General features: G+C 49.5%; 54 protein-coding genes and 2 pseudogenes (2 of these 56 running past the window's edge). 31 read left to right on the top strand and 25 right to left on the bottom strand.

Going from position 1 to position 57,671, the window contains the following annotated elements:
- The 3 genes from EBB_RS26665 to EBB_RS09170 all read left to right on the top strand — a co-directional run.
- Positions 1-1,942: the 3' portion of a VanZ family protein gene (locus tag EBB_RS26665; RefSeq protein WP_192393416.1), read on the top strand. Its footprint begins 455 nt before the window's first position; only the last 1,942 of its 2,397 coding nucleotides appear in the window; its start codon lies off the left edge, out of view; the stop codon is at positions 1,940-1,942.
- A 98-nt stretch (positions 1,943-2,040) separates the two neighbouring features.
- Positions 2,041-2,517, top strand: coding sequence for a hypothetical protein (locus tag EBB_RS09165; protein WP_192393417.1), 477 nt, complete (start codon positions 2,041-2,043; stop codon positions 2,515-2,517).
- Positions 2,518-2,567: 50 nt separating this feature from the next.
- Positions 2,568-2,918 (top strand): hypothetical protein, encoded by a 351-nt coding sequence (locus tag EBB_RS09170; protein ID WP_192393418.1) that lies wholly within the window; start codon positions 2,568-2,570, stop codon positions 2,916-2,918.
- Positions 2,919-2,996: 78 nt separating this feature from the next.
- Here EBB_RS09170 and EBB_RS09175 read toward each other — a convergent pair whose 3' ends face one another.
- The 4 genes and pseudogenes from EBB_RS09175 to EBB_RS09190 form a co-directional block, all read right to left on the bottom strand.
- On the bottom strand, positions 2,997-3,791 hold the full coding sequence (locus EBB_RS09175) for a class I SAM-dependent methyltransferase (RefSeq protein ID WP_192393419.1): 795 nt from the start codon (positions 3,789-3,791) through the stop codon (positions 2,997-2,999).
- A 210-nt stretch (positions 3,792-4,001) separates the two neighbouring features.
- The gene (locus tag EBB_RS09180) at positions 4,002-4,754 is read right to left on the bottom strand and encodes a PEP-CTERM sorting domain-containing protein (protein ID WP_192393420.1); all 753 of its coding nucleotides are present in this window, start codon (positions 4,752-4,754) and stop codon (positions 4,002-4,004) included.
- A 370-nt stretch (positions 4,755-5,124) separates the two neighbouring features.
- A complete protein-coding gene (locus EBB_RS26670) occupies positions 5,125-5,439 on the bottom strand; it encodes an IS3 family transposase (RefSeq protein WP_225587293.1) in 315 nt (104 codons plus the stop codon).
- Positions 5,378-6,649: pseudogene (locus EBB_RS09190) on the bottom strand (IS256 family transposase). Before EBB_RS09190 ends, EBB_RS26670 begins: the two are co-directional and overlap by 62 nt.
- 264 nt (positions 6,650-6,913) lie before the next feature.
- Between EBB_RS09190 and EBB_RS09195 the strand changes: the two are divergent.
- A complete protein-coding gene (locus tag EBB_RS09195; RefSeq protein ID WP_192393422.1) occupies positions 6,914-8,521 on the top strand; it encodes an FAD-binding oxidoreductase in 1,608 nt (535 codons plus the stop codon).
- Positions 8,522-8,642: 121 nt separating this feature from the next.
- Positions 8,643-9,914: pseudogene (locus EBB_RS09200) on the top strand (IS256 family transposase).
- Between the two features lie 82 nt (positions 9,915-9,996).
- Here the strand turns inward: EBB_RS09200 and EBB_RS09205 are convergent.
- From EBB_RS09205 to EBB_RS09225, 5 genes are all read right to left on the bottom strand, one after another.
- A complete protein-coding gene (locus EBB_RS09205) occupies positions 9,997-10,989 on the bottom strand; it encodes an SGNH/GDSL hydrolase family protein (RefSeq protein WP_192393423.1) in 993 nt (330 codons plus the stop codon).
- A gap of 74 nt (positions 10,990-11,063) precedes the next feature.
- Positions 11,064-12,452: a TIGR03013 family XrtA/PEP-CTERM system glycosyltransferase gene (locus EBB_RS09210; RefSeq protein ID WP_192393424.1), complete on the bottom strand. Its 1,389-nt coding sequence runs from the start codon at positions 12,450-12,452 to the stop codon at positions 11,064-11,066.
- Between the two features lie 30 nt (positions 12,453-12,482).
- Complete coding sequence (locus EBB_RS09215) at positions 12,483-13,259, bottom strand: S1C family serine protease (protein ID WP_192393425.1); 777 nt, start codon at positions 13,257-13,259, stop codon at positions 12,483-12,485.
- 343 nt (positions 13,260-13,602) lie between these two features.
- A complete protein-coding gene (locus tag EBB_RS09220; protein ID WP_192393622.1) occupies positions 13,603-14,328 on the bottom strand; it encodes a UDP-2,3-diacylglucosamine diphosphatase in 726 nt (241 codons plus the stop codon).
- Between the two features lie 49 nt (positions 14,329-14,377).
- A complete protein-coding gene (locus EBB_RS09225; RefSeq protein WP_192393426.1) occupies positions 14,378-14,959 on the bottom strand; it encodes a peptidylprolyl isomerase in 582 nt (193 codons plus the stop codon).
- A gap of 114 nt (positions 14,960-15,073) precedes the next feature.
- Between EBB_RS09225 and cysS the strand changes: the two genes are divergently transcribed.
- Entirely contained in the window at positions 15,074-16,483 is a 1,410-nt protein-coding gene (gene cysS / locus EBB_RS09230) for a cysteine--tRNA ligase (protein ID WP_192393427.1), read from the top strand.
- Between the two features lie 8 nt (positions 16,484-16,491).
- Positions 16,492-17,121, top strand: coding sequence for a methenyltetrahydrofolate cyclohydrolase (gene fchA, locus EBB_RS09235; RefSeq protein WP_192393428.1), 630 nt, complete (start codon positions 16,492-16,494; stop codon positions 17,119-17,121).
- Between the two features lie 69 nt (positions 17,122-17,190).
- Here the strand turns inward: fchA and nifA are convergent, their stop codons facing one another.
- Positions 17,191-18,717: a nif-specific transcriptional activator NifA gene (gene nifA, locus EBB_RS09240; RefSeq protein WP_192393429.1), complete on the bottom strand. Its 1,527-nt coding sequence runs from the start codon at positions 18,715-18,717 to the stop codon at positions 17,191-17,193.
- Positions 18,710-20,347 (bottom strand): nitrogen fixation negative regulator NifL, encoded by a 1,638-nt coding sequence (gene nifL, locus EBB_RS09245; RefSeq protein WP_192393430.1) that lies wholly within the window; start codon positions 20,345-20,347, stop codon positions 18,710-18,712. Before nifL ends, nifA begins: the two co-directional genes overlap by 8 nt.
- A gap of 274 nt (positions 20,348-20,621) precedes the next feature.
- Here nifL and rsxA point away from each other — a divergent pair, with 274 nt between their 5' ends.
- From rsxA to EBB_RS09300, 11 genes are all read left to right on the top strand, one after another.
- The gene (gene rsxA, locus EBB_RS09250) at positions 20,622-21,203 is read left to right on the top strand and encodes an electron transport complex subunit RsxA (protein WP_026147191.1); all 582 of its coding nucleotides are present in this window, start codon (positions 20,622-20,624) and stop codon (positions 21,201-21,203) included.
- A gap of 10 nt (positions 21,204-21,213) precedes the next feature.
- On the top strand, positions 21,214-21,747 hold the full coding sequence (gene rsxB / locus EBB_RS09255) for an electron transport complex subunit RsxB (RefSeq protein WP_192393431.1): 534 nt from the start codon (positions 21,214-21,216) through the stop codon (positions 21,745-21,747).
- Between the two features lie 13 nt (positions 21,748-21,760).
- The gene (gene rsxC / locus EBB_RS09260) at positions 21,761-23,263 is read left to right on the top strand and encodes an electron transport complex subunit RsxC (protein WP_192393432.1); all 1,503 of its coding nucleotides are present in this window, start codon (positions 21,761-21,763) and stop codon (positions 23,261-23,263) included.
- Positions 23,260-24,321 carry an RnfABCDGE type electron transport complex subunit D gene (locus tag EBB_RS09265; protein WP_192393433.1) on the top strand — a complete coding sequence of 354 codons (1,062 nt, stop codon included), beginning with the start codon at positions 23,260-23,262 and terminating at the stop codon, positions 24,319-24,321. Before rsxC ends, EBB_RS09265 begins: the two co-directional genes overlap by 4 nt.
- 8 nt (positions 24,322-24,329) lie before the next feature.
- A complete protein-coding gene (rsxG, locus tag EBB_RS09270) occupies positions 24,330-25,070 on the top strand; it encodes an electron transport complex subunit RsxG (protein ID WP_192393434.1) in 741 nt (246 codons plus the stop codon).
- Positions 25,071-25,391: 321 nt separating this feature from the next.
- On the top strand, positions 25,392-26,102 hold the full coding sequence (locus EBB_RS09275) for an electron transport complex subunit E (protein WP_192393435.1): 711 nt from the start codon (positions 25,392-25,394) through the stop codon (positions 26,100-26,102).
- A 3-nt stretch (positions 26,103-26,105) separates the two neighbouring features.
- Positions 26,106-26,369, top strand: a complete 264-nt coding sequence (locus EBB_RS09280; RefSeq protein ID WP_192393436.1) for an RnfH family protein — start codon at positions 26,106-26,108, stop codon at positions 26,367-26,369.
- A 3-nt stretch (positions 26,370-26,372) separates the two neighbouring features.
- Positions 26,373-26,594, top strand: a complete 222-nt coding sequence (locus tag EBB_RS09285) for a (2Fe-2S)-binding protein (RefSeq protein ID WP_192393437.1) — start codon at positions 26,373-26,375, stop codon at positions 26,592-26,594.
- A 1-nt stretch (position 26,595) separates the two neighbouring features.
- Positions 26,596-27,060, top strand: coding sequence for a bacterioferritin (gene bfr / locus EBB_RS09290; protein WP_192393438.1), 465 nt, complete (start codon positions 26,596-26,598; stop codon positions 27,058-27,060).
- Between the two features lie 472 nt (positions 27,061-27,532).
- A complete protein-coding gene (locus tag EBB_RS09295; protein WP_192393439.1) occupies positions 27,533-28,837 on the top strand; it encodes a sigma-54 interaction domain-containing protein in 1,305 nt (434 codons plus the stop codon).
- An 11-nt stretch (positions 28,838-28,848) separates the two neighbouring features.
- The gene (locus EBB_RS09300) at positions 28,849-29,778 is read left to right on the top strand and encodes an HDOD domain-containing protein (RefSeq protein ID WP_192393440.1); all 930 of its coding nucleotides are present in this window, start codon (positions 28,849-28,851) and stop codon (positions 29,776-29,778) included.
- Between the two features lie 68 nt (positions 29,779-29,846).
- Here the strand turns inward: EBB_RS09300 and EBB_RS09305 are convergent, their stop codons facing one another.
- The 5 genes from EBB_RS09305 to EBB_RS09325 all read right to left on the bottom strand — a co-directional run bounded on the left by EBB_RS09305 (position 29,847) and on the right by EBB_RS09325 (position 33,678).
- Complete coding sequence (locus EBB_RS09305; protein ID WP_192393441.1) at positions 29,847-30,638, bottom strand: Aq_1264-related membrane protein; 792 nt, start codon at positions 30,636-30,638, stop codon at positions 29,847-29,849.
- A 91-nt stretch (positions 30,639-30,729) separates the two neighbouring features.
- A complete protein-coding gene (locus EBB_RS09310) occupies positions 30,730-31,377 on the bottom strand; it encodes a c-type cytochrome (protein WP_192393442.1) in 648 nt (215 codons plus the stop codon).
- A 2-nt stretch (positions 31,378-31,379) separates the two neighbouring features.
- Positions 31,380-32,999, bottom strand: a complete 1,620-nt coding sequence (locus EBB_RS09315) for a b(o/a)3-type cytochrome-c oxidase subunit 1 (RefSeq protein WP_192393443.1) — start codon at positions 32,997-32,999, stop codon at positions 31,380-31,382.
- Positions 32,992-33,516, bottom strand: coding sequence for a cupredoxin domain-containing protein (locus EBB_RS09320; protein WP_192393444.1), 525 nt, complete (start codon positions 33,514-33,516; stop codon positions 32,992-32,994). Before EBB_RS09320 ends, EBB_RS09315 begins: the two co-directional genes overlap by 8 nt.
- A gap of 9 nt (positions 33,517-33,525) precedes the next feature.
- A complete protein-coding gene (locus tag EBB_RS09325) occupies positions 33,526-33,678 on the bottom strand; it encodes a hypothetical protein (RefSeq protein WP_051669688.1) in 153 nt (50 codons plus the stop codon).
- Positions 33,679-34,121: 443 nt separating this feature from the next.
- Between EBB_RS09325 and EBB_RS09330 the strand changes: the two genes are divergently transcribed.
- Positions 34,122-34,454: a hypothetical protein gene (locus EBB_RS09330; RefSeq protein ID WP_192393445.1), complete on the top strand. Its 333-nt coding sequence runs from the start codon at positions 34,122-34,124 to the stop codon at positions 34,452-34,454.
- Positions 34,455-34,952: 498 nt separating this feature from the next.
- The gene (locus EBB_RS09335) at positions 34,953-35,435 is read left to right on the top strand and encodes a copper resistance protein NlpE (protein WP_192393446.1); all 483 of its coding nucleotides are present in this window, start codon (positions 34,953-34,955) and stop codon (positions 35,433-35,435) included.
- 55 nt (positions 35,436-35,490) lie between these two features.
- On the opposite strand, the gene EBB_RS09340 is transcribed toward EBB_RS09335, so the two are convergent.
- Positions 35,491-36,429: a hypothetical protein gene (locus EBB_RS09340; protein WP_192393447.1), complete on the bottom strand. Its 939-nt coding sequence runs from the start codon at positions 36,427-36,429 to the stop codon at positions 35,491-35,493.
- Between the two features lie 487 nt (positions 36,430-36,916).
- On the opposite strand from EBB_RS09340, the gene EBB_RS09345 reads away from it, so the two are divergent.
- Positions 36,917-37,501 (top strand): PAS domain-containing protein, encoded by a 585-nt coding sequence (locus EBB_RS09345; RefSeq protein ID WP_192393448.1) that lies wholly within the window; start codon positions 36,917-36,919, stop codon positions 37,499-37,501.
- An 80-nt stretch (positions 37,502-37,581) separates the two neighbouring features.
- Positions 37,582-40,845 carry a chemotaxis protein CheB gene (locus EBB_RS09350; RefSeq protein ID WP_192393449.1) on the top strand — a complete coding sequence of 1,088 codons (3,264 nt, stop codon included), beginning with the start codon at positions 37,582-37,584 and terminating at the stop codon, positions 40,843-40,845.
- 18 nt (positions 40,846-40,863) lie between these two features.
- Here EBB_RS09350 and mobA read toward each other — a convergent pair whose 3' ends face one another.
- Complete coding sequence (gene mobA / locus EBB_RS09355; RefSeq protein ID WP_192393450.1) at positions 40,864-41,469, bottom strand: molybdenum cofactor guanylyltransferase MobA; 606 nt, start codon at positions 41,467-41,469, stop codon at positions 40,864-40,866.
- A 17-nt stretch (positions 41,470-41,486) separates the two neighbouring features.
- Between mobA and EBB_RS09360 the strand changes: the two genes are divergently transcribed.
- The 4 genes from EBB_RS09360 to EBB_RS09375 all read left to right on the top strand — a co-directional run bounded on the left by EBB_RS09360 (position 41,487) and on the right by EBB_RS09375 (position 44,804).
- Complete coding sequence (locus EBB_RS09360; protein WP_192393451.1) at positions 41,487-41,945, top strand: DUF302 domain-containing protein; 459 nt, start codon at positions 41,487-41,489, stop codon at positions 41,943-41,945.
- Positions 41,946-41,977: 32 nt separating this feature from the next.
- Positions 41,978-42,373 (top strand): hypothetical protein, encoded by a 396-nt coding sequence (locus EBB_RS09365; RefSeq protein WP_192393452.1) that lies wholly within the window; start codon positions 41,978-41,980, stop codon positions 42,371-42,373.
- A gap of 115 nt (positions 42,374-42,488) precedes the next feature.
- Positions 42,489-43,016 (top strand): hypothetical protein, encoded by a 528-nt coding sequence (locus EBB_RS09370; RefSeq protein WP_192393453.1) that lies wholly within the window; start codon positions 42,489-42,491, stop codon positions 43,014-43,016.
- A gap of 30 nt (positions 43,017-43,046) precedes the next feature.
- Entirely contained in the window at positions 43,047-44,804 is a 1,758-nt protein-coding gene (locus EBB_RS09375; RefSeq protein WP_192393454.1) for an LTA synthase family protein, read from the top strand.
- Here EBB_RS09375 and EBB_RS09380 read toward each other — a convergent pair.
- The gene (locus tag EBB_RS09380; protein ID WP_192393455.1) at positions 44,740-45,375 is read right to left on the bottom strand and encodes an alpha-ketoglutarate-dependent dioxygenase AlkB family protein; all 636 of its coding nucleotides are present in this window, start codon (positions 45,373-45,375) and stop codon (positions 44,740-44,742) included. The two genes, EBB_RS09375 and EBB_RS09380, sit on opposite strands and share 65 nt — an antisense overlap.
- A 70-nt stretch (positions 45,376-45,445) precedes the next feature.
- A complete protein-coding gene (locus EBB_RS09385; RefSeq protein WP_192393456.1) occupies positions 45,446-47,107 on the bottom strand; it encodes a putative transporter in 1,662 nt (553 codons plus the stop codon).
- Positions 47,108-47,242: 135 nt separating this feature from the next.
- On the opposite strand from EBB_RS09385, the gene EBB_RS09390 reads away from it, so the two are divergent.
- Entirely contained in the window at positions 47,243-47,809 is a 567-nt protein-coding gene (locus EBB_RS09390) for a c-type cytochrome (protein ID WP_192393457.1), read from the top strand.
- A 127-nt stretch (positions 47,810-47,936) separates the two neighbouring features.
- Positions 47,937-50,705 carry an autotransporter family protein gene (locus EBB_RS09395; protein ID WP_192393458.1) on the top strand — a complete coding sequence of 923 codons (2,769 nt, stop codon included), beginning with the start codon at positions 47,937-47,939 and terminating at the stop codon, positions 50,703-50,705.
- Between the two features lie 22 nt (positions 50,706-50,727).
- Here EBB_RS09395 and EBB_RS09400 read toward each other — a convergent pair whose 3' ends face one another.
- From EBB_RS09400 to EBB_RS09420, 5 genes are all read right to left on the bottom strand, one after another.
- Complete coding sequence (locus tag EBB_RS09400; protein WP_192393459.1) at positions 50,728-51,243, bottom strand: glycine zipper family protein; 516 nt, start codon at positions 51,241-51,243, stop codon at positions 50,728-50,730.
- A gap of 440 nt (positions 51,244-51,683) precedes the next feature.
- Complete coding sequence (locus tag EBB_RS09405; RefSeq protein ID WP_192392543.1) at positions 51,684-52,697, bottom strand: IS110 family RNA-guided transposase; 1,014 nt, start codon at positions 52,695-52,697, stop codon at positions 51,684-51,686.
- A 50-nt stretch (positions 52,698-52,747) separates the two neighbouring features.
- Positions 52,748-53,125: a hypothetical protein gene (locus tag EBB_RS09410; protein WP_192393460.1), complete on the bottom strand. Its 378-nt coding sequence runs from the start codon at positions 53,123-53,125 to the stop codon at positions 52,748-52,750.
- Between the two features lie 2 nt (positions 53,126-53,127).
- The gene (locus EBB_RS09415; RefSeq protein ID WP_192393461.1) at positions 53,128-54,606 is read right to left on the bottom strand and encodes a sensor histidine kinase; all 1,479 of its coding nucleotides are present in this window, start codon (positions 54,604-54,606) and stop codon (positions 53,128-53,130) included.
- 1 nt (position 54,607) lies between these two features.
- Positions 54,608-55,291, bottom strand: coding sequence for a response regulator transcription factor (locus EBB_RS09420; protein WP_192393462.1), 684 nt, complete (start codon positions 55,289-55,291; stop codon positions 54,608-54,610).
- Positions 55,292-55,470: 179 nt separating this feature from the next.
- Here EBB_RS09420 and EBB_RS09425 point away from each other — a divergent pair, with 179 nt between their 5' ends.
- From EBB_RS09425 to carB, 3 genes are all read left to right on the top strand, one after another.
- Positions 55,471-55,911, top strand: coding sequence for a Spy/CpxP family protein refolding chaperone (locus EBB_RS09425; protein WP_192393463.1), 441 nt, complete (start codon positions 55,471-55,473; stop codon positions 55,909-55,911).
- Positions 55,912-56,155: 244 nt separating this feature from the next.
- Positions 56,156-57,289 carry a glutamine-hydrolyzing carbamoyl-phosphate synthase small subunit gene (carA, locus tag EBB_RS09430; RefSeq protein ID WP_192393464.1) on the top strand — a complete coding sequence of 378 codons (1,134 nt, stop codon included), beginning with the start codon at positions 56,156-56,158 and terminating at the stop codon, positions 57,287-57,289.
- Positions 57,290-57,306: 17 nt separating this feature from the next.
- Positions 57,307-57,671, top strand: the 5' portion of a protein-coding gene (carB, locus tag EBB_RS09435) for a carbamoyl-phosphate synthase large subunit (RefSeq protein ID WP_192393465.1). The gene runs 2,851 nt beyond the window's last position; 365 of the gene's 3,216 nt are visible here — the first part of the coding sequence; its start codon is at positions 57,307-57,309; its stop codon lies off the right edge, out of view.

Below are 57,671 nucleotides of genomic sequence, written 5' to 3' on the forward strand. Positions count from 1 at the left end.
TCCCTATTTGCAAATCTATTTGGGATCTATGTTTTTTTACAGCGTCATGCCATTGGATTTAACCCTAAGTCCTGTTGAGTTTTATCATAAATGGCATGAAGGACGGGTTGTTTTACTGCCATTTTATGGGTTAAAGGGAGAAGCTTTTCGAGATATATATGACTGCTTGTCTGATGTCATATTATGGGTGCCAATTCCTTGGTTATGGTATAAGCTGAAGCCTTTGGGTAAAGTCGATCTATTAAAAAGAGTTTTTTTCTCGGCAGCTATAATTGAATTTTTTCAGCTGTTTGTATATAGCAGGGTTACCGATATTACGGACATTTTTCTTGCGTTGGTGGGTGGTTTTATTGGCGTACAATTGATAGCTTTAGGTTCAAGTGGGCTTGCTTTAGTCGGAAGCGGTAATGGTTTGAAAAACCATCATAGTTACACTGTTTTATATGCTTGTTTAGCGTATTTTTTATGGATATTAGTTGTCGGCTTTGTGTTTTTGTACCCTTACGATTTTGAATGGAGTTATTTAAGACTTTCAGCTTGGAGTGATAGGTTTCTTAGAGTGCCGTTTTACGCCTATTATTATGGTACGGAATTCAGGGCTATTACAGAGGTTTTTCATAAAATTTTATTTTTTATGCCTTTGGGTTTTATAGGATATGCTTTTCAGCCTGTTAATAGCCGTAATCAATCAAGTATCTTTGTCTTAGCTGTAATAGTGATGACGGCTCTGAGTATTGAATTTGCGCAATTGTTTTTGCCAAATAAAAATGTTGATATCACCGATGTCATTTTAGAGGTTTTTGGAGGGTATATCGGTTATTCGGTGCTCCAACTGCTACGGCTCAATAGACCTTCTTTGCCGGAGCCTAAAAACAAGCTGGAAAATGAGGTTTTGTTTGCGATTTCAAGGGGGCGGACTAATTTTGCTGAAGGCTCGGCTTCCGTGAGTCGTCCAAGAAATATAACGAGTTATAGGAGTAGGATTCCCCTATTTTTGCTGGCAGTGGGATCTGTGTTTGTGAATTTTGGTACGTTGATATTTATCAGTGGCTCTGAGGCTATGCCTTATAATATAAGGGAGTTATTTGCGAAAGAATACCCTATCATTAGTGCTTTAGGCATAACTATATTAATTTATTGGTGCTTTGCATATCCTTTATTCGCGTTGATGAATTTTTTGAAAAATGATAGGGCAGAAGTTTTTTTTTATGCTCGTTTTTTAGCAGTGCATGCGCTGATAGCATGGATATTGGTAAGGCTTATTGTTCCGCTAGAAAGTATACATGATGTGTTGGGCTCTCCAATTTTGAGTATTCCCGAAGAGCTAGAGCTAGCGTTTCGGTTTTTAGGGTTGTTTGGTGTTTATTCTTTAATCGCATTGACAGCTACTCATACGGCGCTTTTTTGGGTTGTTTCAAGTCGGCAGTTGGTGCGGCTTTTCGTTTTAGGTTTTTTTTGGATATTATTGTTACTGCCATTTGGGTATTGGATAGTGGTTATTGAAGCTGCGACGGACAACCTAACAGAGTTAATGACTAACAGTGGCCATTCTTTCGCGGTCATCTGTATTGGTATTTATTTTTTTCTGGTCGGCTGGCTAGGTTCGTCCATTTTATTTTTAACGGTTTTTAATAAAAATCGTCGCATTATTGTCACCGGATTTGTATTTATAATTTCTTTTCCCATAGGCTATCAGTTGTTAAGTTGGGGAACGGAGCAGTTCATTTTAAAATATGATACTGTTTTTTCGGCTATGCAATTTTTGTTAAGTGCTGATAGAAATCATTTAATTTCAGGCGATATATTAAGGGCGCGTTTTTTTGCGGCGCACTTTGGACTGGTTTCATTGGTGTTTATGGCTCAGGCCCCTCTGTGTATGATTTTTCGCAACATAGTCGCGTCAAAATATTCAGCGAAGTTAAATGGTCAAAGAGGTGTGTAATAGCGTACTTAGTCGTGTTTTAGTTTGCTAAGTGGCTATTTTAATTTTTTATTCTGTTTTTTAAATAGATATGTATTTTTGCGCTTGGGTAGTCTTGCATGATATTTAGAGGTTTTCCATTTGCACTTATGCTGATGGCGTTATTGAGTTTGTTCTTTGCTAATGTGCTTGCGATGGGTGTCCAGGCTGAGCTTGTCGTAGATGATGTTAAAGTGAAAGACGACAAAGAGAAGATTCAATCAGCTCCAGATGGCGTTAAAGATATTCTAAGTTCGGTTGATCTTAAAAAAGATATTGCTAAAATTCATAATCATGAAATAGCTGTCCAAAATATCAGGCCCAAGGTTTCTCCGGACGAATTTGCTGTTGATGATTCTTCGATCTCACGACCTATATTTCGTCAGCAGGAAAATATTAATAAGCCTACGCAGTTTTCCTTCTTTGTTCCAGATTTTTCCGATGCCGATTTCATTAGGGGAAGGGGGGCTATAACTACTCCGATGATGTATTTTCCTCTAAAAAATTCCTGGATGAAATACGGAGTAGTCTTGGGGAAGGAATATATAGCAAATTAGTTTGGACCTATTACGATCTTAAAGACCTTGACAGCAGAATATATGCGAGTATGGTTGGGTATGATTTAAGTGGCAGCAATTTGTTGGGAAAGTTACAACAATTTATCGGGGTGGATGAGAATCTGAATGCTATGATAGTTTTCAAGAGCAGTCTTGGGATAACTGGGAAACCTGACGGCTTTGGGGGTAGCAAAAATCAAGATTTCAATAATAGCTCTAAGGTTATTCTTGACTTTTCTCAACGTAATTTCGCCAGAAAAGAAGATGTCGACATTGGGCGACTTCAATATATTTTAAGGTATTTAACTATAAGAAATATTATATACGGTTTGTTGGGTCTAATGGGGGGTAGTATGGTTTGGCGAATATTTAGGTTTGTTATTGAGCAGGATACAAGTTAGGGTAAAGCCAACTCGATTAAGATGCACCTGAGGAAAAGTAGAATCAAAGAACGTCATAAGATAATAATGAATTTTTAATCAATTAACTTTATTTTTTTGCATATATCCCACCATATAAGTTATTCCTACAGGCAATATGCCAATGCGCTGTAAACCTATGTCCCACTTATAATAGGGAGCAGAAATTGAATCAACCATGGTTTTTAGTTCCTCAGGTGTGTATGTGCGTAAGCATGAAACGATGCCATCAAACATCACTATAAAGGGAATTAAAGGAATGAAATAAGTATAAAATATTCTATTCCAACGCCATGGGCGAATAAATGGAGTATTAAGCCAAACCAAAAAAGGCGTAAGCAGCATATAAAGCAACAACAAAGGATGGCGTTGTGTACTTTCAAAAATTGCAATGCCGGTTTTTGCATCGACAGCGTCTTGTAAAACGGCTTTAGCCTCTTCAGGTTTCAAATGATGAAACGATGAAAAGAAAGTGCGAAAACCTTTTATCTCTCTGGGTACCTGCATCGCATTTATTGACTCGGTACAGAAAACGATACCAATATTTTGTGTATGTGCCGCTCGAAAGGCGTCCAAGTTTGGGTACAAATCTGTCAGCGTGACAGATAAAATCTGGTTATCGGACTGTTTAAGTACATCTTGCCACAGTGATAACCAAGGCCCTGCGCCGCCGGAGCAAAGATCAACAATCAATTTGTGTCCGCTCTGATCTAAAGCCTTGACCAAGCGCTGAGTGATTGGTTGATATAAATGGTAAGACTGAACAATGTGTTGTAAGAAATCGGTAACACCATCTCGCAATACTTTTGGGCACCAGCCTTGATCTTCGATTTCAAAAAAATGGATCCGGTTCATTGTAGTTTTCTCTCAAATAAAAATGCCCTCCGAAGAGGGCATATTGCACTTGAATAAATCTGGTCTACACATAATGGAATTATGCTGTTAAGTAATTTTATATAAAATACAACTTAAGCTTCCCTTGCATGTAGGCATTCTTCTTCAATGTTGCCAAAAAGATTGCTGATTTTTATTTTTGATAATAAAAAGTCGGCATTTAATATTCTTTTAGATTGAGCTTTTCTTCCTAGCGGAAAAACCTAACAAGCCTAAACCTATTAACGCTAAAGATCCGGGCTCAGGGATTGTGGCGTTAGCGCCAAGATCCCCTGAGCCAGTTGAATAATAATTTGTGGCTCCGCCAGGGCCAGCAGATACCACCAAACTTGTTGGCTGAAGGCTAGAACCCCATGAAAAATCGGCGATTGTTCCGGTGCCTGGCACGATAATAGAATTCGTATCAAAGATATCCGATCCCAAGCCGGCAAGAATCAAATCAAAAAATGCAGTGCCACCACCACCGCCAAATATATTTAAGCTACCCAGGAAAGTTTCACCTGATGCTAACAAGTCATGGCCTGAAATAGTCATCCATACAGTGCCATCCTCCGCCGAGGCTTGGTTTAGAGCGTCATACGCTGTTGTGGTATCGGTATAAAACGTGATAACACCGCCCGTAAACAAAGTGTCGCCCGGAATATTTATTTGATTTGTGGTGTAGTCGGTAGTAACGGAATATGTCAACTGACCACCAGGGAAAACACTGTAGCTGGTATTGTTAAATCCTGTTACTTCGCCCCAAGCAGTAAACGAACCTGTGTTATCAGCGTTTCTTGTCACTATTTGCGCAAAGCCACCGCTATCAAACTCCGTGATAGTGTTAGGGGTTATCACGCCATCTATGCTTGCTGCGTTTGCTGCGAAACCTGCGCTTACAAGGCTAAGAGCGGCAACACTCTTTATAAAATTTAGTTTGTTCATGACTATTCCTTAAACAGTTAAATAAAGTTAGCGATCAATGTCGCTGATGTAAATTTCTTGCAAGCCACACATGACATACAGGAGTTTGAAATGCACGCCAGTGCGATGTCTCATATCTTACGAAGGCGAACTTCACTTTCAGAGTCGATCATGAAGACAAACTTCACGTTAAATAAAGCATATGTCATGCCATATATATAAGTTATTGTTTATTATATTATTTTTTGGTTCGTTGTTATGATGATTTTGAATGGATGTAAAATTATCCGACAGTGTCCTAGGGGCTATACTTTGCACTTTCTTGTTCTTTGTCAGTATTCAGCTGGATCTGAGTTGAAAATGATCTTGTCTCCATTTCGCAGGCAGGTTACTAAGAGATTTGTTTAAGTTCAAAGGCTTCAGGCGACAAATAACCCAGTTTGGAATGAAGCCGTTTGCGATTGTAATGCACGTTGATGTATTCGAAGACCACTCGCTTGGCGATCTCACGTTTTGGTAACCGCTCTCCGTGGATGGCCTCGACCTTATACGTCCCAGTTAAAGAGTAAGCCTTGGAGCGAGTCAAGCAAGACGGGGGTCCCCAAGGGGAGAAATAGTCAAATCTGGTGTATAGGCAAATTGAATCAGGCGGCGATCTGCTGATTTTCTGCGGCTTTATCCGACTCAGTAATGACAGCAATGCCATCCTGAAATCGAATGCCGTTGATCACATCCGGTAGTTGTTTAAATCCGCGTATCTTGCGCCAACTTTTTTCGGCGGTCAGTGCCAACTGGAACACTAGGCCTAGCAGCGAATGCCGTGACACGCAGTTCTTGGTCCGCGTTGTCCGATGGCGAATGGTCGCAAAGCTCGATTCGATCGGATTGGTGGTGCGGATGTGTACCCAGTGTTCAGCGGGAAAATCGTAAAACGCCAGTAACGATTCACGGTCTTTTTCCAGAATATTGACCGCTTTGGGGTATTTGGCCTCAAAGTCACGCCGGAAGCTGTCAAAGGCTTTGCTGGCATGGTCTTTGGTTTCTGCCAGCCAGATATTTTTCAAGCCAGCCTTGGCTTTAGCCTGAATCGAATCCGGTAATGCAGCCAGCACATTCGCCGTTTTATGCACCCAGCAGCGTTGCGTCCGTGTCTGCGGCCAGGTTTCATTCACCGCCGCCCAGAAACCCAGAGCCCCATCGCCGGTGGCCAGTTTCGGCGCGTCCTGTAAACCGCGAGTCTGCAAATCTTGCAACACGCTCAGCCAGGATGCCTTGGATTCTCGATAGCCATCCGAGAGCGCCAAAAGCCGCTTTTCACCGTGCTCATTGACACCAATGATCACCAACAGACACAAGCGGTCATCTTCGCCGCGCAGGGTCGAATAAATACCGTCGGCCCACACATACACATAGCGCTGATTCGACAAATCCCGCCGATGCTAGGCTTGATAATCCTCGGCCCATTGCGCTTTCAAACGACTGACCACCGCTGGCGACAAGCCTTTCGCCTCTGTGCCCAGCAGGACCGACAAGGCGTCCTGCATGTCACCCGTCGATATACCGCGCAAATACAGCCAGGGCAATGCCGCTTCCACCCGCTTGGCCTTGCGAACATACGGCGGCACTAGCGACGAGTTGAACTTGACCCCGCCGCCAGAACGATCTCGAACCTTGGGGATTTTGACCGTCACGTTACCCACACCCGTCACGATTTCCCGCTCCGGCAAATAGCCATTACGCACCACCGTTTGTCGGCCCCGTAAATCGGTCACCTTGGCATATTCGCCCAGAAACGCTTGTAACTCCGCCTCAACGGCCTGTTGGATCAAGGCCTTAGCGCCCATCTTCAACAAATCTGTCAAAGGGTCGTTGAGCGCACTAGCGCTATCCCACTCTTTTGCATTATCTTTACTCATGGCGTCTCTCATTTTGCTGGTATTCGATCTCGACAATCTCATTTCAGCAGAGGGCGCCACCTTTCTTCAAGTCCGGCTGTACACCAGATTTAGTTATAACTCATGATTTAGGCCTTGATTGGCTACCTTGTCGAAATGGCAACATACCATTCACAAGCAACTTGCTGCCGCTACGAAATTAATTCGGCGCCTATAGGTTTTTTGCTAGTTGGAGTCCCCCGTTAAATCTACTATTCTTCTAAACAAAACTAACAGGAGATCCCCATGGAAAGCCCTAATCTTGAGCAAGCACTTTCGGACTGGCGTCATCTTTTAGGTGACGATTCGGTCATCACATATCAGAAGTTTTTGCAAGATACAGCAGCCAATTGTGCTGCACTAACGAATCAGTCTCCTGCGTTACTTCGGCCTGATTGCACCTCTGCCGTTCAGCAAGTAGTGCAAATAGCCGCGAAACATCAAATTTCTCTTTATCCTTTCAGCACCGGTTGTAACTGGGGCTATGGCTCAAAAAACCCGGCTCAGGACCACTGCGTGTTGGTTGATTTATCACGGATGAATAAAATCCTGGACTTTGATAAGGAAACAGGCCTGCTAACTATTGAGCCTGGAGTTACGCAGCGTCAGCTTGACGCTTACCTAAAGCAGCATCACCATCCTTATTTGATTCCGGTTACCGGGGCTGGACCTGATTGTAGTCTGGTTGGAAATGCCTTAGAGCGAGGCTACGGCATCACCCCTTATGCGGATCACTTCGCCGCGGTAATGGGACTGGAAGCTGTGTTGCCCAACGGAAAAATTTATCGCTCCATGCTTTCAGGCTTGGGAGGTGGGGCGGTTGATAAGGCTTTTAAATGGGGGATGGGTCCATACATGGATGGTCTTTTCTCGCAAAGTAATTTTGGGATTGTCACCAAGATGACGATTGCTTTGGCGCCAACGCCAGAGCGAGTTGAAGCGTTTTTTTTCAGTGTAAAAAAAGCTGACGATCTGGGGTTGGCGGTTGAAAAAGTCCGGCAGGTGTTGCGTGAGGTGGGAACGGTGACGGGTTCTATCAATTTGATGAACAAACACCGGGTATTGTCGATGTCGGAGCCTTACCCAAAAGATCGCTTGGGCTCGGATGGATTGATTCCGGAGGATGTGCTGCAGCAGCTTATGAAGCGCAATCAGGTCATGGAATGGACCGGTGTGGGTGCTATTTATGGCAATAAGAAAGTTGTTGCTGCGGCGAGAGGAGAGATTCGAAGAATATTAAAGCCTGTAGCCAAGCGGCTGATTTTTTTTACTCCGGGTTTAGTTAAATTTCTGCATAGTACCGCGCAGGCTTTGCCGATTATCCGCGATTTGCATTTGGTCAATGTGTTGGGGACGTTGAATAAAACCATGCAATTGTTTGCGGGAGAGCCGAGCGAGATTGCCTTACCCCTTGCTTACTGGCGGTCAGGCGTCATGCCAACTGATGGTACCTCGATGAATCCGGATAAGGACGGTTGTGGGCTTATTTGGTATTCGCCGCTTTTACCCATGAAGCCCGATTTAACTCGCGAATATGTCGAAATGGTGAAATCCATCTGTATCAAACATAGAATCGAGCCTTTGATCACCTTGACTAGTATTTCGGATCGCTGTTGGGATAGTACCATTCCAATTTTGTTTGATAGGCAAGACGCAGATGAGGTTGCCAGGGCACAAGCTTGTTATCATGAACTGTTAGATACAGGGCGAAAACATGGTTTTGTGCCTTATCGCCTCGGCATTCAGTCTATGGAACTGCCTGCTAAGGAAAATGCTGTTCCTGATGTTTTGCGTTCTCTAAAGCAGGCAGTCGACCCAAACAATATTATTGCACCGGGTCGTTATGGCTTATAGACAAATTGGAGGTCGCTGGGAGTTATAACTAAATCTGGAGTACAGCCGGACTTGAAGAAAGGTGGCGCCCTCTGCTGAAATGAGATTGTCGAGATCGAATACCAGCAAAATGAGAGACGCCATGAGTAAAGATAATGCAAAAGAGTGGGATAGCGCTAGTGCGCTCAACGACCCTTTGACAGATTTGTTGAAGATGGGCGCTAAGGCCTTGATCCAACAGGCCGTTGAGGCGGAGTTACAAGCGTTTCTGGGCGAATATGCCAAGGTGACCGATTTACGGGGCCGACAAACGGTGGTGCGTAATGGCTATTTGCCGGAGCGGGAAATCGTGACGGGTGTGGGTAACGTGACGGTCAAAATCCCCAAGGTTCGAGATCGTTCTGGCGGCGGGGTCAAGTTCAACTCGTCGCTAGTGCCGCCGTATGTTCGCAAGGCCAAGCGGGTGGAAGCGGCATTGCCCTGGCTGTATTTGCGCGGTATATCGACGGGTGACATGCAGGACGCCTTGTCGGTCCTGCTGGGCACAGAGGCGAAAGGCTTGTCGCCAGCGGTGGTCAGTCGTTTGAAAGCGCAATGGGCCGAGGATTATCAAGCCTAGCATCGGCGGGATTTGTCGAATCAGCGCTATGTGTATGTGTGGGCCGACGGTATTTATTCGACCCTGCGCGGCGAAGATGACCGCTTGTGTCTGTTGGTGATCATTGGTGTCAATGAGCACGGTGAAAAGCGGCTTTTGGCGCTCTCGGATGGCTATCGAGAATCCAAGGCATCCTGGCTGAGCGTGTTGCAAGATTTGCAGACTCGCGGTTTACAGGACGCGCCGAAACTGGCCACCGGCGATGGGGCTCTGGGTTTCTGGGCGGCGGTGAATGAAACCTGGCCGCAGACACGGACGCAACGCTGCTGGGTGCATAAAACGGCGAATGTGCTGGCTGCATTACCGGATTCGATTCAGGCTAAAGCCAAGGCTGGCTTGAAAAATATCTGGCTGGCAGAAACCAAAGACCATGCCAGCAAAGCCTTTGACAGCTTCCGGCGTGACTTTGAGGCCAAATACCCCAAAGCGGTCAATATTCTGGAAAAAGACCGTGAATCGTTACTGGCGTTTTACGATTTTCCCGCTGAACACTGGGTACACATCCGCACCACTAATCCGATCGAATCGAGCTTTGCGACCATTCGCCATCGGACAACGCGGACCAAGAACTGCGTGTCACGGCATTCGCTGCTAGGCCTAGTGTTCCAGTTGGCACTGACCGCCGAAAAAAGTTGGCGCAAGATACGCGGATTTAAACAACTACCGGATGTGATCAACGGCATTCGATTTCAGGATGGCATTGCTGTCATTACTGAGTCGGATAAAGCCGCAGAAAATCAGCAGATCGCCGCCTGATTCAATTTGCCTATACACCAGATTTGACTATTTCTCGTCGCTGGGTTTGGCTAATAAAGACAACCCAGCATTTAGGTGGCTGTTAGTTTTTAATCGAATCTAGCATGGCTTCGGCGAAAACTTTGTGAACCTCTGTGGTTGGGTGGATTTCATCCCAAAATATCAAACCGTTTCCTGTATCGAAAGGAACAGATGAACAATTGTCTTGAGTCAATACGGGACTATAGAGACATCCTGCCGCAGGCCCTGCTACAACTTGATCATCTCTAACGATCAAGGACTTGGTTATGGCGTAAATGTCGACTTTATAAATTCTGATTTTGGGTAGCTTTGCAAGTTCTCTCAATTCTGTCCTTAGCCTGTTGTTGTGGTCAATAGTTTGAAATGAAAGGAGGTCCAGAATTTCCGGATGAGGATTAGCGGGGTCTTGGTAAGCTATGAAATTAGCAATCGGTACTTCACTTAGGTCAGGGAGGTTGGGCACTAAAAAATGGCGAATCCCAGAAGCATACAAGTTACGAATCGATTTGCTGATATTGTCGACAACTTGTTCTGTAGGAATCACGGTACCCTTGCCAAATTGATTGAGGTAATCGTTTGCGCCACTCCAAACAAAAGCCAAAGAGTTTTCAACAAAGCTGTCATTTTTTATGACCTTGAACATTCCTACTTGCCCTAGTAAGCCGGTCACATTAAATTGTCCTAATACCGAATTGCCGAAACTAGTTTCAGAGCCACCATAAGCAAAGCTTATGGCTAGGTTTTTATTTGGTTTTAGCGTTAGTCTTTCTGGAGAGAGCGTCAATATAGGTTTTACTTTAGATGAGTTGCCGAGTGACTTCCAGAATTGTTCAGCGGCATTTGGACCGTTCGAAAATCTACCGTTGAAATATCGCTTTTGCGGGGGGACGGGTATGGGAAGCCCTGAAGCGGATGTCTGTGTATAAACGTTGCCGGTGTCCGATAAGCTATCGCCGAAAACATAAAGATTCTGGTTGCTCTCCGCCAAGGCTGAGTTGCTGAGTTGCAGCGTTATTAAGGTAAATAAAATAAATCGTAGCATTGAAGTTTTCATTTTTTTCTTCTCCCTAATTGGGTGGCAGGATTAACGGTAAGTTATTGGTCACTACAAGTTTTATAAATATTTTTTTATCTCGCTCCTTTACCCCACAAAATAACTTCCACGGTGCTCAGCATTATCGTCAAGTCCAGAAACAGGCTGTAGTTTTTGACGTAATACAAATCAAATTGCAGTTTTTGTCGGGTATCGTATTCGCTGGCGCCATAGGGGTAACATAGTTGTGCCCATCCGGTGATGCCGGGTTTAACCCTATGCCGTTCTTTATAATAAGGAATATTCTCTTCAAAGCCTTTTACGAATTCCGGTCTCTCAGGGCGGGGGCCGACAAAGCTCATATCGCCTTTTAGTACGTTTAGCAGTTGCGGCAGCTCGTCTATCCGATATTTACGAATCACTTTGCCGACGCGAGTCACGCGATCATCGGTTTGGCTCGCCCATTGCGCGCCATTTTTTTCAGCGTCGATACGCATACTGCGAAACTTAATGACATCGAAGGGTATGTCTCGGTAGCCGACACGTTTTTGTCGATAGAAAACCGGTGCTCCAAAGCCGCTTTCGATATAGATTGCCAGCATAGTGAGTATCATTAGCCACCAGCTTACGGAGAGTAGCAACAGGCTGGCTAGAATATCGAAGCTGCGCTTGACGATAGGACGCAGTCCGCCGCTCACAAAACCATCGGAAAACATCAGCCAGCTAGGGCTCAGCGCCTCTAGAAAAACCAATCGTTGCTCTCTCTCGTAGAAGGTTTGCAAGTCCATGATTTGCACGCCGGACATTTTTATATCCAACAGTTCTTCAACGGGCAGCTTTTTTCTACGATCATCCACAGCGATAACTATTTCATCGACGTTAGCGGCTTCGACAATATCGGTTAGCCTGATTTTTTCATTGAGCGCAATCGCATGGGGTACGCTTATTGGTTCGTCCTCCAGCGTGATGTAACCGACTATTTCGAATCCTCTATAAATATAGCTGGAATTAACGACGCTGAGTTCGCCCGCTCTTTGGCCGCAACCCACCACTAACACCCTGCGTTTTAAATTATCCAGATTGACGAAGCGATAAAATAAATAACGTGTTAACAGCAAACCCACAAAAGAAAAAATAATTGCGGAAATTAAGACGCTGCGTGCCAGCATCAAATCGGGAATGATGTAATAGATGAAAGCCAGTATAAAAACCGCAACGGCAAAGCTGAAGCTGATGCGCTGTAGAATATTGTATTCTTCTTTATCCAATGTTTTTCGGTATAAGCCTAAGCCGGAGCAACTGGCTATGAACACGATGGAATAAACCGCTGCAGCGGCCGCAAGCTCGGGTTGGGAGTACCAAGACGCTGTGTATAAAAATCTTAGGCCCGCGCCGCAATACATGGCCAGATAAAACACTAGCGATTCCGCCATCAGTAGCCATAAATAGGCGGTGGAAATGTAATGTCGAAAAATTCTTATCATATAAAGCTACCGCTAACTCCTGGATAATAACTATTTGACGATATTCTGGTTTAGAAGCGTCTTGATATGTTCAGCGGGAATAGCATAGGTGATGCCGCTGGGATTGGATATGGCATTTTCTTTGCTGCCCTGTACAAAGACTTTGTTAATGATACCAATTACTTTTCCGGAATTGATGTCGTATAAGGGGCTGCCGCTATTGCCTGGGTAGGCAGTGGCGTCTAATTGGAATACATTGAAAGGCGTCTGTAGTCGTTTCAGCATGTTGACGTTTAACTGCCGAGTGGCGATTGCCGGTATGGCATTGGGTGAAATAGCTGAAATGATGCCGCGGTGGGTAACAGGATACAAGCCCAGCACCATCCCTATCGGATAACCGGTGAACGCATATTGCTCTCCCTCCCGCACTCTCAGGGAATCACCGATTTCCAGCGCCGGTAACATTCCACCATCTACCTTTAGCAATGCCAGATCGTGATCTTCGTCGGTTACGGTCAGTTCGGCGATTTGCATCTGCTCTTTTTGCTCGTGGCGATAAAAAACCGCATAACGTTCAAGGTGCTCTTCGTCTAGTTTTTTTGCGGTTACGTGAGCGTTGGTAACCACTTTTCTGCCATCGGCAACGGCGAAGCCGGTGCCCAGGAAAACCGCGCGCGGGTTTCGTGTTGGCATATAAGTGCCGATGGCTACTATTCCGGGTTTGACTCGGGTGAGAATGTCTGGAAGGTTAACTTCATCGGCATGGCTGGTGGCGATGGTGGATAGTCCGGTATATAGCGCCAAGAGATAAAGTATTTGGTTTTTCATGGCTGGAGGAGTTAAGGGGCTTTAATTGGCAGAGCCTGGAAAGTTTAGTCTAACTTAGCATGAATGCGGGCGTCGCCGTGAATTAACAGTTGTTTACACTTTGGTAGCAGACAGGTATCGGCCGACATAGCGCTTAATTTCCGCCTGGAACAACGCGCGTGGGCATTGACCCGGTAAAATTATATACCGAGTGAACTAGTTGATTTCTATTGAGTCTTATTTTCTGGAGATAGTAAGACAATTACCGGTAGTGCCTGGCAGGTGGTGTATCAGCGAGTTTGAGATTAAAAAACGCAGGTCGCTGGCCTTCTGTTAAATCGCTACCGGTTTTTTTGTGCTTATATCAGACCGATTCTGTTTGAAAATCGTTGTTCTTCCAACACAAAACCTCCGCGCCATCGGGTTTCCAATCCGCCAACACGTAGCGCTTGGCCGGCAGGCCATCCAGCATAAATTCGTGTAACTTCGGTCTGTGCGTGTGTCCATGAATCAATGTGCAGCTACCATACTTCCGCAGGCTTTCGACCACTGTATCCTGGTTAACATCCATAATATCCTGGGTTTTGCCGCGTTTATGGTAATAGCTGCGGAACCGATACCAACGCGCCGCTATCAGCCGCAGCCACAAGGGTTTGGACAGCACATTGTGCTGCCATTCCGGGCTGTGCGATTTACTGCGAAAAGCCTGGTAGGCCAAGTCGTCGCTACAGAGTAAATCGCCGTGGGTCAGCAAGATCCTTTGGCCGTTCAATTCAATAGCCGCGTATTCGTCCAGCAAGCGAATGCCGGTTTCCGTGCAGAAATCCTGGCCCAGCAGAAAATCGCGGTTGCCCTGCAGCAGAAAAATCTCGGTGCCGGAGTCGGCAAGTTGTCTAAGGGCTTTTTTGATGGCGGGGATAGGTCGGGTATTGTCGTCGTCGCCTATCCAGGCATCGAATAAGTCACCAAGGATATAAAGCGATTTTGCTGCGATGGCGCGCTGCTGCAAAAAGCTCAGGAAACGCCGGGTGATCTCCGGTTTTTCCAAAGCTAGATGTAGGTCGGAGATGAAGAGTACGTCTTGTTTCACGTTAAGCAACAGCGGTTTCCACCCACTTACCGGCGGAAACCGCTAATCATTACTCAATAACTTCGGCTTTATCGATAACGATGTCGGTTTTCGGTACATCCTGATGCGGACCGCGGTTGCCGGTGGCTTGCTTGGCCATAGCATCAACGACATCCATACCTTCGACAACTTCACCGAACACCGCGTAACCCCAGCCACTTGGGCTTGGGCTGGTGTGATCCAAAAACGAATTATCTTTATAGTTGATAAAAAATTGCGCGGTTGCCGAATGCGGATCGTTAGTGCGGGCCATTGCCAAGGTGCCGCGTTTGTTTTTCAGACCGTTGTCGGCTTCGTTTTTGATCGGGGCATTGGTTTCTTTTTGTTTGAATGAGGTATCGAAACCGCCGCCTTGTGCCATAAAGCCTGGGATTACTCGGTGGAAAATAGTGCCCGAATAGAAGCCCTGTTTCACATAGGCCAAAAAGTTGGCGGCGGAAACCGGTGCTTTTTCGTCTTCCAATTGAATGACGACGTCGCCCAGGGAAGTGGTTAATTTGACTTTGCTATGGGTATTGGACATTTTATTTTCTGTTGCAAATGAAAGGGTTGAGAATAAAAACAGCATCAGGTAAACCAGGGTGGTGCGCATTAAAAGCTCCTTAATCTCGCTGCAAGCCGCGAATTCTATGTGTTTTTATCTTGAAAGAGAAGCCGAAATCTTGATAGATTGCCAGATGTTTCGCTGCATCCATCTACCACTGTCATGCTCAAAATCTACAACACGCTAACTCGAAGTAAGCAAGAATTCATTCCCAAACAGCCCGGCAAGGTCGGCATGTATGTCTGTGGTATGACGGTCTATGACTATTGTCATATCGGCCATGCGCGGGTCATGGTGGTATTCGATACGGTCGCCCGCTATTTGCGCCACTCAGGTTATCAGCTCACCTATGTCAGAAATATTACCGACATCGACGATAAGATTATTCAGCGAGCTAACGAGAGCGGCGAAGCGTTTACCGCGCTGACCGAACGCTTTATCGAGGCGATGCACGAAGACGAGCGCGCTTTGTCGGTGTTGCCGCCGGATATTGAACCCAAAGCCACGCAATCCATTGCCGACATCGTGAGTATGATTTCGACATTAATCGAGCGCGAGTTTGCTTATGTCGGCAGCAACGGTGATGTGTTTTACGCGGTAAACCGCTTTGATGGCTACGGCAAATTATCCGGCAAAAATATCGACGACCTGCAAGCCGGCGAACGCGTGGATGTCGATACCGCCAAGCGTGACCCGCTGGACTTTGTACTCTGGAAAATGGCCAAGCCTGGCGAACCTTATTGGGATTCGCCGTGGGGGCAGGGTAGACCAGGCTGGCATATCGAATGCTCGGCGATGTCGACCTGCTGCCTGGGCAATCATTTTGACATTCACGGTGGAGGCATGGACTTGCAATTTCCTCATCACGAAAACGAAATCGCCCAGTCGGAAGGCGCCACTGGAGAACCCTTCGTCAATTACTGGATGCATAACGGTTTCGTGCGGGTCAACGAAGAAAAAATGTCCAAATCCCTGGGCAATTTTTTCACGGTACGCGAGGTGTTGAAGCAATACCGCCCCGAGGTGATTCGTTTCTTCATCCTTTCTAGCCATTATCGCAGCCCGCTGAATTATTCGGATGAGCAGTTGGACGCGGCTGAGACGGCGTTGACTCGACTTTATATGGCTCTAAGAGGTGTAGAAATAGCTGAAACCTTGGTTGATCTCGTATACAAGCAGCGTTTTGAAGAGGCGATGGATGACGACTTCAATACTCCGATAGCGATTTCTGTATTATTTGATTTAACCAAAGAACTTAACAAATCCAAAGGAAACGCTGATCGACTACAGGTTTTGGCAGCAACTTTGAAAGAACTCGCTGCTATTCTGGGCATCTTACAAGAAGACGTGGAGGTTTTTCTAAAAGGCGGTACGACAGTGGTGGGGTATTTTGAGGCTGTAATGCCTATGCCTCAGCTTTCGATCAATATTGAGCAGTTAATTCAAGATAGGACGAATGCCAAAAAAAACAAAGATTGGACTACTGCGGATAAAATTCGTGATGATTTGAAGCAAAGGGGTGTGATTTTAGAAGATGCACCTAATGGTGTAACAACTTGGCGTAAGGGTTGATTTGAGCGATGGGCGAAATCAAAGATAAATCGGTAGACACATTCCTGGACGAATTGGCCAGCAAGCAAGCTACTCCTGGTGGTGGTAGTGCGGCGGCGGTGATGGGCGCGCAAGCGGCGGCCTTGACCAGTATGGTTTGTAACCTGACCATCGGCAAACCCAAATACGCCGCAGTAGAAACGAAAATGCAGGCACTACTGGCCGAATCCGAAGCCTTGCGCCACGCCTTAATCGGTATGATCAAAGCCGATGTCGATGTATTTGACAAACTGATGGCTTGTTATGGCCTACCGAAAAGAACGGACGCAGAGAAAGCCGTGCGCGCCGAGCAAATCCAAACCGTACTAAGAGAGGCTACCTTAGTGCCCCTGGAATGCGCGAAAGCCTGCGCCAAGACTATCGAATTGAGTCGGGTGGCTGCCGAACACGGCAACCTAGGTGTGATCAGCGATGCCGGCGTGGCAGTGATGGCCGGCTATGCCGGATTAAAAAGCGCGGCGCTGAATGTGCAAATCAATGCTGCGGGTTTGAAAGACCGGGCGTTTGCCGAGGCTCAACTCGCCGAGTTGGATACGTTGCTGCAAGCAGGCGAACTGGCTGCCGAGCAGATTTACCAAATCGTCAGGGAAAAGCTTTAAATCCTTCCTTGGAAAGGGCCAATTTCGATGGCCCCTTCCGCATCTCTAATTATTTGAGCTGCAGGTTTTCTAAATCTGCTTAACGTTGATATTCAAGGTCTGAATCCGATAGGCAATCTGCCTGGGCGTCATATCCAGTAGACGCGCCGCTTTGGCTTGCACCCAGCCGCTTTGTTCCAGCGCGGCGATCACCCGCTCCCGTTCGTCCATGTTCTCGTCGTGCAGGTCGATGTGTTTGATCGATTGCGGGGTGCGGCTGATGCCGATTTCGTTTTCCAGCCCGGTGCTGGCAATCACGTCGCGGTCGATAACACCTTCCTGGCTCATAATCGCTGCCCGTTCCAAACGGTTTTCCAATTCGCGGACGTTACCCGGCCAATCGTGTTTCATCAAAATCCGGATCGCGCTTTCCTTGATTTCCAGTGGCCGGCCGCCTTGTTGGCGGGAAATCCGGTTTAACAGAAAACTGGCCAGTTCCGGAATGTCCTCGATACGCTCGCGCAGCGGCGGCATATTAATGGGCATCACGTTCAAGCGGTAATACAAGTCCTCGCGGAAATTGCCCTCGGCCACTTCCTGCTCCAGGTTGCGGTTGGTGGCGGCGATAATGCGCACATTCACTTTCAGGGTGCGGACGCCGCCGACCCGCTCGAATTCGCCTTCCTGCAGCACACGCAACAATTTGGCTTGAAAAGACGCGGAAATCTCGCCGATTTCGTCAAGAAACAGCGTGCCATTGTCCGCCAGTTCGAAGCGGCCTTTGCGCTGGCCGATTGCGCCGCTGAATGCGCCTTTCTCATGGCCGAATAACTCAGATTCAAGCAAGGTGTCGGGTAACGCTGCGCAGTTCAACTTAAGAAACGGGCCGTTGGCGCAGGCGGAATTGAAGTGAATAGAACTGGCGACTACTTCCTTACCGGTGCCGGATTCGCCGCGAATCAACACGGTGGTATGCCATTTCGCTACCTGGCGGATGATGTCGAATACTTTCAGCATCGGCTCGGAGTGGCCGATGATGTTTTCGAAGCGGTAGTTTTTGACCAGTGTTTGTTTTAAATAGTCGCGTTCGCTGGCCAGTTCGTTTTGCTTGCGCTCCATGACGCGCAGCATGTTTACGCTTTGGGCGATCAGATTGGCGACCATCTCCATGAAGCGGGCGCGTTCGCCCAAAAAAGTCGAGCTACAAGGCTGGGCGGCTAAAATTCCCACTACTTCGCCTTGTTCGATGGCTAATGGGGAGCCGATAAACGGTAAATCTGGGTTATAAACGCCCAAGCGACTCAAAAATCGCGGTTCGTCGGCGATGCGTTCCACGACAATCGTGCTGCCTTCGTCGAGGATGGCACCCACCAAGCCTTCGCCCGGCTGGTAGCGTACCGAACGATCTATGCCTTCGCCGTATATCTCGCAAATGCTCATGCTGTCGTCATCGACGTCGCGTAGCGTGATCATGCCGAAGTGCAGGCCGTTACGCTTGTGCAATATCTCCAGAATACCTTTAAGTTTGGTCCGCAAGTCGTGTGTACTGTTCAACAACTGACTGACCAAAAACAGCGTATCCAGCTCGGATTCAACCAGCAATAAACGATCACTCATGGATATTCACCATGGTCAGGTTTTTTTGACAGGGAAAACGGATGATAAAACTGCAGCCGTTTTTATATTGCGGGTCGATTTCTATCATGCCGTTATGCTGATTGACGATTTCCTTACTCATGACCAGTCCCATGCCGGCCTGGACGCCGGCGGTGCTTTGATTGGTGGTGAAAAACGGTTCGAACACTTTGCTACGTTGGTTGGCCGCTATGCCGGGGCCGGAATCGGCTACCGACACGCAAACCCAATCATGTTCGATAGTCGTGCTGATTTTGATGATGCGTTCCTGGCTGCTGGCCCGATTCATGGCATTGACCGCGTTGTCGATCAATTGCTTGAACAACATGCGTAACTTGTTTTCGGAGCCGAGGATATTCGGCAACACCGGGTTGGGCAGCCAATCCACTACGATGCCGTTTGCCAGAAATTTGGTGCTATACAGCAGCATCACTTCGTGCAACAGCTGATTCAAATTCACCGGCACCACCGCGGACTCCGGAATTTCCGGCACACAGCGCTGCAAGGTGGCAAGCGTTTCTTCCCCCATTTTTTGCACTTGGCCCAACAGGTCGCGGATCGGGCTGTTGTTGGCATCGTTGCGTTGGGTCATGATTTGAATCGCCGCGTGGATCTGGTTTAAGGGCTGGCGAATCTGGTGCATTGCGCCTAGCAGGGTTTCGCGGATGCTGCGGATGTGTTCTTCTTCCGCCAACATGGTGCGCAAAGTTTGTATCTGCAGCTTTTCCTGCTGCCGGCGCAAGGGGCTGATGTCGTTGATGGTCAGCAACAAATAGTCCTTGGATTGTCTGGCGAAGAAGCTGTCTGCACAGACATCGTTTTCAATAAACCAGTTGCCGGAGCAGGAAAACCAGCGCGTGCCTTTAAGCCCGGCACTTTCAATCCTTACCTCACGGTTGGCAAAACCTTGTTGCCTGTCGATGTTTTCGCCCCACAAGTCGCCCATGTCCTGTTCCAGAGCTTCCAGGAAAAATAAAGCGGGCTCCTTCTTGTCCAGTTCGCTGATCAGCATTTTGTACATTTGATTGTCGAGGACAACGCGTTTGTCGCTATCCAGCACCACCATGGCGACGGGGGAGGCGTTCAACACCGATTCGATCAGCTGTTTCTGGTTGCTGACCTGCTGTTCCGCGTAATGCGCCTGGGTGACGTCGCGGTGCATACCTATGTAGTGGCTAATGGCGCCGCGGTCATCGAACATCGGGGCAATAGTCAGGTCGGCCAGATAACGCTGACCCATCTTTTGCCGGTTTATCAGTTGGCCGTGCCACACCTGCTTGCGGGAGATGGTATGCCAAAGATCGTAGTAGATTTGTCTGGGCGTAGACTTGTCGGACAGTTCGGATTCGTTCTTACCTAGTATTTCGGCGGCGTTGTAGCCGGTTACATCGGTGAAGGCTTGGTTGATATACAGGATGTTGGCTTTCTTATCGGTAATTGAAATGGCTACCGGCGCCTGCTCCACAGCCTTAACGAATAAAGAAAACGGCAGGGTTTTTGAGGCTTTGCCGCCTTTGAGCGATTGGCCAAGTGGATTTTGGCTTGGCGATAGTATATCGGCCGTTTCAATCTCAATCTGGCCTTGCAGGTAGTCAGGGGTGGATTTGGTCATGGCAAATGGTTCTCGCGTGTTTTTCTAGGCTTAAGTTGGAAAACTACATGCAATTTGGGCGCCAAATGCGTTTTCGCTTAGCGGCTGTTGGAAAATCCCGGCGATTTGTATGGTTTACGACAAATTTTAGCGGACTTGTTTCAGCTCTGTGTTTTTTAGAACAGAGATGTTGGCGGCTAATCTCCCTGCTTTGCACTAAAACGGGGAGTTGTGGCGTTTTCGCAGCATTGGCATAAATGATGCTGTCTTGTTACAAAACACCGGGTCCAAAACGATGAGCGAATACTTACTACTGATATTGGGTACAGCCTTGGTCAACAATGTCGTGTTGGTCAAGTTTTTAGGTTTATGCCCGTTCATGGGGGTTTCCAACAAGCTCGACACTGCATTGGGCATGGGTTTGGCGACCACGTTTGTCTTGACGCTGGCGTCCGCGGCCAGCTGGGTGCTGGAGCATCGTTTATTGATACCGTTCGATATTGGCTTCCTGAGGGTGCTGGGTTTTATTCTGGTGATCGCGGCGGTAGTGCAATTTACCGAGATGGTGATACATAAAACCAGTCCGGTCATGTACCAAGTTTTAGGGATTTTTTTACCGCTGATTACCACTAATTGCGCGGTTTTGGGTGTGGCGCTGCTTAACATCCAAGAGAAATACAATTTCGTGCAAAGCCTGTTGTTTGGCTTTGGTTCGGCAATGGGTTTTACCCTGGTGATGGTGCTCTTCGCCGGACTGCGTGAACGCTTAGCGCTCATGGCAGTGCCGGCGCTTTTTTCCGGCACCCCCATCGCATTTATCACCGCCGGCATCCTGTCGCTGGCATTTATGGGATTCGCGGGGCTTTACAGCAAATAAGAGGCACATCATGTACGTTTTATCTGCCATTGTTATTTTGACATCGCTGGGATTGTTACTGGGCGTGGCTTTGGGGATTGCCGCCAAATATCTGAAGGTGGAATCGGACCCTTTAGTAGAAACCATCGAGGCCTTAATGCCCGGTTCGCAATGCGGCCAGTGTGGCTTTCCCGGCTGCCGACCAGCCGCCGAAGCTCTGGTATCGGGCGCCGCACCGGTGACATTGTGTCCGCCAGGCGGCACATCTCTCGTCGAACAGCTCGCCAAATTACTAGGCGTCGATGTCGATTTAAGCCAAACCCAAGATCAAGAAGCTATGGTGGCTAGGGTTAGCGAAGAAACCTGCACTGGCTGCACCCGCTGTTTCAAGGTTTGTCCCACCGACGCTATCGTCGGTGCACCAAAACAGATCCATGCCGTAGTAGCGGATGCCTGCATCGGTTGCAAAAAATGCGTGGAAGTATGTCCCACCGAATGTCTGCAAATGCACCCTGTTGAAGTGACCTTGCGCAACTGGCGCTGGCCGAAACCGTTAGCCGCCTGAGACGGAGACACCTATGTTCGCCCTGTTCGAGAATCCCCGCTTGCGCGGCGGCATCCACGCTGAAGAGCACAAATCCGATACCTCTCCGCTCAGCATTGTTACCAATTTTCCAACGCCTAAAAAATTGTATATTCCGGTACAACAGCATGTCGGCAAACCTGCCGAGCCGGTGGTAAAAGTCGGCGAGAAAGTGTTGAAGGGCCAATTGCTGGCCTATAGTCAAGGCACCATTTCGGCGCCTGTGCATGCACCAACATCGGGCGTTATCGCCGATGTTAAGGACTTTCCGGCACCACATCCGTCGGCTTTGCCGATAAGGACCGTGGTGATTGAAAGCGACGGCAAAGAGCAATGGGCCGATTTAATCGTTCCGGAAGACCCGTTTCAACTCGAGCCGGAAGAAATCTGCCAGCGCGTCGGCGCCGCCGGTGTGGTGGGTTTGGGCGGAGCGGTGTTTCCGTCGGCTGTCAAGCTTAGTCTTGGCCGTAAAAACAAGATCCATACCTTGCTGATTAATGCCGGCGAATGCGAGCCGTATCTGACTTGCGATGATCGCTTGATGCAGGAGAGAGCCGAACAAATCGTTGCCGGCATCCGGCTAATGTTGCGCGGCATGGATGCGCCCAAAGCCTTAGTGGGTATCGAGGACAACAAGCCCGAGGCTTTTACGGCCATGCAGGTGGCCAGCCAGAGTTTTTCAAATATCGTCGTGGCCCAAGTGCCGACGCGCTACCCGATGGGTTGGGACCGGCAAATGTTGCGCTACTTAACCGGTCAGGAAATTCCCGCCGACGGTCGGGCTACCGACATTGGAGTGGTGGTGCACAACGTCGCCACGGCCTTTGCGGTTTATCAAGCAATATGCTTGGGCCAACCTTTGATTAGCCGAGTAGTCACTGTCTCAGGTGCTGCCGTCGCCAAACCTAGAAACGTGGAAGTGCCCATCGGTACTTTGATGTCGGAAGTGTTGGGGTTTTGCGGCTTGGAAAAATCGAAAATGGCTCGCTTGGTGATGGGTGGGCCGATGATGGGCGATGCGCTACCGATAGCCGAAGTGCCGGTGGTTAAAGCTTGTAATGGCATTTTAGCCTTATCTGCTGCCGATATTGATGAGCCTCCGGTACAGCCATGTATTCGTTGTTCCAGTTGCGTGACCGCTTGTCCGGTAGGTTTATTGCCCTTGGAAATGGCCAGCCGTATCAAAGCCAACCAGCTGGACTCGGCGGTTGATTTAGGCCTAAAAGATTGCATTAGCTGTGGCAGTTGTTCTTATGTCTGCCCGTCGAATATACCCTTGGTGCATTACTTTAAATTTGCTTCCGGCGAGTTAGTTAAACGCCAACAAGCCGAGCACAAAGCCGAACAAACCAAGCGTTTAGTCGAAGATAGAAATAATCGGATGGAACGGGCCAGATTGGAAGCCGAAGCAGAAGCCCAACGCGCTCAGGAAGCAAGAGTCGCCCGTTTGGCTGCCGCACAACAGGCGCAATCCGCGCCAGCAGAGGAAACCGTATGAGTAATAAACCGATTAGCGGGCCTCACGTGGCGGCTACCCGCCGTGTCGATCAAATCATGCGCTTGGTGATTATCGCCTTGGCACCGGCCACGGCCTGCGGCGTATTGTTGTTCGGCTGGCCGGGTTTGTATTTGCTGGCGGTGACCGTGCTGTCTGCAATGGCTTTCGAAGGTTTGTGCCTGAAAATTAAAGGCGTGGCGGCCATGCCTTATCTGCGGGACGGTTCTGCGATAGTCACCGGTTTGCTGGTGGCGATGACCTTGCCGCCTTGGGCGCCGTGGTGGATAGGCGTGGTTGGCTCGGCTCTGGCGATTGTACTGGGCAAGCACGTTTACGGTGGCTTGGGGCAAAACCTGTTCAATCCGGCCATGCTGGCCAGGGTGGCTTTACTGATTTCCTTTCCTATCGAGATGACTACTTGGGCCAACGTATCGCCGCTGTTCACCGGGCCCGGCGTGATAGATAGCTTGGCGATAACCTTTGGTGGCTTGGATAATCCTGACGCGGTGACCGGTGCTACGACCTTGGGTTGGGTGAAAACCGAGTTTTCGCAAAACCGGCTGTTGCCCGGCAGTTTGATCGAGTATTCGGGATTTTTAGCGTTTCTCGGCTGGGAGCGCGGCAGTCTTGGGGAAACCTCATCTTTATTATTATTGGCCGGTGGAATCTGGCTGATGAGGCAGGGCGTCATCAAGTGGCATATTCCAGTCTCATTGCTGCTCAGTATTTTTCTGCTATCGACGATTTTTCATACTTGGGACAGTCAGCATTACCTGGGGCCGTGGGTACATCTGAATTCCGGGGCGGTGATGCTGGTAGCGTTTTTTATCGCCACGGATTACGTCACTTCGCCTAACACACCTTTAGGCCAAGTGATTTTCGGTGCCGGCTGCGGTTTGCTGATTTTCGTGATTCGCTCTTGGGGCGGCTATCCGGAAGGCACCGGTTTTGCGATTTTATTGATGAATGCGGTTACGCCGCTGATCGATCATTACATTCGTCCGAGAATTTATGGCCGCTACCGAAACGGCAAGCCGCTCGATATTTCCAATTCCTGAGACTGGCTATGAATTCCGAACCCGTTAAATCACCCGCTAAAGCGCATCAATATATAGAGTACGTTTTACGTACTTTCAGCGACTTAAGGCAAAAACTGGCCGTGTGGCTGGAGCCAGCTCATTTGGAACAATTGCGGCCGCTATTGCAGTATCAGGCTGGTGTGCTGGGTGGTTTTGCGTTGTTGGCGGCGATTTTACTGGGCGTGGCCGATCTGGCGACACGCGGTGTGATCGAGTTGCGCTTGCAGGAGGATCTACAGGCCAACCTGGAGCAAGTGGTTCCGGCTGAGCTTTACGATAATAATTTGCTGAAAGACAGCGTGTTGCTGCCATCTGCCGATGCCAATCTGGGTGCAGAACAAACTGAGGTCTACCTGGCTAAAAAGGCAGGTTTGGTCAACGCGGTCTGTTTTAAATTCGTCGCACCTGACGGGTATGCCGGGCCGATCAGTTTGGTGATGGGTATCGACAGTAAGGGCGAAATTCTCGGCGTGCGGGTTATTGCGCATGTCGAGACGCCGGGCTTGGGCGACAAGATCGAGGTGACCAAGTCCAAATGGGTGCTGTCGTTTAACGGCAAGTCCTTGGATAACCTAACGGTCGAACAGTGGGCGGTAAAAAAGGACGGTGGGGTGTTCGACCAGTTTAGCGGGGCGACGATCACGCCGCGCAAAGTCGTACAGGCAATCAAGCGGGGCTTGGAGTTTTACAAAGTGCATCAGGCGGAGTTGTTGAGCTCTAGCCGATAGTTTTTATGTGTCGCTATCGCGACGCTTAGTTTGTATGTCGGTTCGCGGACCGACAGCCGCGATACTTTTCTTTGCTCCGCCAAAGAAAAGTATCCAAAAGAAAGGCGGCCCGAATGCCGCTTTGTTCCTGCGCTCCGAAGCGTTTGGCGAGGGTTTTCGGAAGGGGCTTCCCAGCCCCTCCGAAAACGAGCGGCATCCATGCCGCTCCCCTAACGGGCTAGTCTCGGCAAACGCTTCGGTGCTCGGCGCGGCATACGGGAAGAAAACCGTCGCGATCTTCTCGGGTATTAACACCTGCTCACGATTTTTGGAGAAACCATCATGAATCTTTCGATTCTGTTTTCAGAACAATATAGAAAAATCGCCCGCGACGGCCTGTGGGACAACAACGTGGTTTTGACGCAAAACCTGGCACTGTGTCCGTTGCTGGCTGTCACCGGGACTGCAACCAATGGCCTGGGCATGGGCTTGGCGACCATGGTGGTGATGGTGGCATCCAACGCCGCGGTATCGGTGAGCCGGCATTTGATTCCTTCGGAAATCCGGATTCCGATTTTCGTTTTGTTGATTGCCGCGTTGGTCACGCTGGTGGATATTTTCCTGAATGCTTGGATGCATGAACTGCATAAAGTGCTGGGCCTGTTTATTCCGTTGATTGTGACCAACTGCGTCATTCTCGGCCGGGCCGAAGCCTTTGCCTCCAAGCAACCGGTCATGCCGTCGATGTGGGATGGGTTGATGATGGGTGTGGGTTTTACTGCGGCGATGGTGGTACTGGGGGCGATGCGGGAGATTAGCTCTGCCGGCACTTTATTTGCCAACGCCTCAGTGCTGTTGGGCGAGAGCTTTCGGTTTTTGGAAACTACCTTGATTCCCGAATACAAAGGCTTTTTGCTGATGGCTTTGCCGCCGGGCGGTTTCATCATGCTGGGTTTCATGGTGGCGCTGAAACGGCTGCTGGACCGGAAAGCGGCTGCCAAAATGAGCGAACCGGCCATTATTGATGCGATTGTCTTGGAAGAAGGGGCGTAAACTATGAATGTGGGTGTATGTTATGCGCAGGCGGACAGGCAAATCTGGTTGCGGCTGGAGGTGCCGGAGGGCAGTACCATCGCCGAAGTGATTGAATTGTCCGGCGTGTTGACGCAGTATCCGGAGATCGATCTGGAGAGCCAAAAGGTCGGGATTTTCGGTAAACTGGCCAAATTGGATGCGTCGGTTAAGGAAGGAGACCGCGTGGAGATTTATCGTAAAATCACCGCGGATCCCGCGCAAGTTCAGCGCAGGCGGGTGGCATAGCCCATGTATGTGTGTCTCTGCAAAGCGGTAACCGACAGTCAGCTCGATGCTGCCATAGAGAGCGGTTTATGCTCGCGGAAACAGTTGGTGCAATGTTTCGGCGTTGGCGGCGATTGCGGTAAATGTAACAAGGACATTGCGCAAATTTTGGATAGAAAAAATGCATGTCGGCTATTGCAGGCTGCGAATGACGCCCAACTAATCACAAAAACCCAGGAGATTTGACATGCAAGGCGATAAAAAAGTAATCGAATTTTTAAATAAGGCACTGGAAAACGAATTAACCGCCATCAATCAATATTTTTTGCATGCCCGGATGTTCAAAAATTGGGGCTTTCAAAAGCTGAATGAAAAGGAATATCACGAATCCATAGACGAGATGAAACACGCCGATCAATTGATCGAAAGGATTTTGTTTCTGGAAGGCCTGCCCAATCTGCAAAGCCTGGGCCGTTTGATGATAGGCGAAAATCCTAAGGAAATGCTGGAATGCGACCTTAAGTTGGAACATCTGGCCTTACCGTTGTTGAGAGAGGCGATTGCTTATTGCGAAAGCATCAACGACTACGTCACCAGAGAGTTGTTCGAGCATATTTTAGAAAACGAAGAAGAGCACGTCGATTGGTTGGAAACTCAGATGGAGCTGATTGAAAAAGTCGGTATTCAAAACTATCTGCAATCGCAGATGTAAATAGGCGCTCCAGTCAAAAAATTGTACGGGGCCGATTGCCGGCCCCGTTCGGATAGCAAGCCCTGTCACTTCAGTATTGGCTCAACGGTTGTAATATCGTTGTTGCACATCGTTTTTTGGATTTTTCTGAAATTCTTTGATACCTCCATGTTCTTAACAGGGTTGCGGTATCTAGCCGCGATCCGAAGACTGCGAGACTTGATCATTGCTGGATGAATGAGACGCTAATTCTCGCAATCGCGGTTTTGGCGTACCCTCCAGGTCGGCCATCTCCGTCTATAGTTATGCTGCCTCGCTTGCCCCAGGGTTAAAACAGAGGCGCATTCATATCGGCAGGTGGCCAACTTTCATAGATGTTCCCCAATGATGAATGAGTTATCCTTAGCGGTATTGCGCAACATTGATGCCTGGGGCTGTAGGCTTAAAATGGCCTTTAACGCGCTAACAACACCGAAAACATAGATAGGAATTTATGCCGCACAGTGCCTTTACGCTGGAATCGTTGCTGGAAACTCATGATCTGCCGCTGATCATAATCGGCGCCGATTTACGTATCGTGGCAGTGAATCGCGCTTGGGAAAATAGTTTTGGCGTCATGCGGCAGAATTTGGTCGGCCAACCGTGCTGCGCCGAAAATCGCAATTGCCGTCATCAGCGCTTGTTTCAAACTCTGGAGGCCTACGCCGGTATTTTTGCCGACACCAACGATGCCAGTTCCCAGCGCTCTTTTAGTGCGCGCGGTTTTCCGTTGCTGGATGCCGATGCCACATTGTATTTGGGCGAAACGCTAACCGTGTTGAAAAGGTCCGCGGCAAAAGGCAACGAGGCACCGGCCATGATCGGTAAGTCCGCGGTGTTCGCACAATATAAAACTCGGCTGCGACAGGCGGCGGATACGCAAGCACCGGTATTATTGCTGGGTGAGACCGGCACCGGTAAGGAATTGGCGGCGGAATTTGTGCATAGCCATTCCCGGCAGGCGGATGGCGATTTTGTGATTGTCGATTGTACGATTCTGGGCGAAGAGTTATTTGAAAGCGAATTGTTCGGGCATGAAAAGGGTGCGTTTACCGGCGCGACATCTGCAAAAAAAGGCTTATTCGAATTAGCTAACAACGGCACCTTGTTCTTCGATGAGATTGGTGAATTGCCGCTGTCGCAACAGCCCAAACTGCTGCGCGCTCTGGAAAGCGGTCAATTTCGACGGGTAGGCGGCACCGCGATGCAAAAAGCCAGCGTCAGAGTGGTGTGTGCTACACATAGAAATTTAGCCGACATGGTCAAAGCCGGTCGGTTTCGCGAAGATTTGTTCTACCGCTTGTCGGTGTTTCCGGTCGAAGTGCCGCCGTTGCGGCAGCGTAGACAGGATTTGCCCTTATTGATCGATCATTTTTTAGCGCAGTTAAACACCGAGGCCGATAGCGGCTATGCCATTACGCAAACGGCCTTAATCAAGCTTATCCAATATGCTTGGCCCGGCAATATCCGTGAGCTGAGAAACTGTCTGCAATTGGCGGCCGGCTTGTGTCAGGATAACAGCATTCAAGAAGCCGACATTCATTTCATGCAGCGCCAAGGACTAGGGGAGCCGGCCGCTGCCACTGAGGCAAGTGGCGATGCGCATTCCCCGCCAATTAACAGCATGGCGCAATTCGAGGCGGAGTTTATCAATAGTTTGATCAGCAAATATCAGGGGAATCGCAAGTTGATAGCGGCGGAAATGAATATCAGTGAACGAACGCTGTACCGTAAACTTAACCGACTCAACCTGAATTGAGTGACGGAGCAATGATGGAATCCAACCTGATAAACTGGACGCTTGATAACATTGGCAGCCGGCAACGCAACGGTTTGACCCCGCCGCGCGACATGCGCGAGACTATCGCCCAGATTAAAGCGTTGCCGCCTTTGCCCGGCAGCGCGCTGCGTATATTGAATCTGATCGCCGATCCCAGCGCGGATGCGCGCAAATTAGCCGACATCATCGAACTCGACCCGTTATTGACAGCGCAAATTACCCGTTGGGCCAGTTCCGCGCTCTACGGTTATCGCGGCCAGATCACCACGGTGCATGATGCGATTACTCGCGTGTTGGGGTTTGATTTTGTATTGGATTTGGCTTTGGGCTTGGCGGTGCTGGCACCGTTGAAATCCCCGAAGGAAGGGCAGATAGGTACGCGGATGTTCTGGACCCATGCCTTGGCCAGCACCCGCTTGATGGCGCAGTTGGCTGCCGTTATGCCGGCCGCTACGCGACCGGAGCCGCAAGCCTTGTTTTTATCAGGCTTGATGCACAATATCGGTTTCCCGTTACTGGGGCATCGTTTTCCTGACGAGTTTAGTTATTTGAGCGGCTTGATCAACGCCAATCCCAGTCTGGCGATTTTCAATCTGGAGACTTTTGCCTTCGGCCTCAATCATGCCGAAATCGGCGCTTGGCTGATGAATGTGTGGTCGATGCCGCGCATGATTACCGATATTGTCTATCACCATCACAACCCCTTCTATCGCGGCGAAAACCACCAACTGAATCTGTTGACGTTTTATAACGATTGCCTATTGGGACGCCTAGGCATAGGCGACGCATCTAACCAAGTGTGTCCGGAGGACATGCCGGAATTGCTGGGGTTGGATGAGGTGGTTTGTCTGGAAATACTCGACAGCCAGAATGACGATTTAGTGAAAATTCTAGCGACTGCGGAACAACTTACCGATTAAATTCGCCGCCTGTTATCGCCAAGTGGGCGCCTAAAAGTTTTCCGGCGCCCCCTCAATTAACTCAGCAGTTAATCCCGCAATATCGCGTTGCGGCGGTCCGATTGCTTCAGAATGCCGCCTAGTACCCACATTTGATACATGGACACGGTCCACATAAAGGCAAAGGAAACACCCAAGCCGGCCCCAGCGACAATCACCAACAAGGCGAAGTGGGGATTGAGTTTAGTCAACCACCACGAGGCGATGTCTATCAGTAGAAACAAATAAGGCATCACGATGGCGGGGTATTTGTATTTGCACGGTACACCGGTACTAAAGCTGAAAATGATACCGACAAACATAAAAATAAAACTGATGCCGAACAAATGGATGTGCGACAGGCGGGTCAGTGATTGAAAGGTTGCGCCTTCATTCGATTCCGTCAGCTTTTTTAAGTTCTCGAATTTGGTGAAATCCGGCAGCGAACCGGCATTGGCGCCATGACAGCCGATGCAAAATTGCTCGACGATGGGTTTAATGTCCTTGTTATAAACCGCTTCCTCACCGCCATCCCTGACCCATTGAATGATTTTGAAACGCTCCTGTTCAGGCGCGTTATATTTCATCGAGCCGTTTAGCTTGGATTCCAATACCGAACCGGAGCGGTCACCATAGTAGCTATAAACAATATCGTCCATCGACAAACCGAATTTGCCGTCGGCCATGCCGTGGGTAAACAAAATCTGGATTAAGGCCATCAAATAACCGGCGGCTATCGTCGTTAGATAACCGGTGAACAGCAATTTGATCGAGAGGCCGAAGCTGATCAGATTGGCGCCTTTGTACGCATATTTAACAGGTGTTTGGTTGCGATCAGACATAGATGTTATTCCGAGTTATTGAGCATGGTATCGCTTGGCGCAAGGCTTGACACGGGAGGCAAAAGCCTTGCCTCCCGTGTCAAGCATATTACTAGTTTTTGATATTTTGGTAGTAATAACCCAGTTCGCTGATTTCTTCGTCAGTCAGGGTTTGCGCGATGATACGCATCCGGCTGTAGATGTCGTTGTGACGCGTACCGTCCTTAAACGCATGCAGTGTAGCCGAGATGTAATCGGCATTCTGGCCGGATATGGCCGGAATATCGACGGCTTGGCCCTTGCCGTTGCCACCATGGCACACTTCGCAAGGTGGCAAGACTCGCTCGCGACTGCCGTTTTTAACCAAGGCTTCGGCTTTTTCATAGACCATTACCGTTTTCGATTGGAATGCTGGCGGTTGCGAGCCGAACCACGCCGATAAATCGGCGGCGTCCTGTTTACTCAGCGTTTTGGCTAAGCCCGACATCATCGCGTTATCCCGACTTCCGTCGGCGTAATCCTGCAATTGCTTGTACAAATACGTCGGCAATTGCCCGGCCAGCGACGGGAAAGCCGCCGAGGTACTGATGCCTTTTTCGCCGTGGCAGGCGCTGCAAGTCTTGGCCAGTTCTTCGCCTTTTTGCGGGTTGCCGGCTTTGACGAAATTTAACTGATCGGCTGTCCAGGCAACTTGTGAGGAAGGCTGTGCAAACGCCGCGCTGGGCAACACTAATGCTGCGCTTAGAATGAGTTTTTTCATGATCAGACCCCCCATCTGCCTGAACCAAAGGTTTCCATCAAGAAGAATTGCAGGATCGGATAGCCGAAAGCGATCAGCATGAAGATGCCGATAACGATATTCCATAAGGTGAAGCTGTTCAGATAGCTGGGCAAATCCTTGACCGCATGTATCGGTTCCGCGTATTCCACCTCGCCTTGATAGCTTTCGCTGCCGAGATGGGTTTTATACAGGTTGTAAACCAGCATGCCGGCGGAAACGACCAGAATCAAACCACCAAAAATCATGGTTACTTCATAGGGCTCCCAGGAGATGGTTAATAGATTGTTGTAATTGACGCTATCGATCCGGCGTGGTTGACCGAGCAAGCCCAGGATATGCCATGGGGTGGTCATGATGACCATGCCGATAAACCAGCTCCAAAGTTGGGCGATGGCCATGGACGGACAGAACAGCGGCTTACCAGTCAAAATCGGCCAGAAATAATAAGCGATCCCGAAATACATGATGATGGTGGTGCCGCCGAAGATCAGGTGGAAGTGTCCGGAAATCCAGGCGGTGTTATGCACCATCGCGTTCATCGCATAGCTGGCATTAACCAAGCCGCCGAAGCCGCCGAAGATCAGCATCAACAAACCTAGAATAATCGACAATACCATCGGATTATTCCAGGGCAGGGCGGCAATCCAGCCGAACAAGCCCTTGCCGCCATTGAGTCGGCCGGCGATTTCCAGCGAGGCTATCACGGTAAAGCCGGTGATAAAGGTTGGCAGGGTGACCACGAAAGTGCCGACCGCATGCAGAATTTTCCAGCCGTGGCCTTGTTCCGGGTCCATGTACAAATGGTGAAAACCGATCGGCAAGCTGAATACCACTAATAAGATGAACGCCGCTCTGGCCATCTCATCGCTGAACAAGAAACCGCCGGCTTGTTTGGGTACCAGCGTGTAAAAGGCTGTGTAAGTAGGAATCAGCCAGAAATAGACGATGGGATGCAAGGTCCAGGCAAACAAAGTGCGCGCCAGGCCGGCATCGATAGTGTCGATCCAGCCTAAGGCCCAGGGAATTAGCTGGAAAAGCACTTCGGCAGCGACGCCGGCACTGGTCCATAGCCAAAGAATCGCATTGGCGGTGGTGGCGAACATGGCCAGCGGTACAGGTTGGTCCGGATTAGCCTTTTTCCATTGCATGTACATGACGATCATCGACACGCACCAGAACCACGAACCCACAACCAACAAGGTCGCGCCGATATAAAACAGTGGATGCGCCATCAATGGCGGATAAAAGGTAAACAGCACCGAAGCTTGGCCTAGCAGCAACGGTAATGCCGCCAAGACTACGCCAGTCAACGCCACGCCGAAGCCGGTCCAGGCAAAGGTTTTGTTCCAAACCGGCAATTTCAATGTGGTGTTGGCCACATAGTAGCCAAAACCCATGATGAAAAATGTGGTCAGTACAAAGCCCATCAACACGCCATGGGTACTGACCGACGCATAATACACTTCCCGTGATTCCAAAAAGCCGAAGAAGCCGCTACGCTCGATGACCTGATACAGACCCATCACTGCCGCCAGTCCGAACGAGCCAAACGCTACCCAGAAATGAGTCAGCGCCAATTTTTTTTCCGCTGCGTTATCCATGATTTGCTCCCCCTTGTTTATTGAGCGCTTCCCATTGCGCCTTGCTCACCACCTTGATGTTGCTCCACATATGCGCGTGGCCCATGCCGCAATATTCGTTGCACAGCACTGGATAATCGCCCGCATGATGAAAGGCGGTGCTTACCTGCGCCACATAGCCGGGTACGATCATCGTGCTCATATTGGTCATTGGCATATGCACGCCGTGGATGACGTCCAGGCTGACCCAGCGAAAGGTGATTTCGGTTTCGGCCGGCAGCGTGAGTTCTTTTGGATAAAAGCCATAACGGCCGGCCACCATGCGCACGGTGATGCTGCCGTTGGCATTGCGGTGCGCGCCGAGTTTATCTTCGGCGAATTCTGCTGATAGATGCAGTTTGGCTGAGTCTATGGTTTCGACGTTACTCGGCGCGTGAATGCCGTGAAGAAACGCCGATCCTAAAATGACGGTCACAAATAAGCCGGCTATCCCCAAGGAGATGCCGGCCCAGTTTTTTTCCAGTTTATCGATATGCATAGTGCCTCCTTAACCAATGTGGCCGCGAGGCAAAAATATGCCGTAGTACATTAACAGCCAAGCCACGACCATGCCGCCGCCGACTATTAACATCAGCGCCCAAGTGCCGACCGGTGAGCTTTGCAGTATCTTTTGACGTTCTTCTTCAGAGAGATTGTTCATATCCTTCCTTCTTGTATGCGTTTTGATAGGAATTATGTTGGCAACCAACGGTATGAACAGCAGGGGCTTTGTCATTCTTATTGATGACTTTACCATCTGATTGCTGGGGTAATCATACCCTTAGCGCCGGGCTAATCGAAAGCGATAAATCAGCGGTACTAATTGTTAGAAGAGGGTTGGCTGAAGGCTCGCCGAGACGGCTTCGGTTTTTAATGGAGCGGGGAATACGATGGGGAGCGGGAGATTTAGAAACCCTGTGCGGTTGGAAATCTCTGATGCGTGTGTCAAAAAGTCAAAAAACTGGTAATGGCGAAGTCAGCATGTCACTATTTGGTGCAAACAGATAGTTTGACACCATAAAAATTAACGGGACCCGCTGGCATGAAACACCGAAAAACTGCTTGCAAGAGTCCGTGCCGAATTACTAACCAGTGGTAGTGACAATGAATCAACCGATCAACGAATTTCAAGAAACGCCGCCCCGCCATGTGAAATTTCGATTACTCGGGTTTTCTAGTGCGGCGTTGTTGCTGGCAGCTTGTAACTTTGTTATCTGGTTATTTATTTTATTTCCGATCTATGCTGCTACGGATGGCGTGTCCAACAGCGATGGCTTACGCTTCTTAGTTGTGGCTTTTATCGTGATGGATCTGGTTGGCTTGGGACTGGCTTCCGTGGCGATGTGCAAGTCGAAACTCCGCAAAACCATGGCTAACTACGGATTTGTGCTGAATGTCGCGATGATCGGTTTAAATCTATCGGTGTTTCCGTTTTAAGTAGTTGGCAAGGTCACAATAAACTCGGTGAAATACAGTCCGATTTTTAAGTGTTCAATCAAAAAAACGTCGGCACAAAATCTGGGTTGCCGCTCAAAACTGCCCCGGCCGGTAGTTGTAAAGCGAGCGAAGCGGTTTGATTTTTGGGGAAGGCATTGTGCGGACGAGTGTTAACCAACGGTTTGCACTCGGATTATTAGCTCTCTAGCGTAGTTGGCTGATTGCTTACTTGGGGGCTTAGCGATATGAAATCAGTTAATCCTTTGCAGCTATGCCACAATAAGCGGTTGGAATCATGTTTGTTTGTAAGCGGGGCTTTCATAGAGCAACGGTGTGCGTTGATCAGTTGAGGGAAGTCGGTAAAAAGGTGCTCATTGCTTGTTAACAGGCCGATTTTGCCTTGGCGGCTTTTCGCGAATGAACTCGTGCACACAAAGGATTTCCAGCGTGGTACCCACTCAATAATTATTATTAGCGACGGTTTGCTCAGGAGCAAATATGCGAACAGATAGATCAAAATTAAAAAAAAATCTGGTCATTTTTCTGACGATGGCTGCTTTTTCTGCTTTTAATCCAGTGCTTGCCGAAACGGCGGGGACTGACGATAAGGACGCTCATCACGAACACAAGAGTATGGACTGGCCGGGGATTTATACTGGCTTAACCCCCTGTGCCGATTGCATCGGCGTGAAAACCACGCTGGCCTTGAACAAAAATGGCAGTTATCTGCTGATGACCCAATTTCTGGGAAAATCGGAACGGGAGTTTACTGAAAAGGGTAAGTTTGCCCCTGGTGAAAAAGCCAATACTCTGGTTTTGACGCCAAAGAATGGCTCAACTTCCCAACAGTATCTGGTTGAAAAAGATGCGTTGATTCAGTTGGATACTAGCGGCAACCGGTTCACCGGCAAACTTGCTGATCGCTATATTTTGCGTCGAACCAGCGTCACCGATAAGCAGCCTGAACATTCCGGACATTGATTTAAACCTTAAGCCGGGTGATTGTGTGTTAGCGACCACCCGGCAATTAGAGCTGTTATATCGATTTCTGCTGGTTTTTGCGCCGAAAATAGACAATGGCTAAAAGTACCGTCAAGGCCAACGCGCCAAGCATGAAGCGGGGTTCCACGACCTTCACCGAATGATTGTCGTCTTTGAATTTGAACTTGGCGAGCACGCCTAAGGCGGGGTCGGTAATGTCAATGGCAATCGACTTGGCGGCAAGATTTAAAAATTGCACTTCGCTGCCATCGAATGGCTTGTTGTTGCGGGTATCGTTGCTGACCATGCCAGGATAAAGTGGTGTTTCAGCAAGTTGAGAGACGCTCAACTGCTTGGCGATTTCTTGCTCGAGCTCGCGAGTGGTTTTGCCGTCGGTTTTGATATGAATCGGTTTCTGGTCGTCTATCTTAATCTCGATTTCGCCTTGCGAGGCGGTGAGGGCTTTTTTCGAGGAAAAGCCGTCCAGATATTCCACATCCGCGCTGAACACCAAATCAAAAGCCACTTGCACGCCGTCGGCGTTGAAGTTTTTATCGGCTAGATCGAAACGCAAGCCTTGGTTGCTGTAATCTCTAACCGTTACCGTCGTCAACGAATAGCCGGTTTTGTTGGCGATGATTAATTCTGCTTGTTCCGGCGGCTGGGTAATGGTGATGCCGCGCCAATTTGGATCCAGCTGAATCATGCCGTCTTTCATTGATGTGAGCAGTTTTTTTGTGACCGCGTGAGCCTGTGTCGGATCATCAAATTTGCGTGCATTGAGAAAGCTCAAGCCGGTAGAGCGATACAGTTCCCCATCGTCGATACGCCATTCCGCCGTGTACGAAAACAGCGAATCGCTGGTTCTCCGGGGCATGCTGGTATGAATGCGCAATTTATCCTGCTCTGCCGGCGTAGTGATTGCAAAGGCTGATGGGACAAAAACACCCGACGAACAGAATGTCAGAATGATGGCGAGAGTGGATCGTTTCATCGTGGTTCCAAGCAAAAAAAATTTTACGTTAGCATAATGCGGCGTAAATAACACAACCTTTGGTTAGCCGGAGCTTAAGTACACTAATTTGTAGTGTTTGCCAGTGCTGATAATTTGCGGAAAACTAGGTGGCGCTTGCTTGTGTTTGATCCGAAATGAAGGCGGTTTATTGAATTGGATACCCGTTTGTTCGGGAAACAAAAATTCACTGCTTGAAATAAATTTTCAGGCAAAAATCAGGGATATTGAGGCCGGCAAACACCACGTGGTAAAAGCTCTAGTATATGTTCTGTATTACAATCTGCGTGCGCTAGGCGCCTGGGTGCTGAATCAGGCCGTTTTAAGTCAATAAGTTGCTGGTAGGGTATCGGTAAAATCCGAAGAGGGTAAAAGTGGACGAATCGATAGGGAGTAGAAATAGTGGGAACTAGAGTTTTTCCGCTAAGTTTTTCAAAAAATAATTATAGGTTAATAAGGAAATACTGTTATGACATTAGATTCTCATGCTGCTAAATTAAAAGAAATGGCGGAGAAAATTATAGATTTTACGCCGCAAGAAATCAGTAGTATTACGCCGGAAGAAATCCAACGTTTATTTTATGATTTACAAGTTTACCAAATTGAGTTGCAAATGCAGAATGAAGAACTGCAAAAAGCGCAATTTGAGTTGTCTCGCCTAAATAATAAGTTAAATTTTACTTACCATTGCGTTCCGGTGGGTATTATAACCCTGGATTATCAAGGTTTCATAGAGCAAGCAAATCATACGTTTGCAGATATGTTGGGTTATAAAGCTAGTAAATTGCAGAAAACGCATTTTTCCAAGCTAATCTTCGAAGAAGATAAGAATACATTTATTCACCGTTTTGACGCTTTTTTCAAAGCGCCAACCAATAAAAGTTTACAGTTGCGATTGCAAGGCGATAAGAATTTGGCTTTTCCTGCTTTAATTAAAGGTAATGCGGATGACGGGAGTGATACGGCAGGCGAATCGTTTGATTTGAAAGCGCGTAAATTAGTCGTGACTATCACCAATATTAGCGACGTGATAACAGACGCAAATAAGGCTTGAGTGTTTTGTCGCAGCGTGACCAGTAAAGTTGTCCAGAGGCTTTATTAATTTAAATGAGTGATATTAAATAACATGGTTATATGGATAATGAAAACACTGTAAAAGTGCCACCGCAGTATATTGTCGGGATCGGCGCTTCGGCTGGAGGCTTGGAAGCGATTGAGGCATTTTTTAAAAATATGCCCGCCAATAGCGGTTTGTCGTTTGTAGTGATTCAGCACTTGTCACCGCAGTATAAAAGTTTGATGGCTGAACTGTTGTCCAAACATACCGCCATGCCGGTAAAGCGCATCGAGGACGGTATGAAAATCGAGCGCAACACCGTCTACTTGATTCCGCCTCGGAAAAACGTCACGGTGTTTCACAATCAGCTGTTGCTGGCCGAGCAAGACCCTAGCAAAGGCATTAATCTGCCAATCGATATATTTTTGCGTTCCTTGAGCGAGGATGCTAGAGAACTAGCTGTAGGGATTATTTTGTCCGGTACCGGCAGTGATGGCACGCGGGGTATCCGCTCAATCAAGGAATTCGGCGGCATGGTCATGGTGCAGGATGAAAACTCCGCCAAATTCGACGGTATGCCCAAAAATGCTTTTGCTACGGGGCTGGCGGATTTTAGTTTGCCCCCTGAAAAGATGCCCGATCAGTTATTGGCATTTGTTAAACATCCTTATGCCACCTTACAGGAAAAAAATATCGTCTCGTCTGACGACAGCGACATCACGCGGATTTTTTCAATCCTTAGGGAAAAGTGCAAAATCGATTTTACCTTTTATAAACCCAATACGGTAGTTAGACGCATTGAACGGCGCATATCCATCAATCATTTAAAAGACATATCAGAATATTTAAACTTATTACAGACAAATCCTCACGAAGTTTTGGTGTTATTTCAGGAGTTGTTGATAGGGGTTACCAGTTTTTTTCGCGACGAGCACGTATTTGACGATATTCGTGAGCATTGGTTAAAAAAAGTCGTCAAGTTATTGCAAGAAGATGAGTTGCGAGTTTGGGTGACCGCATGTTCCACCGGTGAGGAGGCTTATTCCTTGGCGATGTTGTTATCGGAATATAGGGAATATTCCGGGCATTATTTTCGCGTGAAGATTTTTGCGACCGATGTTGATCTAACAGCCATTGAAAAGGCCAGTAATGGTAAATATCCGGAAAGTATTATTGCTGATATTCCGCCCAAGCTCCTGTCAAAATATTTTATTCGTCGGGAAGATTATTTTCAGGTCAGTCAAAAAATTCGGGAAATGGTGGTGTTTGCTCAGCATAACCTGATTAAAGATCCGCCGTTTACCAATATTCACATACTCAGCTGTCGAAACGTGTTGATTTACTTACAACCTGTTTTACAGAAGAAAATATTGGAGTTATTCAACTTTTCTCTGGTAAAGGAAGGTTTGTTGGTGTTGGGTACCAGTGAAACGATAGGCGATATGGGTGAGTATTTCGATGTGGCAAGCGCCAAATCAAAACTATATCGTTCCAAAGGCAAATATAAATCCTTGGGTTTTACCGCCTCTCCCAGTGCTTTGATGACTTACTCGCCGTATCCAACTGCTGTGCGCTCGTCGAATGCGTTTAGCGGTCAGGAAGAAAGAGTACTGGATCGATTCATCAGGGCAATATCTAATGATGTCTTGCCGTTTACGATGATAATCAATGAGAATATGGAAATATCTCATATTTTCGGCGACTCTAAGGATTATTTGAGTTATCCCAGCGGCAAACTGGTGAGTAATGTCAGTAAAATTGTTAAAAAAGATTTATCCATACCTATTTCCACGGGTATTCAAAAAGCCTTAAAAGCGAATAACGAAATTGTGTTGTCCAATATTCGGGTCAGAGAGCAGGACAGTTTACGGACGTTTAGACTGCAATTTAAACCTCTGCCGGGCAAGAAGGGCCAAGAAATCTTGGTGGCGGTGATGATCACGGAGAAGGTGGATCCTTCTTGTTTCAGCGAGACGGAAACCCTGATCTACGATGTCAATTTAGACGCCAAACAGCGTATTATCGATCTGGAGCAAGAATTACAGTTTACCCGCGAAAACCTGCAAGCCACCGTGGAAGAATTGGAAACCTCCAACGAAGAACTGCAAGCCACCAACGAAGAATTGTTGGCAAGTAATGAGGAATTGCAGAGTACGAATGAGGAGTTGCAATCGGTCAACGAAGAGCTTTACACCGTCAATGCCGAACACCAGGGCAAGATAGTCGAGTTGACCTTACTGAATAACGATTTGGACAACTTATTCAACAGCACCAATATCGCTACACTGTTTTTAGACGAGAATCTGGATATTCGGCGTTTTACCCCGAAACTACAGTCGATATTCCATATTTTGGAAACCGATCTCGGTCGACCGTTTTATCACTTGACGCATACAATTAAAGATTTGGATGTCATCGCTGTCGTTAAAGGTGTCAACGATCAACACAACTGTTTCGATCAGGAAATTCAACTTGAAAACGGTACCTGGTATCTACTGCGGGTGATTCCCTACGTGGTTTCAGCCAAAGTCAATGCCGGCGTTATTTTGACTTTTGTAGACATCAATCAGCTGAAAAGTGCGCAATTGGAATTGCATAAGCGTGAGGAGCAAGAAACGCTGAGGTTGGCCAAGTTTGTGCAGTTTTCCAATGATGCGATTACCTTGCTCGAACCGGACGGTACCATCGTGACGTGGAATCATGCTGCCGAGAAACTCTATGGCTGGTCGGCGCATGATGCGCTGGGGATGAATTTTTATAATCTGATTCCAGACGAGGAAAAACATTTTGCCAAGCAAGGTCTGAACAGCCTGAAAGTGGGTAACACCTTGCCGTCTTTTCAGGCCAGGCGGCTGACCAAATCCGGAAAAGTGGTGCATGTTTCGGCGTCGGCCTGTATGTTCCATGCCGAGAACTCGGCCAGGGAATTAATCGCGTTAACCGAGCGCGATTACGTTCACCAGCATCAGGTCGAAAAACAGGAATGTTTAAATTGTTTACAAAAACTGGCCACGATAGTCATGGACACCGATGAAGCAATCATTCTGTTTGAAGTGTCGGGTAAGATTAGCGCTTGGAACAAAGGTGCCGAAATCTTATATGGCTGGGATAGCTTGGATGCCGCCAGTATGACGTTTGCCGAGATCGTCTCTGACGATGAAAGGGTCATTACGCAACAACTGGTGCAGGAATTGATCCTTGGTGGCGGCGTGAAAAGTATCAAGACCAAACGCATCACCAAGGATCAGAAAATCATTCCGGTACGCATGCATGCGACGGTGCTGGGTAATCGTTCAGGCGAAGCCTTGTTGATTGTCAGTAGCGAAAAGGCGGTGCACTGAGCGCCCCTCAAGTGGTGTTCAAGACAAGTTGTCTGCGAGCGATTGCTCGACTGCCGACAATTCCGCCGGTGTATTAATGTTGACGAAGAGGTGCGGCGTGTCGCTGAAATCCACCTCGACCACTGAATGTCTGCGAAACCAAGTCTGCAACTTGCGCTCACCGCTACGCAGGTAATTTTGTAAATCCGTTTGCAAGTAGGTTTTCAGTGCAGCAAAAACCGGATGCAGGCGTTCGCCGTCAAACGCCACGGCGATGTCCGCATCCTGGCTTATTAAAGCGTCGAGCAAGCGTTGCAAATGCATACTCGCAACCAACGGCGAATCGCACGGCGCTACCAGTAATATCTGATGCTGAGCGCTATGCATCGCCGCCAATATGCCGGCCAGCGGCCCGTCAAAGCTGGGTTCGGCATCGCTGATGACCGGATAATTGAATTGCCTGTATTGGTCTTGATGGCGGTTAGCGCTGATGAATAATTCGTCGACCAACGGTGTCATGGCGGCCAGTGCATAACTCACCAAGGGCCGGTTATGGCATATCAACAAGCCCTTGTCCTGCTCCTGCATGCGCCTAGCCATGCCGCCGGCCAGCACTACGCCGCTCACTTTGTTTTGCCCGCTCATGATGGTAAGCTTCCCGGATGTTTAAAGTAGCCGTCATTCTCGCAAGCCTGCCGTTGATTGCAAGTTGTGCCGCGCAATCTCTGCACCGCGAAGAAGTGACCTATTACCAAGTTGAAACGACGAAACCCTACGACGAAGTATTAGCCGAGTTGGAAGTGGCGATTGCCGAACACAACTTTCGCATCACCGGCCATAGTCGAGTAGGGAAGGTAATCCGCGACAGAGGGGCCACGAATTTTCCGGAATACGATACGGTACAGTTTTGTAACCTAACGCTGGCCAAGGTTGTCTTGGACATCACCCCGCATGCGATAGGCTACATGCCCTGCAACGTGGTGACCTATCAATTTGACGGTAAAACCATCGTTAGAACGCATCTGTTACCGGAAGATACTGACAACCCAGCCTTGAATAAATTCGCCAAGGAAATGAACCCGCAGTTGCAACAGATTGTCGATTTCGCCGCCGAGCAATAATTAATATCCCTATAACGAAAAAAACGAGCACCATGACAAAATCATTCTTCGCTACTCTCGCTGTTTTAACGCTGCTAAGCGGCTGCGCCACTACTCAGGAAAATTCAAAATCGGAAGCCGCTGCAGGTGAGCCTGCGGCATTGGTCAATGATTATCCCACCCGCGACCGGGTAGAATACGTGCTGGAATGCGTGGCCAAGCATGGCGGCCTAACCTATATCAGCCAATACGCTTGCGGTTGCAAAATCGACAAAATCGCCGAAAAACTCAGCTTCGAGGAATACGAATCGGCTAAAACCTTTACCCAGATGCAAAAAACCCCAGGCGAAGCCGGCGCGGCGTTTCGCGATCCTAAACAATCCAAAGATTTGCGTACCAAATTGAAAGACGCGGATGCTGAGGCGGAAAAAGCCTGTTTCGTTAAATAATCCCTGTTGACCGTGACGGCGCCAGCTAGGTGTCGTCATGGTTCATGTCTTTTCCGTCAAGCCTTCGCTATGAGTAGTTTGGCGTTTGCCGTCCGACTCAATTAATCTTACCGTTATGCCCAACGCCGAGTTTTTTCTTACCTACCCCAAATTCAAACTGGCGATACTGGCCTTGTTGACGTTGAATATCGGTATATACGCAGCGGTCGATACACTGACCACGGCGGTCGATGCGCTGGTTTGGGTGATCTTGTTGGTGATGTTCGAACTGGAAACCGTCAAGGCCGCGCCATTTAACGAGCGTACCTTGCACGCGGTCCGGAATGTTTTGATTGTGGTGATTGCGCTGGTGTTTGGCAGTTACGTCCGCGATAACGAATGGCTGGACGTGGTCAATTCCCTGCTCTGGTTTGCGTTGATTGTGCTACTCGAATTGGAAGTGCGCTGGCGTTCTTTCGTGGAACGGCATCGGCAGCTGTTTTGGTTGATCACTCTCGCTGTGTTTACGGGTTTAATCGCTACGGTCGTGGCTTGGCTGATGCAGTCAGAGTGGCTGGATGCTTACGATGCACTGCTGTGGATCGTCGCCTTTGGCGTGATTGAAGTTGATATTTTTCATTTTCTGAAGTTGGCGCGCGAATAATCGCCCGCAACTTTCAACTGCTTCCTCGGCATGGGCAAAACGGTTTTATGGCTTATTTTGGTTGCGCCCTTGCTGCTGAAAGGGTGGTATGTCGATAATTTTATTTATCACTATACCGGCACCCGTTTGCTGGGATTTACTCAGGTTTTATGTAACGATGCGCTGATTTATGGCGGTATTTTTATATTGCTGTATTTATCGTTTCTGCCGACTATTATGCGTGGGCTGGCAGCATTATTACGTTTGGCGGCTTTGTTGTTGTTTGCGGTATATATTATCGATTATGCCATTATCGTTAATTTCAATACCCATTTAGCTTTGGGTGACGCCATAAAATATGCGGATTATTCAAGTAAATATATTCAGCAAATTTACGGTTTAAGCGATTTTGGCGTGATTGTACTTGGCGTATTAATCTTGGCTATACCGTTATATTTTTCGTGGGTAAGGTTTAAGTCCATAAATCCTTATATCAAAAAGTGGCCCATCTGCTTAGTTCTCGGTTTACCGTTGGCCGCCGCGTTTGCCGATAATGAAAAATACGCCCATGCCTGGATTTATAAAAATGTCATTGATTATAATTTAACCATATTGTCTGAGGCTGCGCCGTATAGCGTCGCTTATGTCGATAATTTTAGTTTTCAAGAGCCTATAAACTGCCAAACTCAGCCGGCTCAACCTAAGAATATTATTATTTTGATGGTGGAGTCGCTTTCCGCTTATCAAAGCCGGTTTTTCTCCGGCATCCACGATTGGACGCCCAATCTGGATGAGATTGCTGGCCAACATCAAGCGTTCAAGAATTTTTACGCCAACGGTTTTATCACTGAAGATGGCGAAGTCGCACTGCTGACGGGCTTGCAGCCGCTCTATCCGCCCTCCAGTTATACCGACGACGGCGGTACGTCATTTTATAGTTTTTATAATATAAAAGATTCCCTGCCCAATATCCTAAAAAAGCACGGTTATAAAACCGAATTTTTAACGACCGCGGATTTGGAGTTTGGTAATACCGGAGTCTGGGCAAAAAGCGTGGGGTTTGATTATGTCGAAGGCCACGACCAGCCGGAGTACGATAAATGGGAACGTTTTCATTTTGAGGCAGCGCCGGACGAGGCATTATATGTAAGAGCCTTGGACAGGATAGAGAACAATAAAAAAAATAATTTTTTATTGTTTATCAAAACGGTTAGTAGTCATCATCCCTATATTAATCCAGAGACTAAGGAAAAATCCGAATCGGCAGCCATTACCTATACCGATAAGCAAATAGGCCGGTTTTATCGAGAACTACAAAATAACGGCTTTTTCAAGAATGGTATCTTGATTATTGTCGGCGACCATCATTCGATGACGCCCTTAAAAAAAGCCGAAGTCGAGTTATATGGCCAGTATAAAGCGTCGGCAAAAGTGCCCTTAATAATTGCCGATGGCTATCAGCCGGCAAGCGTGGAAAACAATCAATATCAACAGATTGATGTTTTTAATAGTTTGCAGGGCTTGGTCATCGGCAAGCAATGTTCTTCGGATTGGAACGGAATATTGTTCGGCGTCGCGAAAACCCCGCCCAAATACATTATTCATCGGCGCGGGGACAATCGGGATATGGTTAGCGTGTTTAGCGACAACGAAGATTTTCTGGTGAAACTGGATGGTGATAACACCCGGGTAATCAGCAAGCTACCGGCGGAACAGGCTTTCCGACAGTTGTTGGTCGATAAGATTAACGCGCTGCGGATAGCGCGGGCGAAGTGGGCGTTGACACAATCCGCCGAAAAGTCAGATTGATCCGGGCTTGCTTGGCTCGGCGAGTTTTGGGTAGTTCGTGGCGCCAGTGGTGTTGCAACGCGCCGGCCATGATCAACAAGTCGCCGTGACGCAGCTCAATATCCAGCGTGGTGCGGCTGCGCGCGTGTCGGAAGCGCAGCAAGCGCGTCTCGCCGAAACTTAATGAAGCAATCAGAGGATTCGCTCCCAGCTCTTTTTCATTATCGGCATGGCAGCCCATCGAGTCCTTGCCGTCGCGATACAGATTCGCCAAAACGCTATTGAAAGACTGCTGGCAAACGGTTTCGACATCGCTTCGTATGGATTGTAGCTCGCTGGTCCAGGGCAAGGGTTGGTGATCGACGCCGGAATAGCGGTAGTCGGCGCCTGGGTCGCCGTACCAGGCCATCAAGCGCGGTACCGACACCCAGTGCCCGAAAAGTTGGATTTTTTCGGTTTGCCAGGCTAGGTTTTGCAGCAGGCTGTGTAAATAACTGTCTGCAATGGTGGGTGGGTAGAACGCTGGCAGCAGATATAATTCGCCATCGCGGGGAGCCAGATTCCGGTAGTTGATGATTAAGGTCGATGTCATCGCAGTATCCGTCTCAGCTAGCTCGGAGATTTTAGCCGCCGAACCAGACAATTCGGTAAATGAATCGGATTTAATGCACCAACAATATAATCAACTGCGCGGCGATGATGCGTAAAATCATGACCATGGGATACACGGTCGCATAGGCCATAGACACAGCCGCCGCCGGGCTGAGATTGTTGGCAAATGCCAACGCGGGCGGATCGGTCATGCTGCCGGCCAGCAAGCCGCAAAGCGTCAGGAAGTTGAGTTTATAAACTATCCGGCCCACGGCCGCTATTATCAGCAGGGGCAATAAGGTGATCAATGCTGCGCAGGCCATCCAGTAAAAACCGTCGCCTTTCACCAGCGTCTCGACAAATTGATCGCCGGAGTGCAAGCCGACGCAGGCCAGGAACAATACAATGCCAATGTCCTTCAAAATGATGTTAGAGCTTTTAGGTAAATGCCAGGTCATCGTGCCCCAGTTGCCTACCCGGCTGAGCATAATGGCCACCAACAAAGGCCCGCCGGCCATGCCCAGTTTGACCGCCGACGGAATGCCGGGCAAGTACATAGGCACGCTGCCCAATAACACGCCCAGCGAAATACCGATAAAGATCGGCATGATTTGCGGGTGTGCGAGTTCCTCTAGTGAGTTGCCCAAGGCTTTTTCGATACTGTTTAATGCTTCCTGGCTACCGACGACATTCAATTCATCGCCGAAGTGGACATGCACATTGCTGGTGGGCGAAAACTCCACATCGGGACGATGGATCCGGGAAATGGTGACGCCGTAAAGCATGCACAGATTGCCGACGGTCTGATTGAGCGCGGATTTGTTGGTAACGACCAGCCGCCGGCTTTGCAAATTGGTGGCAATTTGTTTCAGATCGATATCCGACTCCGGGCCGATCAGAATTTTCAGTTGTTCCAAAGGTTCGCGTTCGCCCACCAGTCGGATGGTGTCGCCAATCGCCAGGCGGCTTTCCTGGCCGGCGACGTCAACTGCGCCATTGTGCAGAATCCTGGTCATGACGACGTTCATACCCTCGAAAAATGGAATTTGGCTCAGCGTCAAACCATTCAGATTCGGGTTTTCCACTCGCAGATCCTTCCAGATGGGCACATGGGCATCTTGCTGCTGTTTATCGGCAAAGTTTTTGGCTTCCTCGGCAATATCCACCTTGAACAGGCGTTTGTTCAACAGCATGGCGAGGATGATGCCGGCGATACCGAAAGGGTAGGCCACGGCATAACCCAGGCCCGGCATCTTCAAGGTTTCGCTGTCGATGCCGGCAATGCTGCCCAGTACTTGCTGGGCGGCGGCCAGCGATGGGGTATTGGTGGTGGCGCCGGAAAACAGGCCCACTGCCACGGGCATCGGAATCTCGCCGACAATGCTGATTAATACCGTAATTAATGCGCCCAATAGCACAATCGCTGCGGCCATGCCGTTTAGGCGCAGGCCGTAACGAAAAAACGAGCTGACGAAGCTGGGGCCGACTTGCAAACCAATCGCGTAAACGAACAGTACCAAGCCGAATTCGCGCAAAAAATGCATCACTTCCGGATTGATGCTCAGTTGGAAATGTCCGAACAGCAATCCGGAAAACAAGACGCCGGCGATACCCAATTGAATGCCGGCTAGCGATACTCTGCCCAACACCAGGCCGCTGGCCACTACGAGGCTAAGAATTAGTAAGGTGTGCGGCACGGAATCTTGATTAAAAAGCGATAGCAACCACGACATGGCCTATTCCTTTGGTTCGAGTGGGTTGAAGGGATTTTAGGTTTGCTTAGTCAATGTCGCCTGACTATGATGCTTAAGCCTGATAGCGCATTATGTGGTCAGGATTGTACAACAAGCCAACCAAGGGTGATCTGGATGAATAATAAATATCATAAAATGAAATATATCGTCATGCTGGGGCTGTTTGTGTCCGGCGTCAACGCGGCGGATATCGAAGCGGGCAAAGCCAAAGCCGCTGCGTGCCAAGGTTGCCACGGTGTGGCCGGTGTCAGCAGCAGCCCGTTATGGCCCAGTCTGGCGGGACAGAGTGCCGTGTACATCGAGAGTCAGCTGAATAAATTCCGCAACGGTCAGCGCGAAAACCCGGTAATGAAACCGTTGGCTTCAGGCTTGAGCAACACTGATATTCAAAATATTTCTGCCTATTACGCCAGCTTGCACGGCAAATCGGCCGGTAGCAGCGACGCCAATTTGGTTAAGCTGGGTAAAGACAAAGCCGCTATGTGTTTGGGTTGTCACGGCAACAATGCGCAAGGCATGGGTATGGTGCCGAAACTGGCCGGACAGCATCCGCAATATTTGGCCAAGCAACTAACCGATTTCAAAAAAGGCGCGCGCAAAGCCCCGCAAATGAATGCTCTGGCACAATCGCTGAGCGAAGACGACATCAAGGCGGTGGCGGCTTATTTGGGGTCCTTGTAGATTATTTGATATTCCGCATCGTTGAGAGTCCCTAACGATGCGGTTGTTTTGTTAAATGATTCGGCTAACCTTATGCGCAGAGTTCTCCAAATCCCGCAATCCAAGCGCATAACAAATTAACAGTGTGATGAAATTAAATGGTCCGATACGCATTGGTTTGTTGGCTTGCGCCTCCGGGTCTGCGCTAGCCGATGCGTTGTCATCCGATGTGTCCTGGTCGGTGATTGGGCGTAATATCACGATTACTCAACCGTCCTTTACCGGCGTAGGCAGCGGCAGTTTTGCCGGTAATTCGGCAACGGTAGGTTCGGGGGCCACCGTAAATTTGGCGGGTAGTTACAGCATCCAGGAAGGCGACACCAGTTATTGCCCAGGCTGTATTATCCAGCTTTATACCGCTTGGATTGCTCCGGCACAGGCAGGCTCGGTCGGGTTCTACTCCGGCGGAATCGGTCCCGGTTTTGGTAGCCTGAGCGGATCGTTTTCTGACCAACTCACCGCCCCTAAAACGCCTGGGACTTACTTTATCGGTCTTGGCGCAACGCTGGATTATGTATACCAACCGAATACTGCTGGTGGGTTTGGAAAAGACCAGAATGGCATTTCCGGTTTCGCGCCGTTTCAAGTCCGTGTTACTCCCTTAGCGCTGAGTCCCATTACATCCAGTGATAGTTTTAGCACTCTGCCCGGTTACTATTACAACACCGGCGGCGATTTCAGCAATTACGGCACATTAACCAATAACAATGCCTCGCTCAGTCATAGCTCAGGGGTTTTCTCCAATTTCGGCACCATCAACAACCAAGGTGTAATTGAGAATGCCGGGCAGATGATCAATAGCGGCAGCATCGACAATGTAACGGGCAATACGCTGACAAACACCGGCGCACTGGTCAATCAGGGAAGTTTCGGCAACGCCGGGACGCTGACTAATCAAGGTACTTTCACCAATCACGGGGTCTTAAACAATTCCGGGACCATCAGCAACACCGGCCAATTCAATCTGGCACAGACCGGACTGATTACCGGGGCCGGCGATTTCTATAACAGCGGGCAAGGTCGCGTCGATATTTCCGGTAACAACACTCATCAGTTTGATGGCAACGTTAGTAACGACGGCGTTTTCAGAACGGTAAATACCTCGGTAGCGTTTACCGGCAATTTCACGAATAACGGCCGCTATGAGAGCGACCCGTCGATCAATCAATTCAACAATCTTTCCATAGGTGCCAGCGGTTATTTGGTGGGCGGTGCCGGCGATGTTTTCACCGTAACCGGCGACTTTAATAATGCCAGCACGCAAAATACCCTGTGGAATACCGCGAATGCCGATCTGATTTTCAGTGGCCCGAGCGCGACGCAGCATGCGATGAGCTTGGTGGGTAGCGATCAGGGCCAGACTACTGCCGGTGCGGTCAATAATTTTGCCTGGGGTTCGGTGACGGTGGCGAGCGGCAACGGTTTGCGCTTGGTCGATGGTAATAGTACGCCGGGCGCCGCATTGTATGCCAGTCGACTGGTATTGGCGGATGGCGCGAACCAATTAAGCAGCATCAGCAGCGACTACAACATCTACATCGATCCCAGTCTGCCGGAAAACCAGTACTTATTGGGGACGATACGCAGTTTCGGTGGCGGTCGAGGCCAATTGGCGCCGTGGAGTTTGCAACCTTTTACGACAGAGACCAGCACCTCGCCGGAATTAACCTTCAATCAGCAGACCTTTGCGCCCGCCTTGAATGAGGCTTGCGCTACCCCAAGCGGCATTTTGGCTACCCGGTGTCTGCAACTGCAAGCGCTCAGTCCGGAACAGCAAACCACCGCCGTTGCGGCATTAACGCCGGATCAGGTGCCGAGTCAGATGGCCGGGCCGGTGAAATTGGGCGCGACGCGCATGGATGGTCCGCTGACCCGATTGGCGAGCTTGCGCGCTGGCGGCGGCGGCGGTGCGCCTTTGTCGGTGAATTTTAACGGGATCCAATTATCCGCTAATCCCTTGGGCTCTCAGGGGCTGGTCGGCGCAGCGGGCGATGACGAGCTGTTCCGCGATTCGCCGCTGGGTGTGTTTTTACAAACCCGGTTTAATTTTGCCAATCTGCGCGGTGATGCATGGGATCGGGGATTTGACTCGCAAGCCCGCACCGTGACGGGCGGCGCGGATTATCGGCTTAACGATAAGCTGGTGGTTGGCGCGGCGTTTAACTATACGCATTCTTCCACCCAATATGCCGATTCGGCCGGTAATATGAGTAGCGATACTTATCTGGGCGCGCTATACGGCAGTTACTATCTGCCTGAGGATATTTATCTGGATTGGGTGGGAAATTACGGCGGTAATGACTATGCCTTTAACCGCCAGTATGCCTTTACCGGATTCGCCGGCCAATCCACATCGACAACCACCGGCAATCAATACGGTTTTGCATTAAGCAGCGGCAAAGACTTCAATTGGGACGAGTGGGCCATCGGCCCTTATCTGCGATTAGAGTATCTGGGCATGAACATCGCCCAATACCAAGAGCACAGCGGCAACGGTTTCGACATTATCACTGGCGATCAAATCAATCATTCTTTCGTCAGCAATCTCGGTACCCAAATCAGTTATGCGCTCAGCACGTCATGGGGGGTATTCACGCCGGCCGTGCGCGTGGAATGGGAGCATCAATACCTTAACGACAACCGGCTGATTCACATGCGCTTGGCTCAGGCCGAACCGGGGCAGGGTAATTTTACGATTCAAACCGGCGAGCCCGACCGCGATTATGTCAACCTCGGTGGTTCGCTCAGCGCTACTTTGCCCAATGGCGGCTCTGGGTTCGTGCGTTACGAAACCCGCTTGGGCCAAACCAATATTTCTGACCATATCCTGGAAGCGGGCTTGCGGATGACTTTCTAGTTACGCAAGCCCTTTCTGATGGTTATTGGTAAGGTGGTGGCGGTGGCAAGCCGGGCGGAGGTGGCGGAATGCTGGGTTGTGAGGTTTTGGGCGCCGGCGATTGGTAAGAAAACTGTCCGGATACCGGGACCCGGTGGCCCTTGGCATACATACATTGCACATAGGCATTGTCGTAACCTTGTTGCGTGGCATGGCCGGAGCGTCTTGATTCGCCGCTGCCGACGATAGTCCCTGCCACTAAACCCGTGCCGGCGCCGATCGCTGCTCCGCCGCCTCCACCAATTGCGGCACCAGCGGCCGCTCCCACTGCCGTGCCGACCGCGGCACTGCCAATTTGGCTATCGGCGCTGGCCTGATTCGGCGTTCCCCCCACTTGTCCGGTCGCGTATTGCTGACATTGATAATCGTCCTGGCGGAATTGCTCGAACGATAGGCCGGTGCCGGGTAGCGCCATCACACTGGGGCCTGAAGGCATATGGGCACAGCCGCTCAAGACTAGTGCCGCGAAGATTCCTGCTATTGGGTTTTTAGTATTCATGTTTGCGGTCTCCTGCTAATTTTGCGGCGCCGGCTCGACTTGTTGCCAGCCATTCGCACACTTATATGGACTCCTCCCCAATTGCCAGCCAAGATTCCCAAAAATAATGTTTCCAACAGAGATCGAGATTGCAGCCATATATTCGGTCTCTTGATGAAGGTGCTTGATTGACCTTCGGACCCTGATGAATCTATCCGCGCGCTTTTTCCACTAACACCTTAACGGTTTCTAAAGAACCTATGCGCTAAACGGGATTTAAAAGCACCGGTCTGACCTGTTGAATGTCATCACTTTTGAGTGACTTGCCTCCGCAATCTGTTGAACTCGTTTATAGCGTTTGCATCACCGGATTGAGAGTTGTCCACGCTTTGCCCGACGCCGGAACCCTTCTCTCGTGTGGAGGCGTTGGGCAAAGGGTGGGCAACTCGGACATCACTCAATCAAGCCACTTGGGCCGCATATTCGCCAGAGCCAGTGGCCAGTGCCCAGATAATCCGGGCATTCTTGTTAGCTAAGGCCACGGCGGCCTTGTTGAAGCCTCGCCGTTCGATTAAGGCTTGTAGCCAGCGGCTCAACGGGTCGCTCTTGTCGCCGCAGTATTTCAATACCGCCCGGGCGCCGTGGATCAACAAGGTGCGCAAGCGCCGATTACCCCGTTTGCTGATGCCGAGCAAGACTTGGCGGTCGCCGCTACTATGCTGTCTGGGCACCACGCCCAAACTGGCGGCGTAATCACGACTGGACGTATAACCTTTGCCATCCCCCACATCGGCGGCGGCCAAAGTGGCGGTGAGCGGGCCTATGCCCGGAATGGCAATCAGACGTTTGCTCAAGGCATTTTGCCGGCACAGCGCTTCGATCTGCCGATCCATAGTTTTGATGGCCTCATCAATCGCCACCAGGGCTTGATACTGTTCGGCAAACAGCGCGCGGCTGAGCGTCGACAGTTGCTTCTCGGCATCTTCCAACATCAACGGCAACTGTTTTCTGACCTGATGGGCACTTTTCGGCAACACCAGCCCGCGCTCGGCCAAATGCCCGCGAATCTGATTGATCAAGGCCGTACGCTCCTCGACTTTGCCTTGGCGAATGCCATGCACCATGGCCAGGTCTTGTTGTTCCATGTTTTTAATGGCCACCGTACGTTTGTTCGGTTGCCGCGCCGCCGTAAAGATCGCCTCGGCATCGTTGAAATCGTTTTTGTTGCCCACCACGAAGGCTTTCACGTAACGGGCGTTCAATAGCACGACCTCATGACCCAGTGCTTGGAACGACCGTGCCCAGTGGTGCGAACCACCGCAGGCTTCCAGCGCGATCAGGCTTGGTGGTAGTTGAGCTATGAATTCCAGGAGTTCCGAGCGCTTTAGTTTCCGCTTGATCGCTTTGCCCTCGAGCATCATGAACAGATGAAACACTTGTTTTGCTATATCCAAACCCACTACGTTACGATTCATTTCGGACTCCTCTTTGTCCCGTTTAAATTTTCGGGTGCATTGTGACACCGCTAGGGGTGAGGAGGAGTCCATGTCATCACCTTAACATAAGGATAGTAGCCGGCCGGATCGTTACAGTAATACCAATAGCCTTCTGCTAAGGGAGTGTTCTGGGGCTGGCTGCGCTCGCGCTCGATATAGACCGGGGGTTGCACCGGTACAGTGATAATCTCTCGCGGGTAATACGGATACGCCGGGTAGTAGGGATAAGCCGGGTAAAAGGGTCTGGGATACAGTGGCGCACCAAAGTAGAAGCCAAAACCCGGACGGAAATGTCCGCCAAAATGCCGGCCGCCGTGATGGTGAAACGGGTCGGCGCTCGCGCTTAGGGCCCATGCCGACAGTAAAGCTATCAGCGTGGCTGACAGCCACTTTTTGAGTTTAAACATACTTACCTCTCGTTTGCGTGCCGTATTGGAAACGGGATTTCAATCAGAACACTTAAACCACCTTCCGGTCGGTTGCTGGCGCTGATGCTGCCGCCATGCGCCTCGACAGCTCGATGGGCGATGGTCAGTCCCAGGCCGGTGCTGTGTGGTTTTTGCGCTCGACCACTGCGGAAAAACGGCTGAAAAATGGCCGTCAAATCCTGATCCGCGACCCCAGGGCCGTCATCGTCCACCCGAATTCTTAAGTGACGATTAGCGCTATCAAAATTGGCGGCAATGCATACCGTACCGTCGGCTTTACTGTGTTGCACGGCATTACGCAGCACGTTTTCGATAGCGCGATGCAATAGTTCGCTTTGGCATTCAACCTCCACGTCAACATCGCCGAGATACCTCAGTTCGATACGCTTCGGTTCAGCCTCGAAACGCACGTCGGCGACAATGTCGGCCAGCAGGTCGTCGAGATTGATGGCATCCAGTTTTCCTTGCGCAACGCCCGCTTCCAGCTTGGATAGCATCAATAGTTCGCCGACCAAATCGCTGATGCGTTGCGATTCCCGTTCGATGCGTTCCAGTGTGGCCGGCAATTTTTCCGGTTGTTGTTGGGCCAGGCCGATAGCGGCCTGAATGCGAGCCAATGGCGAGCGCAGTTCGTGAGACACATCGTGCAGCAGATGTTGCTGAGCATTAATTAGTGAGCAGATCTGTTGCGCCATATGGTCAAAGTCGCGACCCAGGTCCGCCAATTCGTCGCTCCGTCTACCCATTGCATGGCCGATGCGGGTATTCAGCCGGCCTTGAGCCACAGCGTTAAAAGCATCGCGCAGGCTGCGAATGGGTTTAGCGAAATACCAGGCCAATAATCCGCTGAACAGCAGGCTGGCCAAACAGCCGGAGACTATCGGTAAAATCGGCGCGGGCGGTTCGCGGTGCGGGCGAGGGCCGTGCTCATCAGGGTTACCGCTGGGCGGGGGTGGCCGGTCTCCCAGCATAGGGCCGTCGAGGCCAAATGCAGGCAGTCCGGGATCGCCCGGAAATGACGGCCGGAACGGGCCGCCAAAACCGTGCTCTGGCAGAGGCACGAAAAGCAGATAACGATGGCCGTCGTCGGCTGCAATCATTTGGATGGCATCCGGGTAGGCGTTTTTTCGATGTAAGGCTCTGGCCTGTTGTAATACCTCTGTCGCTAAGGGTCTGCCCAATAATTCCCGGTCCGTATCGTCTACCGCGTATATCGGTGGAAAGCGGGTGTTTTGCAAGGTCTGAATAAAATCATGCAAACCCTTGACGCCGCCATGCGGCAAGGTGCTGGCGGCCAGCTTGACCAGTGATGCGCGTCTGACATCGACGACATCGGCTGGCTTGGCCAACAGGTTTTGCTGCGAGGAGTGTCTGAGCCAGACTGCGGTACCCACGCCAATGCCTGCGGTTAATAGGGCCAGCCAAAACGCAAAGAAAAACTTCCAAAACAATCTGCCCATCTTATTCTTTGATCATCTGGTAACCTTGGCCGCGCACGGTCTGAATGTAGGAGCGGCCGTCCGGCTGGTTGCCTAATTTCTGGCGGATACTGCTCATATGCACATCAATGCTTCTATCGAAACGCGCCAACGGCCGGCCCAGAGCTTTTTCGGAGAGTTCGTTTTTGCTGACGACTCGGCCCACTTGACTGGCTAAGGTTTCCAGCAAATTGAACTCGGTGCTGGTTAGGTCCAGGTCTTGTTCGAACCAGGCGGCTTTGCGTTTTTCCGGCCACAGTGTCAACGGGCCGGCCATAATCGGTCCCGACGAGAGACTGGCGGCAGGCTGGGTTCGGCGCAAAATCGCCCGAATTCTGGCGACCAGTTCTCTGGGCGTGCAGGGCTTGGGGACATAATCGTCGGCGCCGGATTCCAAGCCAATGATGCGGTCCACGTCGTCGCCCTTGGCGGTAAACATCAGTATCGGCACCCGGCTTGCCAGGCGGATGCGCGCCAATATCTCGGTGCCTTTAATATCCGGCAGCATGATGTCCAAAATGACCAGTTGATATTCGCCGGATAGGGCAAGTTGCAGTCCGGATGCGCCGGTATGACTGACGTCCACCGCAAAACCTTCCTGCGCCAGATACTCCTGGAATAATCCGGCCAGTTCTACGTCGTCATCGATAATTAACACTTTGTGCATGGTTCTCGCTCGTTGGCTGTGTGTTCATCATCATAGCCCCGGCTTCTGCCGACAACCAGCGGGGTTTACCTGATTTTACACGGCACTAACAGCACTTAACTTCCGATTTGAAATACTGGCTACGACGAAATCGGACAGATTTTGTCCTTGGGTTTATCATCGTTTTTGCGGAGAGTGTTATGAAAAAATTAGTGTTAGTACTTGGCTTGTTACCCCTGACTGCAATAGCTGAGCCGCTGCATGGCGAGCGCCACGGTGGCGGCAAACCGCCGATGCATAGGTTTGGCGAAACGGACGGCGAACAACATTTGCCGAGATTTTTAAAAAATCTTGATCTCAGTGAAAAGCAGGAAGCGGATATTAAGAATTTAATGAAAAGCCGGTTCGGCGACGGGAAGGCCGGATTTAAAGACGAGCATTCGCTGCGAGCCGAATTGCACGCTTTGAGCTTTTCCGCCGATTACAATGAGGAAAAGGCCAAAGCTTTGCGTGAGAAATCTGCAGCGATGCATCAGCAGATGGCCCTGGAAAAATCCAAGCTTGATCATGACGTGTTTATGTTGTTAACGGATGCGCAGCAAGAAAAACTGCAAGCCGAAATCGGCAAATTCGAACATTGACTGAATCTGTTGTCCTTACACAGCCCGGTGCAGTGGCTGCTGGCAGCCGAGCACTCCGGATAAGGCGGAATTGGCAATAAATACAGTGTCTTTGTGAAACAGCCGAATTTCGGTGACGCACCAAGTTAGAAAATTGTTAATGACCAAACAGCCATAATTTCGTAAAATCACTTAAGTTTTTATCTATCAGGAACGGGATGAGTCGCAAGATTTATCCCGTTTTCTACATCTAAGGTGGCCAATCTTGAACAAACCTGCATTACTGGTACTAGAAGACGGGACGGTGTTTCACGGCATTTCGATAGGTGCCGACGGCTGTTCCGTGGGAGAAGTGGTTTTTAACACGGCACTGACCGGCTATCAGGAAATTCTCAGCGATCCGTCATATGCACGGCAAATCGTCACATTGACTTATCCGCATATCGGCAATGTCGGTACTAATCCTGAAGACGACGAATCCGCAAAAGTGTTTGCCAGCGGTCTGGTGATACGCGACTTGCCTTTGCTGGCCAGCAGCTGGCGTAAAGCGAAAACCCTGCCCGAATATCTGTGCGAGCACAACGTGGTGGCAATTGCCGACATCGACACCCGCAAATTAACCCGCTTGCTGCGCGACAAAGGCGCGCAACGCGGTTGCATCATCGCCGGCGAATCGGTTGATTTAGACGCTGCGAAACAGGCCATCAAAGGCTTTCCGGGCCTGAAAGGCATGGATTTGGCGAAGGAAGTGACCACCGCGCAAGCCTATGTCTGGTCCGAAAACGTCTGGAAGCTGGGCGAAGGCCATCAACAGGCGCCTGATTTGACCAAGCATGTGGTGGCTTACGATTTCGGGATCAAACGCAATATCCTGCGTTTGTTAGCCAACCGCGGTTGCGAGGTCACGGTCGTTCCGGCCAAAACACCGGCTGCCGAAGTGTTAGCAATGAATCCGGACGGCGTGTTTTTATCCAACGGCCCCGGCGATCCGGAGCCTTGCACCTATGCCATCGAAGCGATCAAAACCATCCTGGACAAAAAAGTGCCGGTATTCGGTATTTGTCTGGGTCATCAGTTATTGGCTTTAGCCAGCGGCGCGAAAACCGAGAAAATGAAATTCGGCCATCATGGCGCCAACCATCCGGTGCAAGAACTGGCAACCGGCCGGGTGATGATCAGCAGCCAAAACCACGGTTTTGCTGCCAGCGCCGACTCTTTGCCCGCCAATCTGAAAGCCACCTACGTCTCGCTGTTCGATGGTAGTTTGCAGGGCATTGCCCGCACCGACGTGCCGGCCTTTAGCTTTCAGGGGCATCCGGAAGCCAGCCCCGGTCCGCACGATGTCGAGTCTTTGTTCGACGATTTCATCGATTTGATGAACCAGCCTCGTTCCGCTTAAGTTTTATACAGAGTGATATGCCAAAAAGAACCGACATAAAATCGATTTTATTACTGGGTGCCGGACCGATTGTCATCGGCCAGGCTTGCGAATTTGACTATTCCGGTACCCAGGCTTGTAAAGCCTTACGGGAAGAGGGTTACCGGGTGATTCTGGTCAACTCCAATCCGGCGACGATCATGACCGACCCGGATATGGCCGATGCAATTTACATTGAGCCTATCGACTGGCAAACCGTCGAAAAAATCATCGAAAAAGAACGTCCCGATGCGGTGTTGCCAACCATGGGCGGCCAGACGGCGCTGAACTGTGCGTTGGCGTTGGACAAACACGGAGTATTGGCAAAATACGGCGTGGAGATGATAGGCGCGACCAAAGAAGC

This window comes from Methylomonas fluvii (genome assembly GCF_014850975.1).
GTDB classification, from domain to species: domain Bacteria; phylum Pseudomonadota; class Gammaproteobacteria; order Methylococcales; family Methylomonadaceae; genus Methylomonas; species Methylomonas fluvii.

Excerpts from the sequence above, each read along its gene's own strand:
- EBB_RS09165 (WP_192393417.1), top strand. The coding sequence starts at position 2,041 with ATGATATTTAGAGGTTTTCCATTTGCACTTATGCTGATGGCGTTATTG.
- EBB_RS09170 (WP_192393418.1), top strand. The coding sequence starts at position 2,568 with ATGGTTGGGTATGATTTAAGTGGCAGCAATTTGTTGGGAAAGTTACAA.
- EBB_RS09175 (WP_192393419.1), bottom strand. The coding sequence starts at position 3,791 with ATGAACCGGATCCATTTTTTTGAAATCGAAGATCAAGGCTGGTGCCCA.
- EBB_RS09180 (WP_192393420.1), bottom strand. The coding sequence starts at position 4,754 with ATGAACAAACTAAATTTTATAAAGAGTGTTGCCGCTCTTAGCCTTGTA.
- EBB_RS26670 (WP_225587293.1), bottom strand. The coding sequence starts at position 5,439 with ATGGCATTGCTGTCATTACTGAGTCGGATAAAGCCGCAGAAAATCAGC.
- EBB_RS09195 (WP_192393422.1), top strand. The coding sequence starts at position 6,914 with ATGGAAAGCCCTAATCTTGAGCAAGCACTTTCGGACTGGCGTCATCTT.
- EBB_RS09205 (WP_192393423.1), bottom strand. The coding sequence starts at position 10,989 with ATGAAAACTTCAATGCTACGATTTATTTTATTTACCTTAATAACGCTG.
- EBB_RS09210 (WP_192393424.1), bottom strand. The coding sequence starts at position 12,452 with ATGATAAGAATTTTTCGACATTACATTTCCACCGCCTATTTATGGCTA.
- EBB_RS09215 (WP_192393425.1), bottom strand. The coding sequence starts at position 13,259 with ATGAAAAACCAAATACTTTATCTCTTGGCGCTATATACCGGACTATCC.
- EBB_RS09225 (WP_192393426.1), bottom strand. The coding sequence starts at position 14,959 with ATGCGCACCACCCTGGTTTACCTGATGCTGTTTTTATTCTCAACCCTT.
- cysS (WP_192393427.1), top strand. The coding sequence starts at position 15,074 with ATGCTCAAAATCTACAACACGCTAACTCGAAGTAAGCAAGAATTCATT.
- fchA (WP_192393428.1), top strand. The coding sequence starts at position 16,492 with ATGGGCGAAATCAAAGATAAATCGGTAGACACATTCCTGGACGAATTG.
- nifA (WP_192393429.1), bottom strand. The coding sequence starts at position 18,717 with ATGAGTGATCGTTTATTGCTGGTTGAATCCGAGCTGGATACGCTGTTT.
- nifL (WP_192393430.1), bottom strand. The coding sequence starts at position 20,347 with ATGACCAAATCCACCCCTGACTACCTGCAAGGCCAGATTGAGATTGAA.
- rsxA (WP_026147191.1), top strand. The coding sequence starts at position 20,622 with ATGAGCGAATACTTACTACTGATATTGGGTACAGCCTTGGTCAACAAT.
- rsxB (WP_192393431.1), top strand. The coding sequence starts at position 21,214 with ATGTACGTTTTATCTGCCATTGTTATTTTGACATCGCTGGGATTGTTA.
- rsxC (WP_192393432.1), top strand. The coding sequence starts at position 21,761 with ATGTTCGCCCTGTTCGAGAATCCCCGCTTGCGCGGCGGCATCCACGCT.
- EBB_RS09265 (WP_192393433.1), top strand. The coding sequence starts at position 23,260 with ATGAGTAATAAACCGATTAGCGGGCCTCACGTGGCGGCTACCCGCCGT.
- rsxG (WP_192393434.1), top strand. The coding sequence starts at position 24,330 with ATGAATTCCGAACCCGTTAAATCACCCGCTAAAGCGCATCAATATATA.
- EBB_RS09275 (WP_192393435.1), top strand. The coding sequence starts at position 25,392 with ATGAATCTTTCGATTCTGTTTTCAGAACAATATAGAAAAATCGCCCGC.
- EBB_RS09280 (WP_192393436.1), top strand. The coding sequence starts at position 26,106 with ATGAATGTGGGTGTATGTTATGCGCAGGCGGACAGGCAAATCTGGTTG.
- EBB_RS09285 (WP_192393437.1), top strand. The coding sequence starts at position 26,373 with ATGTATGTGTGTCTCTGCAAAGCGGTAACCGACAGTCAGCTCGATGCT.
- bfr (WP_192393438.1), top strand. The coding sequence starts at position 26,596 with ATGCAAGGCGATAAAAAAGTAATCGAATTTTTAAATAAGGCACTGGAA.
- EBB_RS09295 (WP_192393439.1), top strand. The coding sequence starts at position 27,533 with ATGCCGCACAGTGCCTTTACGCTGGAATCGTTGCTGGAAACTCATGAT.
- EBB_RS09300 (WP_192393440.1), top strand. The coding sequence starts at position 28,849 with ATGATGGAATCCAACCTGATAAACTGGACGCTTGATAACATTGGCAGC.
- EBB_RS09305 (WP_192393441.1), bottom strand. The coding sequence starts at position 30,638 with ATGTCTGATCGCAACCAAACACCTGTTAAATATGCGTACAAAGGCGCC.
- EBB_RS09310 (WP_192393442.1), bottom strand. The coding sequence starts at position 31,377 with ATGAAAAAACTCATTCTAAGCGCAGCATTAGTGTTGCCCAGCGCGGCG.
- EBB_RS09315 (WP_192393443.1), bottom strand. The coding sequence starts at position 32,999 with ATGGATAACGCAGCGGAAAAAAAATTGGCGCTGACTCATTTCTGGGTA.
- EBB_RS09320 (WP_192393444.1), bottom strand. The coding sequence starts at position 33,516 with ATGCATATCGATAAACTGGAAAAAAACTGGGCCGGCATCTCCTTGGGG.
- EBB_RS09325 (WP_051669688.1), bottom strand. The coding sequence starts at position 33,678 with ATGAACAATCTCTCTGAAGAAGAACGTCAAAAGATACTGCAAAGCTCA.
- EBB_RS09330 (WP_192393445.1), top strand. The coding sequence starts at position 34,122 with ATGAATCAACCGATCAACGAATTTCAAGAAACGCCGCCCCGCCATGTG.
- EBB_RS09335 (WP_192393446.1), top strand. The coding sequence starts at position 34,953 with ATGCGAACAGATAGATCAAAATTAAAAAAAAATCTGGTCATTTTTCTG.
- EBB_RS09340 (WP_192393447.1), bottom strand. The coding sequence starts at position 36,429 with ATGAAACGATCCACTCTCGCCATCATTCTGACATTCTGTTCGTCGGGT.
- EBB_RS09345 (WP_192393448.1), top strand. The coding sequence starts at position 36,917 with ATGACATTAGATTCTCATGCTGCTAAATTAAAAGAAATGGCGGAGAAA.
- EBB_RS09350 (WP_192393449.1), top strand. The coding sequence starts at position 37,582 with ATGGATAATGAAAACACTGTAAAAGTGCCACCGCAGTATATTGTCGGG.
- mobA (WP_192393450.1), bottom strand. The coding sequence starts at position 41,469 with ATGAGCGGGCAAAACAAAGTGAGCGGCGTAGTGCTGGCCGGCGGCATG.
- EBB_RS09360 (WP_192393451.1), top strand. The coding sequence starts at position 41,487 with ATGTTTAAAGTAGCCGTCATTCTCGCAAGCCTGCCGTTGATTGCAAGT.
- EBB_RS09365 (WP_192393452.1), top strand. The coding sequence starts at position 41,978 with ATGACAAAATCATTCTTCGCTACTCTCGCTGTTTTAACGCTGCTAAGC.
- EBB_RS09370 (WP_192393453.1), top strand. The coding sequence starts at position 42,489 with ATGCCCAACGCCGAGTTTTTTCTTACCTACCCCAAATTCAAACTGGCG.
- EBB_RS09375 (WP_192393454.1), top strand. The coding sequence starts at position 43,047 with ATGGGCAAAACGGTTTTATGGCTTATTTTGGTTGCGCCCTTGCTGCTG.
- EBB_RS09380 (WP_192393455.1), bottom strand. The coding sequence starts at position 45,375 with ATGACATCGACCTTAATCATCAACTACCGGAATCTGGCTCCCCGCGAT.
- EBB_RS09385 (WP_192393456.1), bottom strand. The coding sequence starts at position 47,107 with ATGTCGTGGTTGCTATCGCTTTTTAATCAAGATTCCGTGCCGCACACC.
- EBB_RS09390 (WP_192393457.1), top strand. The coding sequence starts at position 47,243 with ATGAATAATAAATATCATAAAATGAAATATATCGTCATGCTGGGGCTG.
- EBB_RS09395 (WP_192393458.1), top strand. The coding sequence starts at position 47,937 with ATGAAATTAAATGGTCCGATACGCATTGGTTTGTTGGCTTGCGCCTCC.
- EBB_RS09400 (WP_192393459.1), bottom strand. The coding sequence starts at position 51,243 with ATGAATACTAAAAACCCAATAGCAGGAATCTTCGCGGCACTAGTCTTG.
- EBB_RS09405 (WP_192392543.1), bottom strand. The coding sequence starts at position 52,697 with ATGAATCGTAACGTAGTGGGTTTGGATATAGCAAAACAAGTGTTTCAT.
- EBB_RS09410 (WP_192393460.1), bottom strand. The coding sequence starts at position 53,125 with ATGTTTAAACTCAAAAAGTGGCTGTCAGCCACGCTGATAGCTTTACTG.
- EBB_RS09415 (WP_192393461.1), bottom strand. The coding sequence starts at position 54,606 with ATGGGCAGATTGTTTTGGAAGTTTTTCTTTGCGTTTTGGCTGGCCCTA.
- EBB_RS09420 (WP_192393462.1), bottom strand. The coding sequence starts at position 55,291 with ATGCACAAAGTGTTAATTATCGATGACGACGTAGAACTGGCCGGATTA.
- EBB_RS09425 (WP_192393463.1), top strand. The coding sequence starts at position 55,471 with ATGAAAAAATTAGTGTTAGTACTTGGCTTGTTACCCCTGACTGCAATA.